Annotated in this window: 53 protein-coding genes (2 of these 53 only partly in view); 27 read left to right on the plus strand and 26 right to left on the minus strand. The window is 33.7% G+C overall.

Going from position 1 to position 57,671, the window contains the following annotated elements:
- Nucleotides 1–585, plus strand: partial view of a zinc-binding dehydrogenase gene (locus BUB89_RS04185; RefSeq protein WP_073242269.1) — the 3' portion only. 492 nt of this gene lie to the left of the window's left edge; the window shows 585 of its 1,077 coding nt (coding positions 493–1,077); its start codon lies off the left edge, out of view; the stop codon is at nt 583–585.
- A 65-nt stretch (nt 586–650) separates the two neighbouring features.
- Here the strand turns inward: BUB89_RS04185 and BUB89_RS04190 are convergent, their stop codons facing one another.
- The 4 genes from BUB89_RS04190 to BUB89_RS04205 form a co-directional block, all read right to left on the minus strand.
- Nucleotides 651–3,503 (minus strand): TonB-dependent receptor, encoded by a 2,853-nt coding sequence (locus BUB89_RS04190; RefSeq protein ID WP_073242271.1) that lies wholly within the window; start codon nt 3,501–3,503, stop codon nt 651–653.
- A gap of 265 nt (nt 3,504–3,768) precedes the next feature.
- The gene (locus BUB89_RS04195; protein WP_073242273.1) at nt 3,769–4,176 is read right to left on the minus strand and encodes a hypothetical protein; all 408 of its coding nucleotides are present in this window, start codon (nt 4,174–4,176) and stop codon (nt 3,769–3,771) included.
- Between the two features lie 83 nt (nt 4,177–4,259).
- The gene (gene pheS, locus BUB89_RS04200; protein ID WP_073242986.1) at nt 4,260–5,279 is read right to left on the minus strand and encodes a phenylalanine--tRNA ligase subunit alpha; all 1,020 of its coding nucleotides are present in this window, start codon (nt 5,277–5,279) and stop codon (nt 4,260–4,262) included.
- 100 nt (nt 5,280–5,379) lie between these two features.
- Nucleotides 5,380–5,736, minus strand: coding sequence for a hypothetical protein (locus BUB89_RS04205; RefSeq protein WP_073242275.1), 357 nt, complete (start codon nt 5,734–5,736; stop codon nt 5,380–5,382).
- Between the two features lie 138 nt (nt 5,737–5,874).
- Here BUB89_RS04205 and BUB89_RS04210 point away from each other — a divergent pair, with 138 nt between their 5' ends.
- Nucleotides 5,875–6,375, plus strand: a complete 501-nt coding sequence (locus tag BUB89_RS04210; RefSeq protein WP_073242277.1) for a CvpA family protein — start codon at nt 5,875–5,877, stop codon at nt 6,373–6,375.
- A gap of 43 nt (nt 6,376–6,418) precedes the next feature.
- On the opposite strand, the gene BUB89_RS04215 is transcribed toward BUB89_RS04210, so the two are convergent.
- The 8 genes from BUB89_RS04215 to BUB89_RS04250 form a co-directional block, all read right to left on the minus strand.
- A complete protein-coding gene (locus tag BUB89_RS04215) occupies nt 6,419–7,162 on the minus strand; it encodes a tetratricopeptide repeat protein (RefSeq protein ID WP_073242279.1) in 744 nt (247 codons plus the stop codon).
- A 24-nt stretch (nt 7,163–7,186) separates the two neighbouring features.
- A complete protein-coding gene (locus BUB89_RS04220; RefSeq protein WP_073242281.1) occupies nt 7,187–8,935 on the minus strand; it encodes a BatD family protein in 1,749 nt (582 codons plus the stop codon).
- Between the two features lie 126 nt (nt 8,936–9,061).
- Nucleotides 9,062–9,832 (minus strand): tetratricopeptide repeat protein, encoded by a 771-nt coding sequence (locus BUB89_RS04225; protein ID WP_073242988.1) that lies wholly within the window; start codon nt 9,830–9,832, stop codon nt 9,062–9,064.
- A 58-nt stretch (nt 9,833–9,890) separates the two neighbouring features.
- Complete coding sequence (locus BUB89_RS04230; RefSeq protein ID WP_073242283.1) at nt 9,891–10,925, minus strand: VWA domain-containing protein; 1,035 nt, start codon at nt 10,923–10,925, stop codon at nt 9,891–9,893.
- Between the two features lie 173 nt (nt 10,926–11,098).
- Nucleotides 11,099–12,100 (minus strand): vWA domain-containing protein, encoded by a 1,002-nt coding sequence (locus BUB89_RS04235; RefSeq protein ID WP_073242285.1) that lies wholly within the window; start codon nt 12,098–12,100, stop codon nt 11,099–11,101.
- On the minus strand, nt 12,100–13,731 hold the full coding sequence (locus tag BUB89_RS04240; protein ID WP_073242287.1) for a BatD family protein: 1,632 nt from the start codon (nt 13,729–13,731) through the stop codon (nt 12,100–12,102). The genes BUB89_RS04235 and BUB89_RS04240 overlap by 1 nt, the downstream gene beginning before the upstream one ends.
- Nucleotides 13,732–13,767: 36 nt before the next feature.
- Nucleotides 13,768–14,631: a DUF58 domain-containing protein gene (locus BUB89_RS04245; protein ID WP_073242289.1), complete on the minus strand. Its 864-nt coding sequence runs from the start codon at nt 14,629–14,631 to the stop codon at nt 13,768–13,770.
- An 88-nt stretch (nt 14,632–14,719) separates the two neighbouring features.
- A complete protein-coding gene (locus BUB89_RS04250) occupies nt 14,720–15,724 on the minus strand; it encodes an AAA family ATPase (protein ID WP_073242291.1) in 1,005 nt (334 codons plus the stop codon).
- A 372-nt stretch (nt 15,725–16,096) separates the two neighbouring features.
- Here BUB89_RS04250 and BUB89_RS04255 point away from each other — a divergent pair, with 372 nt between their 5' ends.
- A complete protein-coding gene (locus BUB89_RS04255; RefSeq protein WP_073242293.1) occupies nt 16,097–16,852 on the plus strand; it encodes an SDR family NAD(P)-dependent oxidoreductase in 756 nt (251 codons plus the stop codon).
- Between the two features lie 55 nt (nt 16,853–16,907).
- Here BUB89_RS04255 and BUB89_RS04260 read toward each other — a convergent pair whose 3' ends face one another.
- Complete coding sequence (locus tag BUB89_RS04260; protein ID WP_073242295.1) at nt 16,908–17,729, minus strand: DUF4382 domain-containing protein; 822 nt, start codon at nt 17,727–17,729, stop codon at nt 16,908–16,910.
- Between the two features lie 107 nt (nt 17,730–17,836).
- On the opposite strand from BUB89_RS04260, the gene BUB89_RS04265 reads away from it, so the two are divergent.
- Complete coding sequence (locus BUB89_RS04265; protein ID WP_073242297.1) at nt 17,837–18,973, plus strand: ATP-binding protein; 1,137 nt, start codon at nt 17,837–17,839, stop codon at nt 18,971–18,973.
- An 8-nt stretch (nt 18,974–18,981) separates the two neighbouring features.
- On the opposite strand, the gene BUB89_RS04270 is transcribed toward BUB89_RS04265, so the two are convergent.
- Both BUB89_RS04270 and BUB89_RS04275 read right to left on the minus strand, forming a co-directional pair.
- Nucleotides 18,982–19,392, minus strand: coding sequence for a response regulator (locus tag BUB89_RS04270; RefSeq protein WP_073242299.1), 411 nt, complete (start codon nt 19,390–19,392; stop codon nt 18,982–18,984).
- Complete coding sequence (locus BUB89_RS04275) at nt 19,389–20,471, minus strand: sensor histidine kinase (RefSeq protein ID WP_073242301.1); 1,083 nt, start codon at nt 20,469–20,471, stop codon at nt 19,389–19,391. Before BUB89_RS04275 ends, BUB89_RS04270 begins: the two co-directional genes overlap by 4 nt.
- Before the next feature lie 277 nt (nt 20,472–20,748).
- On the opposite strand from BUB89_RS04275, the gene BUB89_RS04280 reads away from it, so the two are divergent.
- From BUB89_RS04280 to BUB89_RS04305, 6 genes are all read left to right on the plus strand, one after another.
- Nucleotides 20,749–21,474: a metallophosphoesterase family protein gene (locus tag BUB89_RS04280; RefSeq protein WP_073242303.1), complete on the plus strand. Its 726-nt coding sequence runs from the start codon at nt 20,749–20,751 to the stop codon at nt 21,472–21,474.
- A 24-nt stretch (nt 21,475–21,498) separates the two neighbouring features.
- A complete protein-coding gene (locus tag BUB89_RS04285; protein ID WP_073242305.1) occupies nt 21,499–21,996 on the plus strand; it encodes a DUF6646 family protein in 498 nt (165 codons plus the stop codon).
- A 417-nt stretch (nt 21,997–22,413) separates the two neighbouring features.
- Complete coding sequence (locus BUB89_RS04290; protein ID WP_073242307.1) at nt 22,414–24,165, plus strand: sensor histidine kinase; 1,752 nt, start codon at nt 22,414–22,416, stop codon at nt 24,163–24,165.
- 26 nt (nt 24,166–24,191) lie between these two features.
- Nucleotides 24,192–24,839, plus strand: a complete 648-nt coding sequence (locus tag BUB89_RS04295) for a response regulator transcription factor (protein ID WP_073242309.1) — start codon at nt 24,192–24,194, stop codon at nt 24,837–24,839.
- A gap of 328 nt (nt 24,840–25,167) precedes the next feature.
- Nucleotides 25,168–26,319: a sensor histidine kinase gene (locus BUB89_RS04300; protein WP_073242311.1), complete on the plus strand. Its 1,152-nt coding sequence runs from the start codon at nt 25,168–25,170 to the stop codon at nt 26,317–26,319.
- A gap of 23 nt (nt 26,320–26,342) precedes the next feature.
- Nucleotides 26,343–26,708, plus strand: coding sequence for a YegP family protein (locus tag BUB89_RS04305; RefSeq protein WP_073242314.1), 366 nt, complete (start codon nt 26,343–26,345; stop codon nt 26,706–26,708).
- Between the two features lie 2 nt (nt 26,709–26,710).
- Here BUB89_RS04305 and amaB read toward each other — a convergent pair whose 3' ends face one another.
- The 3 genes from amaB to BUB89_RS04320 form a co-directional block, all read right to left on the minus strand.
- Nucleotides 26,711–28,264 carry an L-piperidine-6-carboxylate dehydrogenase gene (gene amaB / locus BUB89_RS04310; RefSeq protein WP_073242317.1) on the minus strand — a complete coding sequence of 518 codons (1,554 nt, stop codon included), beginning with the start codon at nt 28,262–28,264 and terminating at the stop codon, nt 26,711–26,713.
- Between the two features lie 121 nt (nt 28,265–28,385).
- Nucleotides 28,386–28,925, minus strand: a complete 540-nt coding sequence (locus BUB89_RS04315; RefSeq protein WP_073242319.1) for a 3-hydroxyanthranilate 3,4-dioxygenase — start codon at nt 28,923–28,925, stop codon at nt 28,386–28,388.
- Between the two features lie 169 nt (nt 28,926–29,094).
- Entirely contained in the window at nt 29,095–30,198 is a 1,104-nt protein-coding gene (locus tag BUB89_RS04320; RefSeq protein WP_073242321.1) for an endonuclease/exonuclease/phosphatase family protein, read from the minus strand.
- A 233-nt stretch (nt 30,199–30,431) separates the two neighbouring features.
- On the opposite strand from BUB89_RS04320, the gene BUB89_RS04325 reads away from it, so the two are divergent.
- The 3 genes from BUB89_RS04325 to BUB89_RS04335 all read left to right on the plus strand — a co-directional run bounded on the left by BUB89_RS04325 (nt 30,432) and on the right by BUB89_RS04335 (nt 32,602).
- The gene (locus BUB89_RS04325) at nt 30,432–31,331 is read left to right on the plus strand and encodes a S66 peptidase family protein (protein ID WP_141384410.1); all 900 of its coding nucleotides are present in this window, start codon (nt 30,432–30,434) and stop codon (nt 31,329–31,331) included.
- A gap of 136 nt (nt 31,332–31,467) precedes the next feature.
- Nucleotides 31,468–31,827, plus strand: coding sequence for a YraN family protein (locus BUB89_RS04330; protein WP_073242326.1), 360 nt, complete (start codon nt 31,468–31,470; stop codon nt 31,825–31,827).
- A 118-nt stretch (nt 31,828–31,945) separates the two neighbouring features.
- Nucleotides 31,946–32,602 (plus strand): aspartate kinase, encoded by a 657-nt coding sequence (locus tag BUB89_RS04335; RefSeq protein ID WP_073242328.1) that lies wholly within the window; start codon nt 31,946–31,948, stop codon nt 32,600–32,602.
- A 60-nt stretch (nt 32,603–32,662) separates the two neighbouring features.
- On the opposite strand, the gene BUB89_RS04340 is transcribed toward BUB89_RS04335, so the two are convergent.
- The 6 genes from BUB89_RS04340 to BUB89_RS04365 form a co-directional block, all read right to left on the minus strand.
- Nucleotides 32,663–33,532, minus strand: a complete 870-nt coding sequence (locus BUB89_RS04340; RefSeq protein ID WP_073242331.1) for a TorF family putative porin — start codon at nt 33,530–33,532, stop codon at nt 32,663–32,665.
- Complete coding sequence (locus BUB89_RS04345) at nt 33,532–35,616, minus strand: ATP-binding protein (protein ID WP_073242334.1); 2,085 nt, start codon at nt 35,614–35,616, stop codon at nt 33,532–33,534. The genes BUB89_RS04340 and BUB89_RS04345 overlap by 1 nt, the downstream gene beginning before the upstream one ends.
- A gap of 129 nt (nt 35,617–35,745) precedes the next feature.
- Entirely contained in the window at nt 35,746–39,120 is a 3,375-nt protein-coding gene (mfd, locus tag BUB89_RS04350; RefSeq protein ID WP_073242337.1) for a transcription-repair coupling factor, read from the minus strand.
- Nucleotides 39,113–39,775 (minus strand): hypothetical protein, encoded by a 663-nt coding sequence (locus tag BUB89_RS04355; RefSeq protein ID WP_234982516.1) that lies wholly within the window; start codon nt 39,773–39,775, stop codon nt 39,113–39,115. Before BUB89_RS04355 ends, mfd begins: the two co-directional genes overlap by 8 nt.
- 171 nt (nt 39,776–39,946) lie before the next feature.
- A complete protein-coding gene (locus BUB89_RS04360; RefSeq protein ID WP_073242339.1) occupies nt 39,947–41,821 on the minus strand; it encodes a M1 family metallopeptidase in 1,875 nt (624 codons plus the stop codon).
- Between the two features lie 60 nt (nt 41,822–41,881).
- Nucleotides 41,882–43,504 (minus strand): S8 family peptidase, encoded by a 1,623-nt coding sequence (locus BUB89_RS04365; protein WP_073242342.1) that lies wholly within the window; start codon nt 43,502–43,504, stop codon nt 41,882–41,884.
- Nucleotides 43,505–43,848: 344 nt separating this feature from the next.
- On the opposite strand from BUB89_RS04365, the gene BUB89_RS04370 reads away from it, so the two are divergent.
- On the plus strand, nt 43,849–46,857 hold the full coding sequence (locus tag BUB89_RS04370; protein ID WP_073242345.1) for a T9SS type A sorting domain-containing protein: 3,009 nt from the start codon (nt 43,849–43,851) through the stop codon (nt 46,855–46,857).
- Between the two features lie 2 nt (nt 46,858–46,859).
- Nucleotides 46,860–47,537, plus strand: a complete 678-nt coding sequence (locus BUB89_RS04375) for a glycoside hydrolase family 78 protein (RefSeq protein ID WP_073242348.1) — start codon at nt 46,860–46,862, stop codon at nt 47,535–47,537.
- Nucleotides 47,538–47,639: 102 nt separating this feature from the next.
- On the opposite strand, the gene BUB89_RS04380 is transcribed toward BUB89_RS04375, so the two are convergent.
- Nucleotides 47,640–48,497, minus strand: a complete 858-nt coding sequence (locus tag BUB89_RS04380) for an MBL fold metallo-hydrolase (RefSeq protein ID WP_073242350.1) — start codon at nt 48,495–48,497, stop codon at nt 47,640–47,642.
- A gap of 237 nt (nt 48,498–48,734) precedes the next feature.
- On the opposite strand from BUB89_RS04380, the gene BUB89_RS04385 reads away from it, so the two are divergent.
- The 12 genes from BUB89_RS04385 (at nt 48,735) to BUB89_RS04440 (ending at nt 57,495) form a co-directional block, all read left to right on the plus strand.
- On the plus strand, nt 48,735–49,064 hold the full coding sequence (locus BUB89_RS04385) for a HesB/IscA family protein (protein ID WP_073242352.1): 330 nt from the start codon (nt 48,735–48,737) through the stop codon (nt 49,062–49,064).
- 81 nt (nt 49,065–49,145) lie between these two features.
- Nucleotides 49,146–50,594 carry a Fe-S cluster assembly protein SufB gene (gene sufB / locus BUB89_RS04390; protein WP_073242992.1) on the plus strand — a complete coding sequence of 483 codons (1,449 nt, stop codon included), beginning with the start codon at nt 49,146–49,148 and terminating at the stop codon, nt 50,592–50,594.
- Nucleotides 50,595–50,610: 16 nt separating this feature from the next.
- Nucleotides 50,611–50,817, plus strand: a complete 207-nt coding sequence (locus BUB89_RS04395) for a DUF2683 family protein (protein ID WP_073242354.1) — start codon at nt 50,611–50,613, stop codon at nt 50,815–50,817.
- Nucleotides 50,808–51,077 (plus strand): Txe/YoeB family addiction module toxin, encoded by a 270-nt coding sequence (locus tag BUB89_RS04400; RefSeq protein WP_073242357.1) that lies wholly within the window; start codon nt 50,808–50,810, stop codon nt 51,075–51,077. The genes BUB89_RS04395 and BUB89_RS04400 overlap by 10 nt, the downstream gene beginning before the upstream one ends.
- 23 nt (nt 51,078–51,100) lie before the next feature.
- Complete coding sequence (gene sufC, locus BUB89_RS04405) at nt 51,101–51,853, plus strand: Fe-S cluster assembly ATPase SufC (RefSeq protein ID WP_073242359.1); 753 nt, start codon at nt 51,101–51,103, stop codon at nt 51,851–51,853.
- An 84-nt stretch (nt 51,854–51,937) separates the two neighbouring features.
- Nucleotides 51,938–53,254, plus strand: a complete 1,317-nt coding sequence (gene sufD, locus BUB89_RS04410) for a Fe-S cluster assembly protein SufD (protein ID WP_073242361.1) — start codon at nt 51,938–51,940, stop codon at nt 53,252–53,254.
- A gap of 229 nt (nt 53,255–53,483) precedes the next feature.
- A complete protein-coding gene (locus BUB89_RS04415) occupies nt 53,484–54,698 on the plus strand; it encodes an aminotransferase class V-fold PLP-dependent enzyme (RefSeq protein WP_073242363.1) in 1,215 nt (404 codons plus the stop codon).
- Between the two features lie 9 nt (nt 54,699–54,707).
- Nucleotides 54,708–55,145, plus strand: coding sequence for a hypothetical protein (locus BUB89_RS04420; protein WP_073242365.1), 438 nt, complete (start codon nt 54,708–54,710; stop codon nt 55,143–55,145).
- Entirely contained in the window at nt 55,135–55,554 is a 420-nt protein-coding gene (locus tag BUB89_RS04425; RefSeq protein WP_073242367.1) for a SufE family protein, read from the plus strand. The genes BUB89_RS04420 and BUB89_RS04425 overlap by 11 nt, the downstream gene beginning before the upstream one ends.
- Before the next feature lie 157 nt (nt 55,555–55,711).
- On the plus strand, nt 55,712–56,035 hold the full coding sequence (locus tag BUB89_RS04430) for a DUF59 domain-containing protein (protein WP_073242369.1): 324 nt from the start codon (nt 55,712–55,714) through the stop codon (nt 56,033–56,035).
- Between the two features lie 82 nt (nt 56,036–56,117).
- Nucleotides 56,118–56,624, plus strand: a complete 507-nt coding sequence (locus tag BUB89_RS04435) for a DUF2480 family protein (RefSeq protein ID WP_073242994.1) — start codon at nt 56,118–56,120, stop codon at nt 56,622–56,624.
- Between the two features lie 124 nt (nt 56,625–56,748).
- Nucleotides 56,749–57,495 carry a DUF3078 domain-containing protein gene (locus BUB89_RS04440; RefSeq protein WP_317048472.1) on the plus strand — a complete coding sequence of 249 codons (747 nt, stop codon included), beginning with the start codon at nt 56,749–56,751 and terminating at the stop codon, nt 57,493–57,495.
- An 82-nt stretch (nt 57,496–57,577) separates the two neighbouring features.
- Here the strand turns inward: BUB89_RS04440 and hflX are convergent, their stop codons facing one another.
- On the minus strand, nt 57,578–57,671 hold the 3' portion of the coding sequence (gene hflX / locus BUB89_RS04445; RefSeq protein ID WP_073242371.1) for a GTPase HflX. The gene runs 1,139 nt beyond the window's last position; the window shows 94 of its 1,233 coding nt (coding positions 1,140–1,233); its start codon lies off the right edge, out of view; it ends in the stop codon at nt 57,578–57,580.

A 57,671-nucleotide genomic window follows, 5' to 3' on the forward strand; every position in this document is an offset into this window, starting at 1 on the left:
CATGCTACAATAGCTGGAGCCATACGTTTAGCCCGATACCTTACAAACAAAAATGTAATGATTACAGGAGCAGGAATGTTAGGACTATCAGCTTGTGCAATGGCTAAAGAAGGAGGAGCAAAGAATGTTTTTGCAATGGATATTAATAAAGAAAGATTAGACTTAGCAAAAAAATTTGGCGCTAACAAACTTATCGATGGCAAATTGTCAGCAGATGAAATCAAAACACTTATTCCTAAAGAAAAAATAGACGTAATTATTGACACTACAGGAATAGCAGCAGTAATGGAAAAAGGACTTGAACTACTTGCAATAGGCGGAAGAGCTATCTGGATAGGAGCTGTTTACACTCAGCCACCCACACAAATAAATGCCGAAATGATAGTTAGAAATCTTATAACCATAAAAGGTCTCCATAATTATACTCCAAACGATCTTGGCTTTGCCGTTGATTTCATAGCTGAAAATCACTCCAAATATCCATTTGAAATTCTAGTCAGCAAAGAATTTCCCTTAAACGAATTATCCAATGCTTTTGAAGAAGCTAAAACAGGAAAACATTACCGAATTGGGGTCAAACAATAAAGATTTAAACAATAAAAGCCGACTGAATAGTCGGCTTTTAAATTACAAAAAAACAAAATCAAGTGTTATAAACTCCATTTAACTCCCATTTGACCTCTTATTCCATAAAACTCAACTTGTTTAGGCCTAGAGTCATCTCCATAGTAATATTCAAGTTTTTGATTAAGCAGGTTGTTTGCCTCAGCAAATAGGGTAACATGCTTACTTATTTTAAAAGATAAATTTGCATCAAGAGCCGAATAATTTCCATAGTAAACATCATCTCTTTTCAATCCGCTTCCACCATGTTCCGTGATATATTTAGCTTTAAAATTATAAGCTGCCCTTACATTTACTCTTCCTTTTTCATAATACAGCTGAGCATTAACTAAATGATCTCCTTGTCTCGGAAGACTTGTTTTGCCTTCACGTCCCGGTATTGTCATTTCTGATTTTGTAAAAGTATAATTTGCTTGCACACCAAATCCATTAAAGAAACCCGGAAGGAAATCAAATTTTTTGTTTCCGCTGAATTCTGCACCAAAAAGCCAAGCATTATCCCCATTGAGTGGTTGAGAAATTTCAACACCAGTGTGTCCATTTATATCACCTTGTCTTGTATCCATAAAAATAGGATCAGTAATCAATTTATAAAATACACCTGCAGATACTACATCTAACTTCCCAAAATAATGTTCTCCCATTACATCAAAATTATAAGAATAAGTAGGATTAACATCCGGATTACCTCCATCATATTCATTATCTGCCGCAAGATAAGTACCACCAGGAACAAGGTAACCAAAATCTGGTCTTGTAAATGTTCTTGTTGCCGCTAACCTCAGATTAGTATTTTCATCAGCCATATATTTTAGATGAAGCATTGGCAGTAGTGACAAGTACCTTTTAGTCTTAGTGACTTTAGACAGCAATCCATCAGGATTTTCATCTGAAACATCATATTGATAACCGCTTACTTTTGTATTAGTATAAGTAGCTCTTAAACCTCCCAGAAAAGTAAGTTTATCATTAATTTTATAAGTAGCCATACCATATCCTGATGTATGAGTTTCATCTACATCAAAATTTCTTCCAAGTCCGCCACCATTAGCTAATATTTCAGAATCAGCTTCAGAAAGAGTAAGATTACCATTGCTGAAATTATCATTATAAAACTGATTGAGACCATTTTTCGAAAGTACAGGTCCAAAACTATTCCCTATATTTGTATTAAGTTCGTTCAGATATTCTTTTCCCCCGGGTTGATAAATATTATATTCCCCATAAGAATTTAAAGTAGGTACCGCACCATTTCCTGTCCAATTGTAGAACTCGTCCGAAAAAGTAGCTCTTCTGTCTTTATCTCTAAATTTACCTCCAAATTTAAGAACAAGATTATCATTTGCCGTAAGTTCATAATTTACCGTTGCAACAATATTATCTTTTTCCTTAACACCTACTTTATATAATTCAAGCGTAGTAAAAGTCATTTGATCAGGGCTGGTTTGAAAATTCGAATCTGATAAGTAACCAAACATGTTATTTGTATCCATATAACCGCCATCCGTATTCCAGTAAGCTCTTGGTCCATTACCTCTATCTTCAATATAATCTGAATTAAAGCCTACACCATCCTGCTTAAAGAATGTGGAATAATAACTGTTATTTTTTGCGTCTGGAACATTTCCATAATAAAATTCAGTGCTGTAATGTGCAGCGCTCCAATCTAAAACACCTTTATTTCCAATATGCTTACCTCCAACTTCTGCTCCGTAAAAATCAAAATTCAGTTCGTTATATATATTTTGCAGTTCTACACGTCCTGTATTTGTAACATCATTAAATTTATCAAATCGAATGCGTTGTTTATAGTGCAGCTCTTTATCCAATAGTTTTCCATAATTAAGCTTTACAAACAACTTGTTTTTTTCGTCAGGATTAAACTCAAAACCACCATTAAAACCTGTTGTTTTTCTTTCTCCCGTATAATCTCTTAACTCTAGACGGTAAACACCCTCATCACCTGATCTTCTGGCTTCAAAATTATCAGCAGCCCAATTACGATTCCATTGTGCAAGATTTACAATATATCCAAATTTTCCATTTTTACTTTTATCCCCTACAAGTAAAGATCCACTATAAACTCCTTTATCTGATTTTTCATTATAACCAGCACCTATTGTTGCATCGACAGTAAATTTTGACGGCGCGGTTTTTGTAATAAAATTTACACTACCACCCAAAGCATCCCCATCAATATCTGGTGTTAATGCTTTAGCTACTTCAACATAACCAATCATTTCTGTTGGAAAAAAGTCAAAAGCGGTTGCTCTACTAGCCCCCTCATCGGCAGCAGTTGGAAGACGGTTTCCGTTCATTGTTGTAGAACTCCACTCGGCAGGTAATCCTCTTACAGCTACATAACGTCCTTCACCCTGATCACGTTCAACAGAAACTCCAGGTATACGTTGTACAGCCTCGGCTGCATTTCTATCTGGAAGTTTACCTATACCATCTGCAGCAATTACATTTACTAAATTAATTGCATTTTTTTGAATATTAAGAGCTTTAGCTTCACTAAGTCTCCTAGAAACGCTACCAGAAACAACAACTTCCTGTAATTCATCTGAAGTTGACTTCATATAAATATTAGGTACTTTAGCAACTTTCCCTGATTCAACAATCACATCCTGATTTGATTTCTCATACCCAACATAACTTATAATTATGGTATAATTACCCGATTTTAAACCAGTAATTGTAAAATTTCCTTCGAAATCAGTGGAAACACTTTTTTGAATTCCTTTCAGTTGAATTATTGCACCAGGAAGAGGAAAAGATCCATCCAGAACTTTACCTTTCACAGACCCTGTTTGAGCAAAGGCTGTCCATGAAAAAAATAAAAAAGTGGCACAAATTAAAAATATATTATTTTTCATTTTGTTTAAATTTTTAATATTAGTAAATTATTTGACGCAAAAGTGCTTATAATTTTCTTATTAGTAAACTTTTAAACTTTAAGAAATCCTTAACGCATTATTATAGTTAGGTAAGGAAAATGTTAACAGTTATAATTTTAGCTTTAATTATAACTGTAAATAGATCATTGAAGAACTTTACAAATAGTAAATTAATTATTCTAAAAACTAAAAAAGGCAGCATTTCAATCGAAATGCTGCCTTCAGTATAATTTTAAAATTGTATTTATCTAACAATCACCCCTTCTACAAATAGAATCGGCACTTCTTCGGTATTGTTTTCGTTGATGGAATTGGCTTTAAAGATAAATTTCTTGTCGTATAAGGTGTTTCCAATAAAGAAAGTCAGCATGAATTCGTTATTCAAAACCAAAACACTTTTTTCCACCATTTCTATTTTCACTACTGAAACAGCAGGAACTTCTACAAAGGCATGACGTAAAACAGAGGTTTTCTTCATTTCGCCATCGATAGTTCCAAAAGCTTTGGAAACTACCATGGCACTTTCGATATTAAAATCACTGTCGTTTACTAAATAAGCATACCAAACTTTCTCCATAAAGTCATCGCTCCATTCCTGAACGGCAGCAATAAATACGTTTTCTACTTCGGGGATTGTAATGTCTTTTTTCATTAATTAGTCCTTAGTCCCTAGTTATTAGTCCTTAGTGATAAGCAAAACTACTTCTCTAAGGACTAATTACTAAGGACTTTAAATTATATTATCGATTTAAATTGCTCTAAGAAACGTACATCATTTTCATAAAACATACGAATATCGCCAATTTGGTATAACAACATTGCAATACGCTCTACTCCCATTCCAAAAGCAAATCCGTTGTATTCATCAGGATTGATGCCACAGTTTTTCAAAACATTAGGATCTACCATTCCGCAACCACCAATTTCTAACCAGCCGGTTCCTTTGGTAATTCTGTAATCGGTTTCGGTTTTTAAACCCCAATAAATATCAATTTCGGCACTTGGCTCCGTAAAAGGAAAATAAGAAGGACGCAAACGAATTTTTGACTTTCCGAACATCTCTTTAGTGAAATACAAAAGTGTTTGTTTCAAATCAGCAAAAGAAACCTCTTTGTCTATGTACAATCCTTCCACCTGGTGAAAAATACAGTGTGAACGGGAAGAAACAGCTTCATTACGAAAAACACGTCCCGGAGAAATCGTTCGGATAGGCGGTTTGTTGTTTTCCATATAACGCACCTGAACCGATGAAGTGTGGGTACGCAATAAAATATCGGGATTCGTCTGGATAAAAAACGTATCCTGCATATCACGTGCCGGATGGTATTCTGGCAAGTTTAATGCTGTAAAATTATGCCAGTCGTCTTCAATTTCCGGACCTTCGGAAACATTAAATCCAATGGTAGAAAAGATATCTATAATTTGGTTTTTTACAATAGAAATCGGGTGACGGGAACCAATAGTTACCGGTTCAGCCGCACGGGTCAAATCGCCATAGATTCCTTTAGATTCTTCTTTGCTTTCTAAAGCTTCCTGGATTGATTTTACTTTTTCTTCAGCAGAAGTTTTCAGCAGGTTAATTACCTGTCCAAATTCCTTTTTTTGCTCGTTAGGCACATTTTTAAATTCAGCAAAAAAGTCTTTTAAGATTCCTTTACTTCCTAAAAATTTAATTCTAAATGATTCTAATTCGGCTGTATCCTGTGTTGAAAAAGCTTGTGCTTCACCAATATATTCTTTTATCTTATCTATCATTTTCATCCAATAATTGAGTGTGCAAATTTAAGCAAAAGTTAGAAGTTAAAAGTTAGAAGTTAGAAGTTTTTCTAAACATCTGTTGTAAAATAACAAATCATCAATCAATGAGCTCTTTTTCTATAAAATAACTCACGATCGCTTCCTTCATCAAAACAGTTTGTTCCCCTGCTTTCAAAGGTGGTAACTCTTCTTTTACTTTGTAATGCGGCCAGCCTTCTTCATCATAATATTCGAATTCATAAAAACCATAAGGTTCTAATAAACGGCAAATGGCGATGTGCATCAGGTTTAGTTTTTCATCTTTCTTGTATTCCCGGTGGAATTTACCCAATTCCTGAACGCCAATCAGAAAAATAATGGCATCTAAATCCAGATCTTCGCCTTGCGAAAACTGATTAGAAAGTATATCGACGAGCTTTTCCCAGCGCTCTTTAAGTTGTGTGTCTCTTGACATATTTAAAAGTTAAAAGTTAGAAGTTAGAAGTTAGAAGTTAGAAATTGATATCTGATTTTCTACTATCTAAAATTATCAGGTGCAAAGATACCAACATAATTCTTTTATCTTTGCTCTTTATTCTTTTCTCTTTTTACTATGAGTTTTTTAGACATTATTTTAGGTGCTTTACTGGTATTTGCTTTGTACAAAGGAACTGTAAATGGGCTATTTATTGAATTAGCTTCTTTTCTTTCGTTAATTGTGGGGGTTTATTTAGCGGTTAAATTCTCAGTTGTCACTAAAGATGTTCTTGCTGGTTTTGTACACTGGAATCCTAATACCGTTCAGGTTATTGCTTTTTTACTCACTTTTATTCTGGTGGTAATTGGCATTCATTTTTTAGCCAAAATCCTGACAGGAATAGTAGATTTTGCTTTTTTAGGCTGGGCCAATAAACTAGGCGGCGGATTATTTCGGGTGCTAAAAACGGTATTGCTTATTGGGATTGTCTTTTCTCTTTTCGAAAAAATAAATTACAATCATTTTTTCGCAAAACAGGAAACACTTGATAAATCCATTTTTTATAATCCCATTCAAAAAACTGCTACTTTCATGTATCCATCTATTACAAAATGGTACGGAGACCTTAAAAAGTAAGCATATTTTAGAACCCAGAAGGCATCTGCATTCTGGAATCTTATTATTTCACTTCCCGGATGGCATCGCTGTCAATCCAGCCTTCGGTTCCATCGGTTAATTGAACTTTTTTCCAATTATCAACTTTTTCGTTTACATACACCTTAGTTCCTTCATGTAAAACAACCACGGTTGTTCCTTTATTTTGTGGTTCACTTTTTACTTCAGCCATTTCGGCAAAAACAATAGCCGGTTTTTCATTTTTAAAATGACTTTTTTCAAAAGCAGCCGAAGCAACACTGATAATAACCAATAGCAGCATTACAAACATTCCAAAGAAAAACAATCTTTTATTCAATGTCAAAGCTGAAAAATAATAGCCTAAAAAAGAAATCAAAAATAAAACAGCAAAAACAACCGAAATCCATGCCCAGGTATTGTAATGAAAATTACCGGTGAAATCACGAAGTAATTTTGCAAAACCTACTTTAGGTACGACTTTTATTTCATCGACAGTACGTTTTTGAGCAAATCTCAAATTATTAGCAATGTCCTTATCATTAGGATTCAGGACTAATGCTTTTTCATAATTGTAAATCGCCGGTGCTACTTTGTTCAGTTTATAATAGCAATTAGCCAAATTAAAATACAATTCTGCCGAATGCTTCTTAGCACTTAATTCCGAATTGTAAGCGTCAATTGCCTGTTCATATTTGCCGTTTTTATACAAATCGTTTCCTCTTTCAAAGCCGCTTTGGGCAAAGAAAACCTGGCTCATTAACAATAATATATAAAATATGTTCTTCATAATTTTTTTTAAACACTAAGAGTATTAAGAAAGCTGTTTCTCCAGATCAGAAATTATCAATACTGCTTTTTCATAATCTTTTTGAATGGTGGCGCTGGATGAAGGCGCATATCTTGCAATTTCACAGTTTTCAGTAAGTGCAATAAACTCATTTATCGATTCCGGATTTGCATTTTTAGACAATAAAATTTCTTTGATATTATCTTTACTCATTTCTGAGGTTTCAATATGCAATTTAGCTTTCAGGAAATTATGCATGGCTTTTTCAAGCGCCACATAAAAAGGTTCTTTGTTGTTGATTTGCTTCTTTGCTTCTGACAGATATTTCTTTGCCAGACGGTTGTTACGCTTGATTCGGTTTCCAACAATATCGCCGTCAATAGCTTCTTTTTTCTTTTTAGCCAATACAATTATTGGTAATAACCCAAAAGGAATTAACAACAGGCAGTAAAACAATGTGGATCCAAAGAAATCTTTCTGATGGATTGCTTTTAATTTTGTATTCAATTTTAAATACTTGAATTGCTCCGAAGCAGTTAGCTGATTTTTTCCTGTTCCTGAGTCAGAACTGGCCACGGCCTGTGTAGGTCCATCAAGTACTTTAACAATAATCTCCGGAGAAGTAATGGTTTTGTACCTACCTGAATTTAAATCAAAATAGGAGAACTGCATTGGTTTTATAGGATATTCCCCTTTATATTGCGGAATAATAGTATAACTGTCGGATATTTTTCCGGTCATTCCTGAAAGAGGCGTATTTACTTGTTCGTTATGAACCGCATCGTACATTTCCAGTGCATTTGGCACAACCGGTTTTGGCAAATTAAACAGTTTTAAATTTCCTTTTCCAGCCACACTTACTACCAAATCCAGACTTTCTCCGTTTTTAAGTTCTGTTTTTGACGGAATCACTTTAAAGTCAAAACTTCCCACGGCCCCTGAAAAATCGTCCGGTTTACCTGCTTCCGGCAAAGCTTTTACATTGATTATTCTGGCTCCGGCCGAAACTCTCTTGCTGTCTTCTTTCAAAAGCATTTGCCCAAAAATATTTCTGCGATTTGTAGGCAATTCTACATCAATATCTAATGCAAGGGGTTCAATATTAAGTTTTCCTGATTTTTGAGGATATAAAACCGTTTTTTTCAAAACCACATAACGAAATCTCTCCCCTTTGAACATTCCTTCTTCCGGAACTAACTCCTTAATATCAATATTCTGACTCCAAAAATCATTGTATGTGGGCTTTCCTAATTCTCTCCAGTTTTTAATTCCAATATTATAACTAAAATACAATTTGTAAACCACCGTAATGGGTTCATTGATGTACGGATTTGTTTTAGAAACATCAGCTACCAGATACAAATTATTATCTGCTGAAACACTGGTATCATTAGGATCCTTAGGCTGTTCTATCGCATTAGTAACATTTATCCTTACCGGATTAGTTTTATACACCTGCCCATTGTATTCTATAGTGGCCTGCTTGATGGTTAATATCCCTTTTTGATTAGGCATTAAATAATAAGAATAGATTTTTTCAAACGAACTTCTTCCGTTTACCCATGACTGGCTCACTTGCTGGCTTGGTCCTGCAATGACTCTGAACCCTTCAAAAGAAGGTTCGTTAAAGTTGTCTCCATCAATATTCATCACAAAATCAATACGAAGTCTTTCGTTCAGACCCAGCGTGTTTTTGCTCACTTTAGCCTCAAACTGTACTTGAGCCCAAAGTCCCTGAAAACTTAACAGTAATACTACTAAATATCTTTTCATTTTTTTTCTCTCCCCAACCCTCTCCAAAGGAGAGGAAGCCAAAACGGAGTATATTATATTATTATTTAAAAATCGTATTATCTATCTTTTGTTGTACACTTTATAAATTGGAAAATTTTTCAATTTTTACCAGTCTTTCTCTGTATCAACTGGTTTTCCTTTTACTTTATTTGCGTTTACCTTGTCCTGAATTTTCTTTTCTTCATTATTCACTGCATCTAAAAGGTTTTGTAAACGATCTTTTGAAATTCCGCCAGGCTGCGGTTTTGGTGGCTGATTTTCATCTTTTTTGTCGTCGCCATCTTTTTTATCCTGATTCTTTTTGTCCTGATCTTTCTTATTCTCGTCTTTTTTATCCTGATCTTTCTTGTCTTTGTCCTGATCTTTTTTATCCTGATCCTTTTTGTCTTTATCCTTATTTTTATCTTTTTTATCCTTGTTGTCTTTAGGCGGATTCTCTTTCAGCATTTTTTTAGCTAATGCAAAATTGTATCGGGTTTGCTCGTCATCAGGATTGTTTCTAAGGGCATTTTTATAAGCTTCTACTGCCTGAGTATAATCTTTCTCTTTCATAAAAACATTCCCTAAATTATGGTAGGCTTTGTGTTTTTGAATTCTTGATCTGGCATTCTTTAGCGCTTTTGCGTAAGCATATTTAGCCTCTGATGGCTGATTTTGTTTGTAAATAGCATTTCCTAAATTGTATGGCGAAACAGAGCGATTAGGAAATTTTGAATTTGATATTCTATACGCTGCTTCAGCCTCAGCATATTTACTGTCACTGTAAGCTTCATTTGCTTTTGGTAATGCATTGTCTTTTTCCTGCGCTAATATGCTGCCCAAACTCAGAAAAAGCAGCGCAAAAAAGGTAAATCCGTATTGTATAAAATTCTTCATTTTCATTTCTTAGTGTTCTCCCTTATCATTTAATTTAATCCGTCAAAGGAATTGACATTTATTTTTCCTCGTTAAATAAGTTTAACTTCTTCACCCAACTGGTTTTTTTCTCTAAAAGAAATAAATCCAGGAATAAAAGCACAAAAGCTAATCCTAAAAACCATTGAAACTGCGATTGAAAATCGGCCATCTGAGTCGATTCAAACTCGGTTTTCTGAATAGTATCTAATGTTTTTTTGATGTACTCCACTACTTGTTTGGTGTTATTTCCACTCACATAACCGCCTTTAGTTTCTTTTGCGATTAGCTCTAAACCCGGTTGATTCAATTTGGTTATAACCACTTCATCATTTCTGTCTCTTTGATAACTTTGTACTACACCATTTATTTTTAACGGAATTGTGCCTCCCTTTTCGGTTCCAATTCCAATAGTAATAATACGCATTCCCAGCTTATTCGCTTCTTCTGCCGCTGCTTGTGCTCCTTCGGAATGGTCTTCTCCATCCGAAATAAGAATCAACAGTTTAGACGTTTTGCTTTTTTCTTCGAAATAAGTTGCAGATAATCGTATGGCTTCCTCTAATGATGTTCCCCTTGAAGAAACAATATCTGTATTCATGCTTTGCAAAAACATTTTGGCCACACTATAATCAGTCGTTATTGGCAAAACCGGAAAAGCACTTCCTGCATAAGCTACAATACCAATACGGTCACTCCCTAACTGATTAATAATTTGAGAAACTACTTGTTTGCTCTTTTCTAATCTGTTAGGTGCTACGTCTTCTGCAAGCATACTTTTAGAAACGTCCATTGCAAAAACAATATCAATTCCTTCCCGTTTTACAGTTTCCATCTTGGTACCTATTTTAGGATTTACCAATCCGAAAATTAATCCCAGTAATGCTAATAAAAGCACCGCTAATTTAAAAGCGGGTTTAAAAACAGAATGCTCCGGACTTAATTTTTTTATGATGTCTAAATCACCAAATTCCTTTTGCTTTTTCCTTTTCCAATACATATTCAACAGGAAAAGCAACACTACAAGAGGTAGTATAAAAAGTAAGTACAAATATATTTTTTCGTCTAATTCCATTTTATTTAACCACGAAGGTCATTAAGTTTATTTCACTAAGTCCACAAAGTTACTTGCAAACTATATTTATAATGTTTCGTTTATTATTCTTTTAACAGCTACAGATGTTTTAATTTTTTAGCCATACACTTTCCTGAGTGTTGTCTTCCTTTGTGTACCTTGCAGTTAAACCCCTAAATAAAGCTTCTGTAAACTGTATTTCGCAATCCAAATTCAAGCAATACCAGAAAACCGGCTAACCACACGAAAGGCCTGTATTTTTCATCATAATCATAGAACTTCAATTCTTCAATTTCAGTCGTTTCCAGTTTGTTGATTTCGTCATAAATCTCAGCCAACTTACTGTTACTGGTGGCTCTGAAATACTCTCCATCGGTTTTTTGAGCAATACTTTTCATCAATCGTTCATCGATTTCTACTTTCATTCGTTGGAACAAAAACTGCCCATTTGGACCTAAAGCATAAGGAAACTCCGCCATTCCATTGGTTCCAATTCCGATTGTATATACTTTTATTCCGTACTGTTTTGCAATATCTGCTGCTGTTTCGGGCTCTATAAAACCGGCATTATTAACACCATCCGTCAACAGAATAATTACTTTACTCTTAGCTTGACTATCTTTTAAACGATTTACAGCAGTAGCGAGTCCCATTCCTATTCCGGTTCCGTCTTTCAAAACGTTATCGTATTTAATGCTTTCGATGGCCTCTGCTACAATAGCTTTGTCACTGGTAACCGGTGTTTTAGTATACGCTTCAGAAGCATATACCACTAATCCTATTCGATCATTTGGTCGTTGTTCCACAAAATTCTCAGCCACTCTTTTTAAAGCCTCCATACGGTTTGGCTTTAAATCCTTAGCAAGCATACTTCCTGAAACATCCACTGCCATCACAATATCAATCCCTTTGGTTGTTTTTGTTCTGTTGCTAATATCAACTGTTCTTGGCCTGGCCATAGCAACTATCAAAGAACTCAGTGCTAACAACCGGAGTACACTTAAATACGGCTTTAATTTTGTCCACACAGAATGAGATGCTTTAAAACCTTTTACAGAACTCACTTTCAAAGTTGCCGATTGCTGGTTTCTTTTTAAAACTAACCAAATGATGGCTAACGGAATTAAAAGAAACAACCAAAAAAACTCTGGATTTAAAAAACTTATTTTTGCCATTATTTATCTCCTTGTTTTAATTCAACCGAGCCCAATACCCGCTCTGAAATTTCATTTGCATATTTATCCCCTTCCTGATGCAGAATCAAAATTTGTTGTAAACCACCTTCATGGCTAAACATCAAAACTTCGTAATACATTCTTTCTTTATCATTTGTTATTGGACTTACCCTGGTAAAAGTTCCGTATGCTTTCAAGCCTGTAACTCCTTCCTGAGTTTCATAATCTTCCTGTTTTACAATCATGTTTTGAGCACCCTGAGATTCCATAGCCTGTAAAGAACCATCCATGGATTTTTTTAAATCAATCTGTCCTTCCTGTTTGTATTTAAAGGTAGAAACCATCAAATAGAAATTATCAATCAGGCTTCCGTAAACAAATGACTGCATTTCTTTAATTAATGCCATTCCTTCTTTAGGCAATGATTTTGCCAAATCTGTTCGTACAAGAACCTTAGGTGTTTCAATTTTTACAGCCGGATTTCCATATTCACTTCGTACCCATTCTCCTTCTAATAATTCTTTAGATGGATGCCCGATAAGATTATCTTTTACATAATCAAATCCTTTAGTGACCATCAGGAAAATAGTGGTTGCTGCGAGTAAAAACACTACAATAGCCGCTGCACTGATAATACGTTGTTTTCTTTTTTTCTTTAACTGAAGCGCAATTTGTTTTTGCCTTTGAGCTTCATTCAACAACACATCTTCTTCAGCAGGAACCTCAACAGGAATAGAACTGTCTAATGTTAAAATTGCTTTTTGAATCTTATTCCTGTCTTCTGTTATTTCGTATTCCAATGGTTTTGATTTAGCAAATTTTACTAAATCGGCTTGTTTTAAAACTCTTTCCAGATTTTCAATTGTCTCGGCAGAAACCGTCATTTTCTTTTTGACCGAAGCTGCTCTTAAACCCGTTATCAACTCCGAAGTAGTACTTTCCATCGCCGGAATTTCTATTGCTTCTTCGATATAATTTCGGGCTATATCTGTTAATTCGCTATAATATTCTTTTATTTCTCCTTTTTGCCAGAGTTCTTTCTTTTCTAAGTTGTTCAATAAACTTGTGGCTTTTTCTATAGGCGTTTTATAAACCTCTTCTTCTATTTTCTTCTTTTGTTTCTTTTTGATAAACCAATATATTCCTGCACCAATTGCCAGAATTACAAGTAATCCTAAAAGATATTTCCACCAGTTACCAAGAGAATCATTGGCAGGCTGAATATCCTTAATATCATACATTTTTTGTTTTAAAGTATCTACCTGAACATTCGCCACTTCAACAGCTATAGAATCCGTTTGATACGCTTTGTTATTAATAAGTATTTTGATTGCCGGAATTACATAACGTCCGGAATCAAATTGGGTCAAACCGTATTTTTTAATTAACTCATAGCGGTCATTATTTTTTACGGTATCAATAGGATAGGATTGAATTACTTCTAAAGCGCCTATGTTTTTTAAATTTGGAAAAACAACTTTAGACAGAGTATCTACCGAAGTTTTTACCGTTAATTTAAACTCGGCTCCAATTTTATTTTTTGTAGTGTCAATACTTGTTTCTACTCTTTTTTGCGCAAAAACGGCAGAAGTTGAAATCAGTAATAATAAGAAGAATATCTGTTTTTTCATGTTTTATGAATCCGATTAAATCTTAAATCAAAAATCTTATCTCGATTTAAAATAGCCCAATAATTTGGTTACGTAACTTTCGTCCACTCTGGTATTTACTACACCGGAACCTGATTTACTAAAGGTTTCTTTAAAATAATTTAATTGCTCCTGATAATATTTCTCATAATTCATTCGAACAGCTTTAGAACCTGTATCTACCAGTTGTATTTCACCGGATTCAGCATCCAGCATAGGAACCATACCTATATTTGGCATTTTTTGTTCGCGAATATCATACACACGGATTCCTGTAAGATCGTGTTTTTTAGCAGCAATTTTCAACGTTTGTTCATAATCATCTGATATAAAATCAGAAATCATAAAAACAATGGCTTTCTTTTTTTGAGTACTCGACAAAAATTTTAAGGCCTGAGCAATATCTGTTTTATGGCTTTTAGGTTCAAATTCTATCAATTCGCGAATGATACGCAAAACGTGGGATCTTCCTTTTTTAGGCGGAATATACAGTTCAATTTGGTCTGAAAATAAAATCAGTCCTATTTTATCATTATTTTGTGTAGCCGAAAAAGCCATCGTTGCAGCAATTTCTGTCACGATGTCTTTTTTAAATTGATTTTTAGAACCAAAACTCTCCGAACCCGAAATATCAACCATTAACATCATGGTTAATTCCCGCTCTTCTTCAAAAACTTTTACATGTGCTTCATTATAACGAGCGGTAACGTTCCAGTCTATATTTCGAATATCATCGCCATATTGATACTGACGCACTTCGCTAAAAGTCATTCCTCGTCCTTTGAAAGAAGTATGATATTCCCCTGAGAAGATGTGGTCGCTTAGTCTTCGGGTTTTGATTTCTATTTTTCGTACTTTTTTTAAAAGCTCTTTTGTATCCATTTTTTTAGTAATTAGTCCTTAGTCCTTAGCTTTTAGTTCATAGTCCCGAGAAAAAACTAAGGACTAATCACTAGGTACTATTTTACTATTACGGTACTTCTACTTCGTTGATGATTTTATTGATAATATCTACCGAAGTAATATTTTCAGCTTCTGCTTCATAAGTAACCCCTACTCTGTGACGTAAAACGTCATGAACAACGGCACGAACATCCTCTGGAATTACATACCCACGGCGTTTGATAAAAGCATAACATTTAGCTGCAGTAGCTAAGTTAATACTTCCACGTGGTGAAGAACCAAAACTAATTAACGGTTTCAAATCAGCTAGTTTGTATTTTTCAGGGTAACGGGTTGCAAAAATAATATCCAGAATATATTTCTCTATTTTTTCATCCATGTACACTTCACGAACTGCTTCTTGTGCACGTAAAATTTGCTCAACAGAAACTACCTGATTTACTTTCTCATAACTTCCGCTTAAGTTTTGACGAATTACCAATCGTTCTTCATCCATTTTAGGATAATCAATCACTGTTTTCAGCATAAAACGATCCACCTGTGCCTCTGGCAACTGATACGTTCCTTCCTGCTCAATTGGGTTTTGCGTAGCTAAAACTAAAAATGGTTTTTCCAGTTTAAAAGTGGTATCACCAATGGTAACCTGCTTTTCCTGCATGGCTTCTAATAATGCCGATTGTACTTTAGCCGGAGCACGATTAATCTCATCGGCAAGAACGAAATTAGCAAAAATAGGCCCTTTTTTAATAGAGAATTCATTTTGCTTAATATTATAAATCATTGTCCCTACCACATCTGCAGGTAATAAATCCGGGGTAAACTGGATTCGGCTAAAAGAACCGTGAACGGCTTTAGAAAGCGTATTAATTGCTAATGTTTTTGCCAGTCCCGGAACTCCTTCAAGCAATATATGTCCTTGCCCTAATAATCCAATCAATAATCGCTCAACCATTTGCTTTTGACCCACAATCACCTTGTTCATTTCCATAGTAAGAAGATCGATAAAAGCACTCTCTCTTTCTATTTTTTCATTGATTGCTCTGATGTCTAAAGTCGCTGTATTCTCTTCCATAAAATTATTTTTAATGCCTTGAATTTAATGCCTTAGTTTTGAGAGTGCAAATTGAATTTTTTTTTACAGCTAAGATGTTAAAAAATGGTTAAAACTTCTGCCAATACTGCAATTTTAAGGTCGAATTATGATACAATTTCCATAATTTTAAGAAGTTTAAGAATTATAGTTTTAAAAGCGCAAAAAAATCATTTTATTCGAAAAATAAAAGCGTAAAAAATCATTCAATTATCAGAAAGTAAAGGGGTTAGAAATAACAACCTAAAAAGGCAATTATTGTTTATTTAAAAATCAGGAATACCTTATTGAAATGTTTTTTTACTGATTCTGAATTACATTTTGAATATTAAGCAAACTGCACAATCATATAACATGAATAAAACAGCACTAATAACTGGAGCAACCAGCGGAATAGGGAAAGCAACGGCACAACTTTTAGCCCAAAACAATTATACTATTATCCTTTGCGGAAGACGTCAGCATCGATTAGATAAACTTGAAAAAGAACTTAGCCTGATTACTAAAGTCCACTGTCTTTCATTTGATGTCAGTAATAAAAAAGCAGTTTTTGAAAAAATAAATGCTCTGCCGGAATCCTTTTCTACAATCGATATTCTCATTAACAACGCCGGAAATGCGCATGGTTTAGACCCTATTCAAAACGGTAATTTAGAAGATTGGGAAAACATGATTGATATTAATTTAAAAGGACTCTTGTATGTTTCCAAAGCTGTAATTCCAAAAATGATTGCACAACAATCAGGACATATTATCAACATTGGTTCAACCGCAGCAAAGGAAGTTTATGTAAATGGAAATGTGTATTGCGCCACAAAACATGCGGTTGATGCGCTTAATAAAGCAATGAAAATGGATTTGAATCCGCACGGAATTCGAGTAGGAGCCATTCATCCCGGACTTGTAGAAACTGAATTTAGTCAGGTTCGTTTTAAAGGTGATACCGAAAAAGCGACCAATGTTTATAAAGGATTTACACCGTTAAAAGCAGAAGATATTGCTGATATCATTCATTTTGTGATATCAAGACCTTACCATGTTAACATCTCTGATTTAGTGGTCATGTGTACCGCACAAGGTTCGGCAACGATGATTCAAAGAGCGGAATAACCATAAAAAAACAGCTCAAATCAATGAGCTGTTTTTTTTATATTTTTTTACTTTTTTATTCGAAAGAAACAGATCCTACATTAGTAATTTCTCCATTTTCAACTACTACATCAGTAATCGTAATTGGCGTTTTTCCCGAAGCAACATCCGGAGTCAACGTTACTGTATAAGTTCCCGCCGGAACACCATTTAACTGGAACAATCCTGTTTCTCCAGCAAAAGTAGTAATAACAGCATCTCCTACTGGAACAGAAACTTCGACCTGATAACCTTCCAGGACAGGATTTATTGCTCCTTTAATTACTCCTGAAGTAGCTGTAGCCGAAACATGAATTACAGGTTTTAAATTATACATTCCTGAACCTCCGGCTGAAACGATAGATTTAGCTACATCAAAATCTAAAATAAATTCATAAGTAGCACCCGGCTCCAATGTTTGATTAACCATTAATTTTAACCCTGACTGCATCGCACTTGGAGTATCTAAATCAATTACTTCACCATCTTTTAAAAGAGTATTGTTCTCTCCTAAAACTAATCGTATCTGTCCCAGATATCCCGATGGAACCAACTCATCAGCCAATAAAACATTTACACCTCCTGTTAAATCTAATAAATTATATATACCGGGAGTAAAATCATCATCAACAATACTTACCCAGCCTTCACTGTCATTAGTATCATCAGAAGATTTAATCATTATATCCTGTACATCAATATTTACTTCATCATAATCTCCTGGTGCATCTACCATTCGAACTGTCATTCTTGAAGTTTGAGAGCTGTCGTCATTATCGTTATTATTACAAGCTGTAAAAAAGCTCGCAAGCAAAACAATGACAAAGAAAAACTGGGGGCAAAATTTAATCTTTTTCATTTTATTTAACGTATTTAAAATTAGTATATTGACAACGCAATAAAAACAATAAAATTGCTGAAAAAACGGTATTTTTTTTTAAAATAAATCATAAATCTTATTTTCAGATGATTAACAAACGGCTTTTAATAAAAAATTTGCTCGCTCATAATGATGAAAATAGTTTTTACGACAAAAAACGCCAACTAAATTTACACACAAAAGAAGGAAAATCCAAATTTTTAAAACACATTTGTGCCCTATCTAACTCCAATCCAGCCAACAACTCCTATATTGTGGTAGGGGTGGAAGATCAGGACAACGAAATTGTAGGTGCCGATTTTTTTGATGACAGTCATATTCAGAATCTTATTAATGCCTATTTAGAAAATCCTCCTAAAATTCAGTATGAAAACGTTCCTTTTCCAAATTTACCCAAAGACAAGGTAATAGGTTTAGTAACCATCAAACCCAAGAATAAAATCTCTTCGTTTAAAAAAGGGATTCATACCATACCGGCACAAAGCGTTTTTATAAGGCGTGGCAGCAACACCACTCCCGTTGAAGATAAAATTGATAAAAATTATCCCAATACAGAAACGGTTATTGACCTTGAAAACAATTCCCGTAATAATATAAAATATACACTTGACGGTGTTTTTGATTTTATGAATTTCCGCCATAAAGACATGGCTCCCAAATACAAAGTTTTTAAAGAGTTATTTGTTATTTGCTGGGCTGGGATTCCTAAAACGGTTCGTGACAAAACGTTTTTATCCCGTGTAGATATTGAACTAATTAATGAACATATTAAACTTTTTTATTCGGCTCAGGATGTGGTTACCATTTCTTTTGATGAAGATACTTTTACCATCATTGAATATGTACCGTTGGGTTTGAATGATAAAACCAGCTATTATCCATTAGAACAACAAACTATTTATTTTTTTGAAAATGGCTATTACAAAATTGAAAGCAAAATGCTTTTTGAACCGCCAGCATTCAACAGAAAAATGCTCTTTCACATCTATAACAACAATGAAGCTTTAATAAAAAAGCTCATGAAAGGCATTCAGCTCACTCCCGGAGAACTCAAAGACCTTGAAAATCTTCCTTCGACTTTTATGATTTGTTATCTTAACGGTTTTGAAGACGCTAAAAAGAAATTAATTGATGCTAAAAATCATCTGAAAGCTTTTCCTTCCATTTATTTGTCCTTTAAAGAAGCGATGCGAATTCTGCGCAAAATGAAATATGATATGTGATGACTTTGCTAAATAGCGTCAATAAGACCTTTAATAAGCTCAATTAATTTTTCCTTTGATACCGGCTTTATGATATAATCTGAAACTAAATTGTTTTTTTTAGCCAGTAAAACATCACTGGGAGATATAGATGAAGAACAAATATAGATGGTTATTTTTTTATCTATTTTAGGTGCCAATTTCGTAAATTCATCCAGAAATTGCCATCCATCCATTATAGGCATACTAAGATCCAGTAATATAATTTCCGGCAACGCATCAGAATTGTTACAATTCTCCTTAAGAAAGTTTATTGCATCTAATCCATTACCAAAAACCTTAATCAATTCGACTAAATTAGTGGTCTGAATAGCTTTTTTAGTCAAAAAAACAAAAATATCATCATCATCAATTAATGTCATATTTCTAATTGTCTTCATATCATAAGTGTTTTAAATTCAACAAAAAAAGTAGATCCAACATCTACTGTACTCTCAACCCAAATTCTCCCGCCCATTGCCTCTACTTGGGTTTTAATTAAATAAAGTCCAAATCCTTTTGCATCATTATGCTTATGAAAGGTTTTTCTAATTTTAAAAATATGATTCTTATGCATATTAAGATCAATACCTAAACCATTATCAGAAACAGCTATTAAAATAGTATCCTTTAATTGTTGGGCTTTGATTTTTATTTCTAATTTTCTTTGAGTTGATCTGTATTTTAAAGCATTACTAATTAAATTAGTAAATATACTTTCTATATATTTTTGAGGGGAAAGTATTGTAGATACGCCATCTAAGTCTATTTTAATACTGGCATTATATTCTTGAATTTGCGTTTCAAATCCAATTAAAATTTTTTCCAAACAATCTTCTAAAACAATTTCATCTATTTTAATCCCTGCATCTTGTTGGATTTGGATAGACTCGACCAGTTCATTAAAAACTTCTAATAAATGATTAATTACTGGTTTTATTTTGACCTGGACTTCTTTTCTTTCTTCTTCATCTTCGCTTTGTTCAATAAAATCAACCAGCATTGCAATATTGATTAAAGGTGCCCTTAAATTATGTGAAACAATATTACAGAAATCAACAAGCTGTTTATTAGTGATTTCTAACGCATTAGAATATTTGATTAAATTTTCTTCTGCCTCTTTTCTAAAGGTAATATCTGATCTTATAGCAATATACTGATAAGGCTTTCCCGCCTCATTCAAAAAAGGGACAATAGTAGTATCAACCCAATAGGTGGTTCCATCCTTAGCTTTATTTTTAAGTTCCCCTTTCCAAATTTCACCTTTTGCAATTGTAGTCCATATCTCTCTGATAAATTCCTTCGGGTGAAAGCCAGAATTAATAATCCGGTGATCTTGTCCAATTAATTCCTCCCTACTGTATTTGGATATTTTGCAAAAATTATCATTAGCATGAATAATAGTACCTTTTTGATCTGTAATTGCTACTATAGCTGATTCATCCAGGGCTTGTTTATAATCTGAAAGTTCATTTTTCATAATTTACTTTTCTATGAATAACACATCCTTATCTAAAAAGTTTCTAACAAAAACGGTCTTAATTTGGATTATTCAAATAATATTATCAAAGTTAATTAAAAAAAGTCGACAAAATGCATCACTAAAAGTGGGTATATTGTAAAGTAAAAAATCTTGTTTTCAACACTTTCTTCTAGCTTATTAGAATAATCCAATTTTTTACATTAAAAAAAATCCGCTATACAATCTCTTTGAGCTATTTTTATTATATTAGAGCATAAAAGCAGATTTCAGAAAAATGAGGACATTAGTAATAGGAGACATTCACGGAGGTTTACGTGCCTTGCATCAAATAATGGAGAGAGCTCAGGTTACCGAAAAAGATAAACTGATTTTCTTAGGGGATTATGTAGATGGCTGGAGCCAATCACCCCAGGTAATCGATTTTTTAATAGAATTAAACTTAAAAAACGACTGTGTTTTTATTAGAGGAAATCATGATGAATTATTATTGCATTGGCTAAAAGACAATAAGGATAACCTTATGTGGTACAATCACGGTGGGGAAGCAACAGTAATTGCTTATGAAAAAGTAAGTGATGAAACCAAGCGTAAACATGTTGCGTTTTTACAGGAATTAAAAGATTATTACCTGGATGAACAACAACGCTTATTTATCCATGCCGGTTTCACCAATATGAACGGAGTAAATTTTGAATATTTTCCTAAATTGTTCTACTGGGACAGAACTCTTTGGGAAATGGCCTTAGCATTAGATGAAAACATTGCTTCTTCGGATGTCAGGTATCCTAAACGGCTTACCCTGTACAACGAAATTTACATAGGCCACACACCTGTTACCCGCATTAATCAAAGCATTCCAGTAAAGAAAGCCTGTATCTGGAATGTGGATACCGGAGCCGCTTTTAAAGGCCCATTAACCATTATGGATATAGATACAAAAGAATATTGGCAAAGCGAACCATTATGTAACTTATATTTCGATGAAAAAGGAAGAAATTAAATACATTTGTACAAAAAAATTATCATGAAAAAAACATTCATTTTTGTATTATTAACTGTTACAGGTTTAATAAACGCTCAGGCTTTTAAAGGAAAAGGAGATACTAAATTTGACATCGCTGCTAATATCCAGAATGGAGGCTCAGGAATTCGCCTTTCTTCAGATTTTGGTTTGGGCGAAAACATCTCCGTTGGGGTTTTAAGTTCTTATTTATTATCTGTTAGTAAAGATGATTTGGGCAACAAACCTGATTTTGGCGACAGGATAGACCTTAAGGCCCGTTTTAATGCAAATTTGGGGAATGTGTTCAATATTGATGAAAAAGTAGATATTTATCCCGGATTGGATTTAGGATTGAGAAATTTTGGTGCGCATTTGGGAATTCGTTATTTCTTTACAGACGGTTTTGGGGTTGTGAGTGAAATAGGCGTTCCTATTGCTAAATACAAACCGGAAGCAACCGGATTTGAACGTTTGAACAATCAATTTACTTTTAACATTGGAGCTTCGTTTAATTTATAAAAAAAATTAAGGCAAATTGAAAAATTCAGTTTGCCTTTTTTTTAAGCTGTTAAAAAACCATTCATTAATATTCATGTATGTAGAATAAATTCTACAACTATATCGCTAATATTTTACATTTTGTTGCTGGATAATATCCGTAATTTTGCACTAAACAAACGACATTTAATTTAAAGCTATTCCGGGATTTTTCCCAAAACTTATTTAATATATTAATTTAACACCTGAATTATCAGACTCTATTTAACAACCTTTTATTAATATTTTTTCTGTCGAGATGAAATTAGTATGATTTAATTTTTAGATTATTTTGAACCACAAACTGTTTTTAACGGATTTGAAATCTTCATAACCAATAAAAAAAAATCTATCCTCCTGTAGTCTTTATTTCCTTAAATTAATTTAATATTAAAAATTTTGAATAAAACCCTCCCAAAATTCAATGCTTTCTATTTAAAGAAATTAAAATTTGAGCACCGAAAAATTATTCATTACACTTTATTAACCAGCGTAATTTTATTGCAAATTATTGCTGTTTTTATCTGGTATAATGAAACTAAAAACGAAACAAAACTATCTAATGCTCTGGACGAAATTTCCTCTGCAAATAAAATTATTAATTACACTAATCGGGCAAACATCTCTTTGATAGAGTCACAGGAAAATTTCAATAACTATCTTAAAAACAAAGATCAGATTTCATTTCAAAAATACGCATCATCATTAAACAACATCAGTAATTCATTAGACAGTTTACGTATTCTTACCGATGCTAATTTGAATTATAAAAAAATATTTTTTAAAAAAGCGCAGACAGAAGCTTCCCTTTTAGTTTTAAAATCATCAATTGATTCTATTATCAATAAGCAAATAAACAAGAATAATGAGAATGCAACCGATTTATTTAACTTAACCAGATTTGAAACCCAAAAAATATTAGATAACGTGAAAACGGATTCTTATATTAAAGTAGACACGGTTTTAAAGAAAGGTTTGCTGGGTCGAATTGGAGATGCCTTAGCTGGTCGTTTAAATGTTCAAAAAGAACAAATTAACGTTGTTGTAACAATGAAATACAAAGACGGGATCGTTTCGGGAAGCATTGAAGACCAATTAAAAAATGCTTTTAACAAGAGTAACGCTTATTATCAAAATGAGTTTGCAAAGTTAAAAAAATCATTTTTTGATTTGAGAAAAAAGGATTTAGAATTAATTGTACTTAACAATGAATTACTAAGCTTAAGCCAAAACATCATTACTAACTATAAAAAATCGGCTGATGTAGTTCAGACCAACAATGAACAAAATATTGTTAACCAATACCAATCCAACAAAACTGTTAGAAATTATTCGATACTATTCTTGATTATTATCATGTTTATTGTATCCATTATTCTCCTCAGTTTTACACATGTAGCTTTTGAATATGAAAAAAGACTGATAAAAGCACAAAAGCAAGTACAGCAGAATTTGATTTTTAAAAATCGAATTATGGGAATGATTAGTCATGAAATTCGCTCACCACTGAATATCATTTCGATGTACAGTAGAAAAGTACGCTCATTAATTAAAGACAAGGAAGTGAAAAACACTTTTAAATCAATAGAATTTACAACAAATTCATTGCTGCTTCTGTCCAATCAAATTTTAGAATATTCTAAAGATGAACATCAGAAACTCCATTTGAAAAATCAGGAAATTGAGTTAAAAACGGAAATTAATCAGATTGTTTCTTCCATGAGTTCTCTTGCCGAAGTGAAAGGAAATAAAATCAATGTTATTTCAAATCTCGAATCAGATTACAAGATATATACGGATGCCGCTAAAATTCATCAATTGTTTTATAACATCATTGGAAATGCAAATAAGTTTACCGAAAACGGCATTATTAATATTGTTATCAAGGCTAACCAGCTCACCGATTATGAAATAAATCTCCATGTTGAAATTGCTGATAACGGAACCGGCATAAATCAAAATGATTTAAAAAATATTTTTAAATCCTATTACCAAGGCACTATTTCTAACAAAGTTAATGATCTGGGTGTAGGATTAGGTCTCAATTTATGTAAAGAAATAATTGAATTATTTGAAGGCGATATCCATGTTCAAAGTGAAGAAGGAAAAGGAACTACCGTTATATTCAATTTAATATTGAGCAAATTTTAGGATAAACTTTAATCAAGTAAAAAGAAATGAAATTATCAAACCACTGTACATTTTTAATTACAGACGACCACAGCATTGTGAGACAAGGAATTGCTATGTTAATTAATGAGCTGTTTTTAAATCCTAAAATATACAAGTCCGGAAATTTTAAAGACACCTTTAAAATACTACATGAAACTAAAATAGATTTATTGATTTTAGATATTAATTTCCCCGATGGAAGCAGCATCAATATTATTCAGGATATAAAAAACATACAGCCAGGAATTAAAATTTTAATTTTTACAGCATATAACGAAGATATTTATGCGTTAAGGTATCTAAACTCTGGTGCATCGGGCTACTTAAACAAAAACAGTTCTGAAGAAGAAATGAAAAATGCCCTGACAACCATGGTTTTAACCGGGAAATACATCACTCAAAATGTTAAAGACAGAATTTTAGATTCCTATATCTCTAAATCCCCTATTAACCCAATTGAGCAATTATCTAACCGGGAATTAGAAGTAGCCAAAATGCTTATTAAAGGTCATGGTAACTTAGAAATATCAGATATTTTAAACATCAAAAAAACAACTGTCAGTACTTTTAAAAATAGAATTTTTGAAAAATTAGAAATTGATAGTTTAGCTGCATTAATAGAACTATTCAGGTTATATGATGATAACGAATAATTTTTTATTTGTAGTTAAATTCATCTCCTAATCGAATTTAAACCTTCCTTTTGTAGAAATAATTCTACATCCACAAACTAATAACCTCTACATTCCCCTGATTTCACAGCAGTTATATTTGTATTATTACAAACCGCTCAGCTATTTAAATACATGAATTTAAAATTGAAAATCAGAATAAAAAAGCGAATTATATCTGAAAATTCGTTGACTACCCTACTTATTTTTAGATAATTATGCTTTAAAAAGATAATTTACATTATTTGGTCTGATTGAAAAAAAACATTTTTGGTTTTTGTAATGATTTGAATTTTTAAACTAAAAAAGTATGAAATCTCATTTTCAAAATATCTCTAAAAACCCGAATGATTTCCAGGAAACGCTCTTTAATGATATAGCAGAAGATATGTTATTATTTAAAATTGCTCCTGATAATAGTTTTCATAAATTACTTATAGGTAAATCAATTTACAAAACATTCGGATTACCAACAAATCTTATCTCTGACACTTTTCTGCCGCTATTTTATAATAGCATTCATAAAGCGGATAGGATTAAAATACTTCGACTATTTATTCAACTCAAAAAAACTGAAAGGAAAGCAGAAATTGACTTTAGAAGCCTGCTTCCTAAAAAAGGCTTGTCTGTTTTTAAAGCTTATATAAAAACAAAGCTGAATTTTAATGGAGAAACCGTTTTTTATATTCAGTTTTTTAAACCAGTCATTATGGAAAATCAGGACTTAAACTTGGGTGTTATTGCACAAAAAAAAGAAAATGAAACAGATTTAGTCCTACAACAATATAAAGAACATAATAGTCGTTTATTAAATTTTTCTCACATCACAGCTCATAATTTAAATACACATGCCGGAAACATCAAAATGCTTCTGGACATGATTGAAACTGAAGACAATAATGAAACCGGCAAGGAATACCTCAATCATTTAAGAACTGTTTCTAATAATCTGAGTGCCACCATCGCTCATTTGTCCCAAATTGTGAATATTCAAAATAACTTAAGTGTTACAAGAGAACCCTTGGATTTAAATAGCTTTCTGGAAAAAAATAACTCCATAATTAATAATTACGGACTTGAAAATAATATTACTATAATCAATAAAATTCCAAAAGGAAATACCATCAATTTTAACGCCGCATATCTGGAAAGTATTCTGTTAAATTTTACGACCAATGCTGTAAAATATGCTCATCCCGACCGATTTCCCATCATTACATTTGAGTTTTTTACAGAAAATGATAAAAAGATTTTAACAATAAGTGATAATGGATTAGGCATTGATTTAGAAAAACACGGACAGTTATTATTTGGTATGTATAAAACATTTCATAAACACCAAAACGCAAATGGCGTGGGTTTATATATCACAAAAAATCAAATTGAAGCAATGAATGGAGAAATTAGTGTAGAAAGTAAGGTAAATGAAGGAACTACTTTCAAAATTATTTTTAGTAATTAATCTCAACAAAATATTCGGTTAAAATGGGAAAATTTGTAATTAGCAAAAATACAAATGGCGAATTTAAATATGAATTTCGAACCAATAATGATGAAATAATTTTTGAAAAATCAGGCTATAGAAACAAAGCCATGTGTTTAAATGTTATCGAATCTATAAAAAATAATTCTCAGGATGATTCTAAATTCTATCGAAAAAGAACTACTGATAATGAATGCTATTTTAATCTAAAATCAGCAAACGGTAAAATTTTAGGCACCAGCAAAACTTATGCAAATAGAGCCACCCGGGAAGATATAATTCAATTTGTTAAGCTTACATCAGTAAATGCTTCCATTGAGGATTATTCTAGTAAAAACATACAACTATCTTCTAAAATGCTCTCTTAAAATTACAAATCAAATTTTATTCCTTGTGCCAGTGGTAAAGTACTGCCGTAATTAATAGTGTTGGTTTGTCTCCGCATATAGACTTTCCAGGCATCCGATCCTGATTCGCGGCCGCCGCCTGTTTCTTTTTCTCCACCAAAAGCACCGCCAATTTCGGCTCCGGAAGTTCCTATGTTTACATTGGCAATTCCGCAATCAGAACCTGATGCAGATAAGAAAAGTTCAGCTTCCCGCAAGTTGTTGGTCATAATTGCCGAAGACAATCCCTGGGCTACATTGTTTTGAATAGCAATAGCATTTTCTACAGTTCCTGAGTATTTTAACAAATACAAAACAGGTGCAAAAGTTTCTTGTTGCACAATTTCGAAAGCATTATCAGCTTCCACAATGGCAGGTTGCACATAACATCCACTCTCATATCCTGAACCGGAAAGCACTGCTCCGTCTACCAGAATTTTAGCTCCTTCCGTCACTGCTTTTTCTAAGGCTTTGTTGTATTTGTCAACAGCATCAAAATCAATTAGCGGTCCTACATGATTTTTTTCGTCCAATGGATTTCCAATACGCAATTGTTGGTAAGCCGCAACCAAAGCAGCTGCAACCTTATCATAAATACTATCGTGAATGATTAATCTTCGTGTAGAAGTACAACGCTGTCCCGCTGTTCCCACTGCGCCAAAAACTGCCCCGATAACGGTCATTTTAATATCAGCATCGGGAGTGACAATAATTGCGTTGTTTCCGCCTAATTCTAATAAAGTTTTACCTAAACGAGCCGCAACAGTTTGGGCTACAATCTTTCCCATACGAGTAGATCCTGTAGCAGAAATTAATGGAATTCGGGAATCCTTAGTCAATAGTTCCCCTAATTTATAATCACCATTAATTAAACAGGAAATTCCTTCTGGCAATTTATTTTCCTCTAAAACCTTAGCCAAAATATTTTGACAGGCAATTCCGCATAATGGTGTTTTCTCTGATGGTTTCCAAACACAAACATCTCCGCAAACTAATGCTAAAGCAGCATTCCAAGACCAGACAGCAACCGGAAAATTAAATGCGGATATAATTCCCACCACACCTAAGGAATGGTATTGCTCATACATCCTGTGATTAGGCCTTTCAGAATGCATGGTTAATCCATGTAATTGACGGGAAAGTCCAACAGCAAAATCACAAATATCAATCATTTCCTGAACTTCGCCATAACCTTCCTGCAGCGATTTCCCCATTTCGTAAGAAACTAATTTGCCTAAGGCTTCTTTATTTTGACGTAATTTTTCTCCCAACTGACGCACAATTTCTCCGCGTTGTGGTGCCGGAATTAATCGAAATGACTGGAAAGCTTCTGTAGCGGCCTGCATTACTTTTTCATAATCGGCTGCTGAAGTGGTTTTTACTTTTGCAATCAACTGACCATCTACCGGAGAATAACTTTCCAGAATTGCCCCTGAAGAAAAAGAGTTCGTTCCTGTGGATGTTCCTTCGTTTAGTTCGCTAATTCCTAATTGTTCTAAAGCGGCTTTTATTCCAAATTGTGTTGCAATTGTTGTCATGATAATGAGTAGATTTCGTGTTTTAGCCCTGGTAGTCCCGAGACTTCGGGAGGCATCCTTTATGTCCTTTCTTTAAGGACATAAAGATAGAGCGGATGACAGGAATAGCTCCTGAAAAAAATTATTTTTTAGCGGTAAATCTTGAATCGGTTTCCATAACTTTTCCGCAGTTTTCACAAGTTCGTAGTTTTTCTGAATTGTAAAAGTGTTCAAAATGAGGCAGAAAATCTTTTTCGATATTGTTGAGTTCAAAATAGACTTCGTGCAACTTGTGATTACAATTGTCACAATACCATAATAAACCGTCTGTAAAACCCTGTTTGGCTCTTTTTCGCTCAATGACCAAACCAATAGAACCTGCCGAACGAACAGGAGAATGTGGAATTCCCGCAGGATGCAGGTACATATCACCAGGATTGAGTTGCATCACTTTTCGTTCACCATCTTCCTGAATGTGTACTTCTATAGAACCTTCGAGCTGATAAAATAATTCTTCGGTTTCATTGTAATGAAAATCTTTTCGGGCATTTGGACCCGCAACAATCATCACGATATAGTCGCCTGAATCTACATATAAGTTTTTGTTGCCAACAGGTGGTTTAAGCAATTGACGGTTTTCGTCAATCCATTTAGTGAGATTAAAAGGTCTTGAAATTGCCATTTTGAGTTGTTTTAAGAAAAGCTAAGGTACGAAAAAAAGAATTTTGGTTTCTTTTGGTTTCACGAAGATTCGCAAAAAACCGCCGAGACACACCAAGAAAAATATTTAAAAAATTTTAGCAAAACTCTGTGTTTTCTTTGGTGAGTCTTTGCGTAACAAGCTCAAAACATCATTTAGCTTCTTTAATCAAATAAATATAAACCGGGAAATGATCGCTAAAACCCACTTCGGTAGCCGAATGCCGTTTGGGATATCCTTTATACTGACCGGAATTCTGAATCAAATAACTTTTATTAAAAATGCCTGCTTTCCAATACTGATAAGTCGAAAAATCATTTTTAACTAATGATTGAGTTACCATAATTTGGTCAAAAATATCCCAGGAATCCCGAAACGCAATAGTTCCCAAGCCTTTTTTAGCCATTTCTTCAAAAGGATTGTAGATTCCAAATTCAGGAACATCTTGCTTTTTAGCTTTAGCATTCAAGGCTTTTTTAATACTGTTATTAAAGGGACCGTCGTTTAAATCGCCTAGTGTAATCACTTTGGCATTTGGATTTATTTTTTGTAAAGAATCAATTATTTTACGATTTAACATTCCGGCTGCTTCCCTGAATGCACTTGTCTTTTTCTCACCTCCGGAACGTGATGGCCAGTGGTTGACAATAATATTGATTTCTTCGCCATCCAGAAAACCTGTAATCAATAATTGATCCCGTGTAAAAACACGATTATCATAGGTGTTAACTACCTCATCCTGATCTAAATCCTCTGAAAGCGGATCAGGTTCTTTGTCTTCAACTTCCTTTTTATAAATATAAAGTGGAATATTAGCATAAGAAACAGGCAGAAAATATTTTTTCTGGAACAATAAAGCAACATCTATCCCTCTTTTATCAGGGGAATCAAAATGGATAATTCCATAATCATGCAAGGCCATTTTAGGGTGTTGTACTAAATCTTCTAAAACACCCCGGTTTTCAATTTCAGAACCAGCGATAAATGTAGGTGTGTTGCTGTTTTCCGGTTTGCCTATTTCCGTCAGGACGCGGGATAAGTTTTCTAATTTTTGCTGGTATTTTTGTGCTGTCCACCGCTGAGTGCCATCAGGTGTCCATTCGTCATCATTAGTATGAGGATCATTGATAGTATCAAAAAGATTTTCGAAATTATAAAATACAAGGGTATGAATACGAAAACTTTTTTGTTGCGAAAATCCTATTCGGAACAAAAACAGAAAACTGAGCAACAATAGCAATTTAACCATTTTCATAACCCATTCAATTTAAAGGACTTTAGTAAATTTAGTACATTTTGAACAACTATCTTAAAATTATTTTTGAATTTGACTATCTTTGTTTAAATGTCCCGCAAAGGCATTTTATTTAGTATTTATTTCGGAAAAACACCACCATGCTTACTTCTCGATTTTTAATTTCAAAACGAACCATTTGTGTATTTCTGATTTTTATTTTTCAATCTTTCAACAGTCAAGCCCAACAACAAATGATTACACCAGCCGCTTTACAAAAAGGAGACACCGTTGCCATTGTAGCCACAGCACGAAAATATATGGATAACCATCTGCAACCTGCCATCGATTTACTGCATAGCTGGGGACTGGAAGTGGTTATTGGGAACAGCATTGGGCTCGATAATAATCAACTGGCAGGAACTGACGAACAAAGAACTGCCGATTTTCAAACTCAACTGGACAATCCCAACATTAAAGCCATTTGGTGTGTAAAAGGCGGTTATGGAACTGTTAGAATTATTGATGCTTTAGATTTTACCAAATTCAGACAACATCCCAAATGGATTGTTGGTTTTAGTGACATTACCGTGTTACACAATCATTTGAATACTTTAGGCTATAAAACCATTCACGGGATTATGCCTGTTACTGCTCCAAGAGCAACAGCCGAAGCCAAGGAAACTTTAAAGAAAGCTTTGTTTAACGAAGCTTTAAGTTACGAAATCCCTTCAGACCCTATGAATAGAATTGGCTCTGCCAAAGGCGAACTGGTTGGTGGAAACTTATCTATTTTATACAGTTTGTTTGGATCTCCATCGGCTATTGATTGTGATGATAAAATCTTGTTTATTGAAGATTTAGATGAGTACTTATATCATATTGACCGTATGATGATGAACTTAAAACGCAATGGGTGTCTGGAAAGCATCAAAGGAATTGTGGTAGGTTCCATGACAAAAATGAAAGACAACGATATTCCCTGGGGAAAAAATGCTGTTCAGATTATTGAAGATGTGACTAAAAAATACAATATTCCTATTATTTATAATTTCCCGGCAGGGCACATTCAGGACAACAGAGCTTTGACTTTAGGAAGCACGGTTTCTATGGAAGTGACTCCGGTAAAAAGTACATTGAAATTTGAGGAGTAATTAATTTTAACATATAAGTCATATAAGTTAGCATCCAACTTAAACTTAACTTATATGAGCTGTGTTTTTACTAGCTTCTAACAGAACAGATAAGAGCAAAAAACTTATATGACTTATATGTTAAACCAAGGCAACAATGGCTAAGCACAACGAATTAGGAAAACTTGGAGAAGAATTGGCTGTTGACTTTTTAAAAAACAACGGTTATACAATTATAGAAACCAATTGGACTTTTCAAAAAGCCGAAGTGGATATTATTGCCCAAAAAGAAGACACGCTGGCAATTATAGAAGTAAAAACCCGTTCTTCGATTGAATTTGGTCTCCCGCAGGACTTTGTAAATTCGAAAAAAATAAAACTACTTACGAAAGCCATAGATAACTACGTAGTTGAAAAAGATCTTGATATTAATGTTAGATTTGACATTATCGCCATTCATTTAGAGAATAAATCTTTTGTAATAGAACATCTTACAGATGCTTTTTATCACTTTTAGTGATATTTTTTGTTGTTATTTTTGTAACAAATTGTTTTTTTAATTATATTTGCCTAAATTTTTAACGATTTATCTACGTAAATCAGATTAGAAACTAAGTAAAAACACCTATTTAATTATGAAAACTGTTTCTTCAATAGTCGAAAATTACATCAAAACAAAACCATTTTTATTAAATGCTTTGTCACTTGGAATTATCAATTTAACCTCCTTATCCCGTAACATCATGTCGGAATTAGAGAGTGAATTTGGAAAAGAAGTAAAACAAGGAGCGGTTGTAATGTCTTTGAAGCGATTGACTGAAGAACTGGATTTCAGGTTAAATCATAAAATCAATAAAGTAATTAAAAACATAGGTGAAATCACAGTTAGATCTGCCTTAACTGATTATACTTTTGCTGTTTCAGAAACTGTTTTAAACAAACAAGCAGAATTAATTTCGGATATTAATAGTTTTCCCGATGTTTTTTATACTTCTTCAAGAGGGGTAAACGAAATTAATATCGTAGTAAGTAATACCGTAAATAAATTGGTTGACAAACATTTTTCTAACGAAAAACTAATTCAGAAATTAGACAATTTAGCCTCTATTACAGTTAAATTACCTAAAGAAAATATTGTCATTCCGGGGATTTATTATTTTATTTTCCAACGCTTGGCCTGGGAAGGAATCATTATCAATGAAGTAATTTCTACCTCTAATGAATTTACGATTTTAGTGAGTGAAGAACAAGTAGATGTTGCTTTTAAAGTAATTAAAGATTTGAAAAATTAAATCCAAATTCATTTTATAAATTAATGGCTGTCAAAAAATTGGCAGCCTTTTTTATTTTTATTAATATCCAAAACTAATTCCTGCAACCAGGAAATTAGCACCAAAGAATTCGGTGTTTTTTGTAGCAGCATTATGTATATAATTTAATGAAACCGGCATGGCTATTCCGTTTCCTAAATCAAATTCCTGAGTAGCTTTCATACTTAAGTTGACTAGCGAAGGCTTATCATAATCGGCAAAAGAATAATATTCAGCTTTATTATTCAGCACTGCACCTATTGCAGGTTCGAGTTGGATATTCTGAAGTTTTTTACAGGAAGAATTTTCGAATAAATCAAAAGTATAGCCCAGTTCTACATACGTTGTATAATTGCGAACCGGCTTTTCATCGCTATTATAACGGTAATCATTACCTCCAATAAAAGTACTTATAGTAGCATTAAAAGGATATTTATAACCTTCGGAAAAATCAAAATAAAGCATCGCATCAATAGTCTGCGAACTTGTGGGGCCAAATTCAAAAAACTTATTACTTACTCCGGCTACTTTAGAAACCGAAGGCCAGTAATATTCCCATAATTGGAATTGTAAAAAATCATTAATTTGATAAGTGACATAAAAATCAATTTCCTGATATCCTTTATAATAAGTTTCCCCATCAGGATAAAAATATTGGCTTTTAAAATTAGTCGTTCCCCAGAATCCCAAGGTTAATCCAGGTAAAACTGCATATTCAATTGATGGTTGTATCGCAGGATAATTGCCACCCCAGCATTGTCCACGCCACAGATACCGATTGACGATATCAATAGTCAAACTTAATTTTTTTTCATTACTGAGAGTGTCTTTTAGCTGCTGTTCCTCTTGCGAAAATCCAAAAGCGGACAGCAATCCCAAAATCAAAACCCAGATATTTCTGTGTATCCTCATTAATATTTATCTATCATTTCAAACAAACGTTCTCTGCTTAGCGGCTTTGTGATGTAATCATCAAATCCTGCTTTCTCAATTTTGATTCTGTCTTCGGAAGAAGAATAAGCTGTCTGGGCTATAATAGGCAACTCTGGTCGAATGGGTTTTATTTGCTCAACAGCTTCAAAACCATTTAAAACCGGCATTTTGATATCCATTAAAACCAAATCAATATTCGAATTACTAATACAAATATCTACTGCTTCCTGTCCATTTTTAGCGCGGATAATCTCAAAATCTTTGTCTTTCATCATTTTTTGGAACAACAAAAAATTAATATTATCATCTTCGGCAATTAAAATAGTCTTATTGGCTGATTTCATTCCTTCTTTTTCTTTTATTGGTTTTACGATGATAGGTTCTGATTTTACATATTGTAACGGAATGGAAAAATAAAATGTAGAACCTTTCCCCATTTTTGATTCAAAACGAATAGTACCACCCAGAATTTCTATATAAGCCTTTGAAATAGAAAGCCCCAGTCCTAAGCCTCCTACTTGTATGGACTTATCATTTTCAACTCGTTTAAAACGGTCAAAAACATGTTGTTGATGGTCTTCTTCTATCCCGGTTCCGGTATCCTCAATTGTAAAATGAATTAAACTTTGTTGTTCGTCTATTTCATATTTAAATTTCACAAAACCTTCATCGGTATATTTAATAGCATTCGTGAGTAAATTAATAATAACCTGTTTTAATTTAATCTCATCGGTAATAATATTATGCTCTGCCGGAACGCTGCTTTTTATCAGTTTAAATTTTATTGCTTTGGTTTTAGGAATCGTTATTTTGAGCGTTTTATACACTTCTACAATACAGGATTCTAAATTAATTTCGCTGAAATTAGGCGAAACCTGATTGGAATCTATTTTGGACATTTCGATTAAATCATCAATAATCGAAACCAGATTTTTACCGTTATTCTGAATCACATTTAGATATTCAATTTGTTCTTTTTTATCAATATCAGTATTCAGAATAAGTTCGGTAAAACCATTTATCGCATTCATTGGCGTTCTTATCTCATGGGATAAATTGGCTAAAAAAGATGCTTTTAACAAATCTCCTTCCTCAGCTTTTATTTTTGCTTTTATCAATGCCTGTTTCTGATTGTTATTTTCTTCGAATAAATTCCCGATATAACTAAATTCCCCACTTGACTTTTTTAATTCGGCTATAGCTGCTTTACTTTCTTTCTGAAGTGCTTTACGAACCAGATAAAGAGGGCGGTAAATGAGTTTTTGAGTATAAAAAACACTTATTATTAAATAGAGGATAAACACAATAATTATGGCATACAAAATACTAATTGTGTTTTCAAAATAAACATCAAATTTCCTTTCAAACAAGAGTTTTCCAATGGGTTTTCCCTGAAAATCTTTCAAAAGATAAACAGAACTCACGATATGTCTTTGCTGGGGAATACTATCGTTAGTTGCCAGAAATTTAATTTTAGAAGAAGTAATATTTTCTAAATTTCGAATAAAATCAGCATTGATTAAACGCACCGCAAAAAAATAACCCGAAGGTTCCGATTTGTTTTTAAAAGGATCGTCAGAAGGATGAATGGTGGCTCCGGTTATCTCTACAACTCCTTCGGGAATTTGTAAATAAAACTTCCCCACTCTTACATTATCCAGATAAGCCATGGCTGACTCAGGAACAAAATCAAGTGTTTTAATTACAGGCGTAGGAGTACGCATTATAAATTGTTTATCCTGATCATAAACACCTAAATAATCAGCGCCGTAAATTTCCAGTTCGTTGCTTATGGTTTCCTCGTACCAGCTTTTATCTCTGGTTGCAATAAAATTTACAAATTCATCCCAGTTGGTATCATTATTTAAAGCTGTTAAAATGGGTTTAGATTCCAATACTAACAATTGGTTAATTTTACTTTCAAATAATTCAACAGCATTCTGGTATGCTTCCTTTTCTGTTTTATTGATATAATAAAATAAAGCAGCATAAAGCAATAAAAAAACAACACTAGAGGAAACTATTAAAAAAAGTATTTTTGGGGACGTTTTTTTTAATGTCATAAAGGGTAACACTGTCTTATTAGGGTTAAAAAAATATTAAATTAATAAAAATAAACACATTTCAAACCCTATTTTATAAAGTAATCGACAGACAGCACTGTTGTTAACCAAAGTACTACAAAAAAACCACTACTTTTCTTTCCCGCCCAACATCTCCATCAACTCCAAAGCTCTTCTGGTTGATTTTACGTTATCAAAAGTCAGCAACAAACGTAAACCGTTTGCGGTTTGTTTTTCTTTCATTTTACAAAGTGAAGCATGTTTTTGCACAAACTGCAATACCTTATGAAAACGATTGGACTGGTAAAAATCAGATTGTTGATCGGATACAAAATAGCCAATCATCTTGCCTTGTTTCATCACTAATTTCTCAATTCCGACACGGGTTGCCACCCATTTTATGCGGATACTGTTCATTAAGGCATTGGCTCGAGGAGGTAAAGGACCAAAACGGTCAATCAGTTTATTTTGGAAAACAACCAACTCTTCTTCGTTTTTAATGGCTGCCAATTCGTTATACAAATTCATACGCTCCGAAATATTATTGATGTATTCATCCGAAAACAACAACTCAAAATCGGTATCAATTTGTAAATCTTTTACATATTCCTTGGTTTCAATATCGTTTTCAACCGGATACAAATCTTTGAATTCGTTTTCTTTCAACTCTTCAATAGCCTCGTTCATGATTTTTTGGTAAGTATCAAAACCTATTTCATTGATAAAACCGGATTGTTCACCACCCAATAAATCTCCTGCTCCACGAATTTCTAAATCTTTCATCGCAATATTAAATCCGCTGCCCAGTTCACTAAATTGTTCCAAAGCCTGAATCCGTTTTCTGGCTTCTTCAGTCATTGCCGAATAAGGCGGACAAATGAAATAACAGAATGCTTTTTTATTGCTTCGCCCCACACGTCCTCGCATTTGATGCAAATCAGAGAGTCCGAAATTATTCGCATTATTGATGAAAATCGTATTCGCATTAGGAACATCCAATCCACTTTCGATAATAGTTGTGGCTACCAGAACATCAAATTCTCCGTTCATAAAAGCCAGCATCAGTTCTTCCAGTTTCTTACCTTCCATTTGTCCGTGACCAATTCCCACTCTTGCATTGGGAACCAAACGCTGAATCATTCCTGCTACTTCCTTGATATTTTCGATTCGGTTATTGATAAAATAAACCTGTCCGTTTCGTTGAATTTCATACGAAATCGCATCGCGGATAATTTCTTCACTAAAACCAACCACATTGGTTTCAATAGGATATCTGTTGGGCGGAGGCGTTGTAATTACCGATAAATCACGAGCGGCCATCAATGAAAACTGAAGCGTTCTGGGAATAGGCGTTGCCGTTAAAGTCAAGGTATCCACATTAGCTGCAATGGTTTTCAACTTGTCTTTTACGTTCACACCAAACTTTTGCTCCTCATCTACAATCAGTAAACCTAAATCTTTAAAAACCACATTTTTATTGACCAATTGATGTGTTCCAATAACAATATCCAGTTTCCCTTCGGCTAATTGCTTCAAAGTTTCCGACTTTTGTTTGGCGGTTCTAAAACGATTCAAATACCCAATGGTAACCGGCATATCTTTTAAACGCTCTGAAAAAGTACGGAAATGCTGGTACGCTAAAATAGTCGTTGGAACTAAAATAGCTACTTGTTTGCTGTTATCTACCGCCTTAAAAGCGGCACGAATAGCGACTTCGGTTTTTCCAAAACCTACATCACCACATACCAATCGATCCATGGGGCGATCGCTTTCCATATCGGCTTTTACTTCTGCGGTTGATTTCGTTTGGTCCGGCGTATCTTCGTAAATAAACGAACTTTCTAATTCGTTTTGCAAATAACTATCGGGTGCATATTGAAAGCCTTTTTCAAGTCTTCTTTTGGCATACAGCTGAATTAAATTGAACGCAATATGCTTGACTCTCGCTTTGGTTTTTTGTTTTAAAACCTTCCAGGCATTCGAACCTAATTTGTATATTTTAGGTGGAGTTCCGTCTTTTCCGTTGTATTTCGAAATCTTGTGCAACGAGTGAATGCTCACATACACAATATCATTATCGGCATAAACGAGCTTAATCGTTTCCTGTGTTTTTCCTTCGACCTGAATTTTTTGCAAGCCACCAAATTTTCCAATTCCGTGGTCAATATGCGTTACATAATCACCCACCGAAAGCGTAGTTAATTCTTTAAGTGTAATATTTTGTTTTTTCGAATAGCCGTTTTTGATACTGAATTTATGATAGCGCTCAAAAATCTGATGATCGGTGTAGCAGGAAATTTGGTTTTCTTCATCAATAAAACCCTGGTACATTGGTAAAACGATGGTGTTGTATTGCTTTCGAATATTTTCCGAATTCGCTTCATCTAAGGTTTCGAAAATATCATGAAAACGCTTTGCCTGCGCTTCATTCGAACAAAACAAATAATTTTTATAACCGTTAAAATGATTTTCGCTCAAATTATTCAACAACAAATCAAATTGCTTGTTGAACGATGGCTGCGGCTGAATGTGAAATTCGAATTTTTTGGTAGTTTTAAAAATCGCTTTCGAACTCAATTCGACTATCGAAAAATCCAAAGCGTGTTTTATAAAAGCTTTTTGATTCAGGAATAATTGTTCCGGAGTCGCATGTTTGATATCTTTTGACAATTTCTCAAAAGCTTCTTCGGCCCGGGCAAATTGTTTGTCTAATTGTGCTAATAAATCTTCGGTATTCTGAATAAAAAGGACCGTTTGTTCCGAAATATAATCTAAGAAACTTTCTCTGTTTTCCTGAAAAACCTTGTTTTCCACATTGGGAATAATGGTAATTTTCTTTTGTTGTGCCAATGACAATTGGGTTGCGACATCAAAAGTCCGGATACTTTCGACCTCATCCCCAAAAAACTCGATTCGGTACGGATTATCATTCGAAAAAGAAAATACATCGACAATTCCGCCACGCACTGAAAACTCTCCCGGTTCGGTAATAAAATCGACTCTTTTAAATTCATATTCGAATAACACTTCATTGATAAAATCAATCGAAATCTTATCACCAACGCTTACTTTCAATGTGTTTTTATCTAAATCGCGACGTGTCACTACTTTTTCAAATAATGCTTCGGGATAACTGACAATTACAGCCGGTTTTTTACGGGAATTAATGCGGTTTAATACTTCGGCACGAAGCAAAACATTGGCATTATCAACCTCCTCAATCTGATACGGACGGCGATAAGAACCCGGATAAAACAACACATCCTGCTCGCCAATCATTTGTTCCAGATCATTCAGATAATAAGCCGCTTCTTCTTTATTATTTAAAATCACTAAAAAAGGAAGCTCCGCTTTTTTAAACGCCGAACGAATCACGAATGAAACAGCCGACCCCAGCAAACCGCTAAGATGTAATTTTACTGTGTTTTTTTCCTGTAATGAAGCAACAATCTGCTGCGTTTTAGGCGAAGTTTCGTAGAGGGTATATAAGGCAGATTTACTCAACTCTGGCGTCGTTTGGGTTAATTATTGCTCGTGTACTGGCCGGAATAACGGATTGATTGGGCAATACCATATTCGGATTATTAGGAATCGCTCTTGCCGAATCCAATAACATTCTTCTCATTTCGTCTTCTCCTTCTTCAACCGGAATTTTACTTTTCTCAGTTAAAATATCCATCTGACGTTGTAATGTGGCTAATTCTTTATTGATTTCGCCCACTAATTGCACCACTTTTTTATCCGGAATTTCGTCCAGATGAATGTACATATCCATCAGGCGAACCTTAGTAATCAAAACTGAAATACGGGTTTTGATTTGGGGTTTATTGAATAATTCCGGGACATTATTTCGTAACGCCAATGCTTTCTTAGAAATTGCTTTGGCTTTTTGCTGATAAGCACTAATGGTCATTTTAGGTTTATGAGCTAATTCCTGAATGAATAAACGCAACTCATTCCAGGTTTTCACGCCTTCCTCAGTCGCTTCATTAATAGGTTCGTCATAAAAATCCCAGCCTTTTTTGATGTTCTCAAAAATGACTTTTTTCTTTTGGGCATCTTTGGCATTTTCAGCAATCCTTTTTTGTTCGTCTTCTCCTTTACAAGAACCCAACAAAAGCAACAGACTAAAAATATATACTAGTTTGTATTTCATCATTATTTTGATTGAACGGCAAAGTTACAAAGTAAATTGATATTAAAAGAGGCAAATCTTGCTATGAAAATGCTCTTTTTGGGCGTTACCCAAGGGTCGGGCTTTTCGTTTCAATCTTTTGTTTTTTAAAGAAAAAAACAAAAGGATTTACACTGCAATCCCTAACGCAATTCCCTACTTCACCTCAACACTATTATTTTTCAATTGTACATCGGCCATTAATCCGCTTGGGTCGATGGTAATTTTTTTGATGGTGCTTTTAGGTTTTGAAATGCTAAACTCATATTTTGGGTTTGCCCAAGGCCAATCTCCTAAAACCGTTCTTTTAATATCCGGATTCGGGTTTTCTTTTTCAAAATATAGCATTCGCAACGGAATATAAAAACTCTCTTTTGTTCCATCGGCATATTCGACTAAAAGATCAATAGGCATGGGCATTCTGCCTATTCGCTCTAAACTCACCACCGAATTTTCACCCTTTTCATTCACTGCTGTGATTCCGTAATCAATCGTGTTGGTAGTTTGTGTCCAATCGGTCAGATACCAATCGAGTTCCGCTCCCGAAACGCGTTCGGCAGTACGCTTGATATCATTTGGAGTAGGATGTTTGAATTTAAAATCCTGATAATATTTTTTAATCGTCTTAGCTAAATTATCCTGACCAATTAAATATCCCAATTGCGACAAGAAAATACTTCCTTTGATGTAAGACGAAATACTATACGGTCTGTTCTCATCATAACGATCAGCATGAGTCGTTTGTGGTTGCTCTTTACCTGATTTTACTAAATCGGCATACAGTATGTAACTTGTTTTAAAAGGATTTGATTCTTTTTTAACTGCAAATTCATTGACTGCCAAATCCTCTACATAAGTGGTAAAACCCTCATCCATCCACGGATGTTTGGACTCATTAGAAGCTAAAATATGCTGAAACCAGGCGTGACCTAATTCATGCGTAGCGGTACCAAAAATCCCTTCTAAAGTTCCATTTCCTAAAATCAAAGTACACATGGCATATTCCATTCCGCCATCGCCACCCTGAATAAAAGAGTATTGTTTATAGGGATAATCGCCAATGTTCTTGTTGTAAAAATCCATTACCTTAACCATTAAAGGCTGGAGATTTTTCCAGTTTTCAATGATTTTAGGATTGTTTTTATATAAAAAATGCAAATCGACATCATTGGGTCCTTTTACCACATCATGGATGTATTCTTTATCGGCAGCCCAGGTAAAATCATGCACCATTGGCGCTACAAAATGCCAAGTTAGGTTTTTGGTTCTTTTAGGGTATTTTACCTCAACACCATTTTCCTGATACCCATGCCCTATTTCGTTAGCGTTTTGTAAATAACCCGAACCTCCTAAAACATAGTCTTTGTCAATGGTAATTTTTACATCAAAATTTCCCCAGACACCGTGAAATTCTCTGGCAATGTAGGGATCAGCATGCCAACCTTCAAAATCAAATTCGGCTATTTTTGGGTACCATTGCGACATTGAGAATTCGACTCCTTCGGCATTGTTTCTACCCGAACGACGAATTTGAACCGGAACCTGACCTTCAAAATTTAAAGTAAAGGTAGTTTTAGAATGGGGTAAAATTGGCTTTGCCAAAACAACTTCTAAAATAGTACCGGTAGTTTTTGTATTTGCATCAACTTCGTCTTGTTTAAAATTGCTGATTTTTAAATAGCCTGTTTCATCGGGTTTTAAATTCTGGATTCGGTTTACTTTAACCTCTTTTCCATCGACCTTGGTTTTTTTAACCATTCGGGCATCGGCATCCTTGATGTTATCCGCTCTTTCCGCCATTTCACTTCCGGGCTGGAAAGCATTTGGATACAAATGATAATATACTTTCTTCAAAGTATCCGAAGAATTATTGGTGTAAACCAATTCCTGAGTGCCCTGGTATTGATATTTTTTAGCATCCATGACAACATCCATTTTATAATCAACGGCTTGTTGCCAGTAAGCGGTGTTTTGGGCAACTAAAGAAAATGCATTTGATAAAATTAACGATAACAGCAGAATTTTTCTCATTTGTATTGAATAAAAAATGGAAGGATAAATACCCTTCCATTTGATTTTTAATTAGTAAAATTATTTTTTAGCCATTTGATTTGCCATCAAAATGGCGTTGTAGGCGTTTACTATTCTGCCAGTTTTTGATAATTCATTAAATGGTCGAATGTCCTGTGGATTTCCTCCTACCACAACATCCTTACTTATTACCACACCTGAATCCATCAGAATATGTTTGACTTGTGAAGCCGTCAATTTTGGATAATAGGAACGAATTAATGCCGCAACACCAGCTACATTTGGCGCAGCCATTGATGTTCCTTGTAAAAACTTATACGTATTCTCAGGCGTTGTAGCATAGATTTTTACACCGGGAGCAAAAACATCTACATTTATTTTTCCTATATTTGAAAAACGAGCCACGATATTTTTTCCATACTCAAAATTCAAGGCTCCCACAGTGATTAAGTTATCTGAAATCTCTGTTTTTTTATCTTCAGAATCATTTGGAAAATTATCATAAAAATCAATATTTTTTGCATCATTTCCTGCAGCATGAACGATTAAAACATCTTTTTCGGCAGCATATTTTATCGCATCAAAAACCCAGTTTTTATGCGGAGAAAAGCTTTTTCCAAAACTTCCGTTAATTACTTTAGCTCCATTATCAACAGCATAACGAATGGCTAATGCAATGTCTTTGTCGTATTCATCGCCATCAGGAACAGCACGGGCAGTAAGGATTTCAACATTATTAGCAATTCCGTTTCCTCCAATGTTGTTGTTTCTAGCCTGCGCTACAATTCCGGCAACGTGGGTTCCGTGTAAAGCTTCATTTTTATCGGGACCTATAACATTGTTGTTTCCATAATTAGTATTAGTAATGTCATTTGGGTTGTCTCCTAATACTTTTCGATAATCAGTATCTAAATCATTCTTGTTTAAAAGTTCGTCTTTAGCATCTAATTCTTTTTGGATTTCAGTTTTCAAATCGGCAATAGGCATTCCGTAAGAAAATAGTCGTTCCATAATCATTTTACTTTTTTGAACTAAAGTATCTTTAGAATCAATCGTTTTTACCTCTTCAAGGGTATAAACTTCTTTTCCTAATTGCTTCTGGATATTTGCATCTGCTTTTACCGTCTGGTCAATTAAGGTTGCTAAATAATTTTTTTCTGCCTGAGCATCGCTTATTTTTTTATCGTAGATTTTTTTAGCTTCCAGATAAGTGGCTTCATCTACCAGCGATTTATCTTTAATAATTCTCTCATATTCTAAATGTTCTTTAGTAATATCGCCCAGAAAATTCCAGCCATGAATATCATCTACATATCCGTTTTTATCATCGTCAATTCCGTTTCCGGGAATTTCTTTTGGATTCGTCCAAAGTACTGATTTCAAATCTTCGTGTTCGATATCAACACCTGAATCTACAATACCCACAATTACTTTTTGGGATTTTCTGTTTTTTAACAATTCGGCATAAGCTCTGTTGACACTCATCCCGGGAACAGTATCTTTAATAAGGTCATACTGATTCCAATATTTCAATTGGTCTTCCGTTAAAGCCTTCTTTTTTGTAATATTTTCAGGTGCTGTAATAGCAGTCACTGACTTATAATTGGGTAATTTTTGCGCTCCACATCCTGCTAAAACCAAAGCAGAAAACAGCGAAAGGCTAATGGATTTTATTGTATTCATGTATTTTAGATATTTTGTCTATTTCAAATATAGATTAAAAATAATTTTCTTACTCGAAAATTTTCAGGATTAACACTAGATTAAGATATCAGAGCAGGAAAAAACCTCCGATAATCGCACCCCTTTTTCGGTATGTTTTACGGTGAATATAGTATCAAAAGTAAAGTCTAATTGATTTTACTCATAACCAAACATTTATTCTACAAAGCCTAATCAAATTTAAAGAAAAACAAATTCTTACAAATAATTTTTATTGTAGTTTTGTGTAATAAAAAAATTACACCTATTGCAAATGAAAATAAAACTACTCTTTTTACTATTTTTTGTAATATGAAAAAATTAATATGAAAAAAATTTTAAAATTTCTATTCGTACTGTTTTCTTGTTATAATTTGACCGCTCAAGATTTAAAATTTATTCCATCATCAGAAGGATATGGTATAAATGACGTTGCAGATGATAAAGCTTTGCAGCCTTTTTTCAAAGATAACTTATATATATATTGTTCTACTCATAAACTAACTTCAACAAGTCCAATAACAAAAAGAGGTTGTATTGTTAGGGTTGATATTTCTAATGGAGAAAAATATGTTTTTCCTGACGATGTCTATTTGCCAGCTAAAAATGGATATAATGCGAAGAAAATAAATAATGATATTGTTTTTAAATTTGGAAATTGGTTAGCGAAAATAGATACTAAAACAAATAAACTAACAATTATTTCTAATAATGTAGATGTCTTTGATGTTTTTGATCATTATGTAATTTACGATGCGGATCAATCTCCATATACGACTCGTATTGTAGATTTAAATACTAATGTTTCAACAGAATTATTATCACCAAACAATAAAAAGCTATACCGACTTGGAGCAACATATTATTATAACGGAGTCTTGTATTTTAGAAGTCAACATATCACTTTAGGGGTGTATTACGGAATATATAAATATGTTCCTTCTACTAAGACTATAACAGAAATTATTGGAAAAAATGTGGTATCTGGTCCAGAAATTTATCAAAATAGAGATGAAATTACTAGAGTAAATGATAATATCATTTTTCTAATGAAAGATACAGATTATAAATTGAAGTACTATTCTGTAAATTTAAATACACAATCTCTAAACACTTCTTTTACATTTGACAATAAAGTAGTCTATGACATTGCAGTAAATGATTTAATGGTTTTTAACAATACGGTTTACTTAACGGCTGGAGGAAAAGTCTATACATCGGATGGGGTTTCTACACCTGTAGAAAGTAATTATCCTACATTTATCAATAACGGTCATGCAGATAGTAATGGAGATGTTTTATACTTTAACAACATAGCTTATCTACAGTTAAATACTCCCGAATACGGATATGAAATCTGGAAATATGATGGAACACTCAAAGACAAGGAATTAGTAAAAGATATTACACCGGGTACGGAAAGTTCATTTGCTATAAATAAAAATGGTTTCATAAATAATGACAGAATTATATACACCGTAAATCAAGGTCCTTTAGCTTATTCTTTCTATGTTACTGATGGGACTTCAGAAGGGACAACTTGTATTTTGAATAACTTTAATTATCTTTCTTTTACTGATCTTTTTTTTGAAGGAGATATAATATATTTTTATGGTGATAATGGAATAAATAGAGGGTTGTATTCTCTAAATTATAAACTAGGATTACCAAGTCCTTTGAATGCAACAATTAACCAGACTAATATAGTTTGTATTGGTGATAATACAGGACAAGCGAGTGTAACGATTTCAGGTGGAAATAGTCCCTACACTTATGAATGGTCGAATGGAAAGACGACAGCTTCAATTTCAGGATTAACGGAGGGGACTTACTCATGTAAGATTACAGATGCTAATTCTACAACATTGACTAAAAATTTTACTATAACTACAGAAACCGACACTGAAAAACCAACAATTACAGGACTTCCAACAATCACTACAAATACAACTTCAAATTGCACAGCTACAAATGTTATTTTAGGAACTCCAACAACCTCTGACAACTGTAGTATTGCTTCTGTTACAAATAATGCTCCAACCGCTTTCCCTATAGGAACAACAACAGTAACCTGGACTGTAAAAGATGCAAGCAATAACATCGCAACAGCTACGCAAATAATTACAGTAAAAGATATAACTAAACCAACAATCACAGCTCCTCCTGCTTTGACTGTAACTGCAAATTCAAATGGAACAGCCTCTGGAGTAGACTTAGGTACAGCTATAACAGCTGATAATTGTTCTGTAGCATCTGTAACTAATGATGCTCCAACTACTTTTCCACTAGGAAATACTACTGTAACCTGGACTGTGAAAGATGCCAGCGGTAACATTGCAACAGCTACACAAATAGTAAGCGTAAAAGAGGCAATTTCAATCCCAATACCTAATTTTTCGGCTTCTACAACTGCTGCTAATATTAATGAAAGCATTAATTTTAAGGACAATTCAACAAATACACCTACCTCTTGGATTTGGGAAATTACTCGAACAGGTTCTACCCCGCTTATCTCTACATTGCAAAACCCTACATTCACCTTTGTGGATGCTGGAATTTATACTGTAAAACTAACTGCTACAAATAGTTCCGGCAGTAATACAAAGACTGTTACTGATATGATTACTGTCGTTATACCACTTCCTTCAAACAACTTCACCATCGAATCTAAAGGAGAAACTTGTTTGAATGAAAATAACGGAGCTATCAATATTACCGCTAAAGCCAATTATAATTATATTGCCAATATCAACGGCACCAATTATGCTTTGACTAATAATTCTCTGACAGTCGCTAATTTGGCTCCGGGAACTTACGCAATCCGAATTACGATTCCAGGACAATATTTTGAACAAAATTTCTCCGTAACGATTCCTAAAGCGGCAACAATTACTGGAAAATCAACTATTTCTTCGCGATTAGCATCAGTAGAAATAACAGAAGGAACAGCTCCTTATACTGTTTTTGTTAATGGTAAAGAACAATTTGAAACGACTTCGGATACTTTTTCTGTTACTGTTAACAATGGTGATTTCTTAGAAGTAAAAACCGCTAAAGCCTGTGAGGGAATTTATCTGAAAGAAATTGCAGATGCCCAAGCCTCAATTGTAGCGCACCCAAACCCAACCAAAGGAGAATTTACAATTGAAGTTCCTGTTTCTCTTAAAAATATCAATATTGATTTATATACTACCGATTCTAAAATTATTTCTTCAGAAACAAAAAGTGTAACAAATGGTCAAATCAAATTCAACATTGAAAACCAGCCTGCCGGTGTTTATTATGTAAAAATCTATTTGAACACACCTAAATACTTAAAAATCATTAAAAAATAAAAATGAAGAATTTTATATACTTTATCATCATTGGTTTTTTATCCATTTCATGTAGCAATGGTGGAGAGGATACTAACGATACCGCACCAATAGCCCCTACTTTAGTAGCTCCGGCAAATAATAAATTATGCCTTAACAATTCCGTTGATTTTGAATGGAACATTGACACCGAAGCGAACAAAACAACCAGCTACCAAATTCAAATTGCCAAAGACAATCAATTTACCCCAATTGTAAAAACCGTTACTACAGTTTCCGATTTACAAACCATTCAACTCGAAAAAAACACAGCTTACTACTGGAGAATAAAAGCTACTGACAGTCAAAATTCTTTAAGTAGTTTTTCGACTACATATAAATTCTATACTGCTGGTGAAGCGGTTACAAATCGCTTACCATTTTTACCTGAATTAGTATTTCCCGCTTCCAATTCAGTTTTAAATACTGCTACTGCAAAATTGAGTTGGACAGCTACTGATGTTGATGCAACTGATATTCTTGTATATGATGTATATTTTGGCACTACAACTACTCCAACACAAAAAATAAGTGAAAATATCACTACCACTACGCTTGATGTAAACTTAAATACTGGAAAAGAATATTATTGGAAAGTAGTCGTTAAAGACAATAAAGGAGGAGAAACAACTGGTCAAATATGGAAATTTAAAACAAATTAATTTCTATTGGTATAAAACTGCACTTTTATAAAAAGTGGAACACATAAAATTAAAAAAACTCCATTTTAAAATTAATCTCAAAATGAAGTTTTTGTTTACATACTACAAAATATCCTCTAAGGAAAAAACCTCCGATAATCGCACGCCTTTTTCGGTATGTTGTACGGTGATTATCGGATTGTGTGCATCGTGTTCCAGAAACAAATAGTAATTATTATCGGCAGCTGCGTTCATGAATTTTGCTTTTTCGTCCATCGTTAACAGCGGTCTCGTATCATAACCCATCACATAAGGAATAGGAATGTGTCCGGCTGTTGGTAATAAATCGGCACAAAAAACAATAGTTTTTCCTTTGTAATGAATATGCGGAATCATTTGTTTTTCAGTATGTCCATCAACAAAGAAAATTCCGAAATCCAATTCTGATTTTTCCAGGAAATCGGTTTCATTTCTTTTGATAAAATGCAACTGACCGCTTTGCTGCATTGGCAAAATATTCTCGGACAGGAAAGAAGCTTTTTCCCGCGAATTGGGTTGGGTTGCCCATTGCCAATGATTCTCATTCGACCAAAATTTAGCATTTTTAAAAGCGGGTTCATATCCTGTTTTGTCAGCGTTCCATTGAATAGCACCTCCACAGTGATCAAAATGCAAATGCGTCAAAAACACATCCGTAATATCGTCACGGTGAAACCCAAATTTAGCCAACGAGGCATCCATAGAATGCGTTCCCCAAAGCGAATAATACCCAAAAAACTTCTCCGATTGCTTATTCCCCATTCCGGTATCAATCAAAATCAGTTGGTTTCCATCTTCGATCAACAAACAACGGGCTGCAATATCAATTAAATTATTAGTATCGGCGGGATTGGTTTTATTCCAGATTGTTTTAGGTACAACGCCAAACATGGCACCGCCATCCAGTTTAAAATTTCCTGTTTCTATGGGGTAAAGTTTCATATCTTTTATTTAAAAAGTTCTAAATAATTAGCAATGGCAATTTATGCAAAAGGAATGCATTTGTAAAAATAAAATGATGTTATATTATTTGAAAACCAAAATAAAATAAACTCATTCTAAATAACTGTAATAAATAACTATTATCTATTTGCTTATTAGTTATAAAAATGTTATCTATTGTGCAATACCGTTTTTATGCCTTATCTTTGCAGTTAATTTAGACAAAATCAACACACAATGATAAAGGTTTCTGATACTGCCAAAAAGAAAATCATCGACTTGATGAAAGACGATGGTTTTGATGCCGCCACAGATTATGTAAGAGTAGGTGTTAAAAGCGGCGGATGCTCGGGCTTATCCTATGATTTAAAGTTCGACAAAAACAAAGGCGAAGATGATAAGATCTTCATAGACAATGATATTACGATTGCTGTAGAAAAAAAATCGTTTCTTTATTTAGCCGGAACTATTCTTGAGTTTTCGGGTGGATTAAACGGAAAAGGATTTGTTTTTAATAACCCAAATGCAACCAGAACTTGTGGTTGCGGAGAAAGTTTCTCACTGTAATATAAAATAAAAAACATTTAAACCATTACGATATTAAGCCAGTTAAGTCTTGATTTCTTTATGGTTTTAAAAAATAAAAAAATGAGTAAATATACAGAAGACGATTTAAAAATCGAACTCGAAACGAAAGAGTACGAGTACGGATTTTACACCAATCTTGAATCGGAGACGTTTCCTATTGGTTTAAATGAAGACATTGTTCGTGCCATTTCACATAAGAAAGGTGAACCTCAGTGGATGACCGATTGGCGTATTGAAGCCTACAGAGCATGGGAAGAAATGACTGAACCGGAATGGGCTAATGTTAGTTATGTTAAACCGGATTTTCAGGCTATTTCCTATTATTCAGCACCAAAAACGGTAGACCCGAATAAAACGCTGGATGATGTAGATCCGGAACTTTTAGAAATGTACAAAAAGTTAGGTATCTCAGTCGATGAGCAAAAAATGATGAACAATGTGGCGATGGATATTGTAGTTGACTCGGTTTCGGTGGCTACAACATTTAAGAAAACATTAGGCGAAAAAGGGATAATCTTCATGAGTATCTCTGAAGCTATCAAAGAACATCCGGAATTAGTGCGTAAATATTTAGGAACTGTAGTGCCGCAAAAAGACAACTTTTATGCCGCCTTAAACTCAGCTGTTTTCTCTGATGGCTCTTTTTGTTATATTCCAAAAGGAGTAAAATGCCCTATGGAATTATCAACGTATTTCCGTATCAATCAGGCAGGAACAGGTCAGTTTGAAAGAACGCTGGTTATTGCTGACGAAGGAAGTTATGTATCTTACCTTGAAGGTTGTACTGCTCCTAGCCGTGACGAAAACCAATTGCATGCTGCTGTAGTAGAACTTATTGCTCTTGAAGATGCCGAAATTAAATATTCTACCGTTCAAAACTGGTTCCCCGGAAACAAAGAAGGTAAAGGTGGGGTTTACAATTTTGTAACCAAAAGAGGTTTGTGCGAAACGAATGCTAAAATTTCCTGGACTCAAGTAGAAACGGGTTCTGCAATAACTTGGAAATATCCTTCGGTTATTTTAAAAGGAGATAATTCAGTAGGTGAATTTTATTCGATTGCGGTAACTAATAATTTCCAACAAGCCGATACAGGGACTAAAATGATTCATTTAGGTAAAAACACTAAATCGACTATTATTTCTAAAGGTATTTCGGCAGGAAAATCACAAAACAGCTACCGAGGATTAGTGCAAATTAGTCCAAGAGCCGATAATGCTCGTAACTTTTCTCAATGTGATTCCTTATTAATGGGTAACAATTGTGGAGCACATACTTTCCCTTATATCGAAAGTAAAAATCCATCTGCCAAAATAGAACACGAAGCAACAACATCTAAAATTGGTGAAGATCAGGTTTTCTATTGTAATCAACGTGGAATACCAACAGAAAAAGCCATTGCTTTAATCGTAAACGGTTTCAGTAAAGATGTTTTAAACAAGTTACCAATGGAATTTGCCGTTGAAGCGCAAAAATTACTGGAAATTTCATTAGAAGGTTCAGTAGGGTAATTTTAAATTTAAAGTCATGGATATTGTTTTAAAAAATGTAAAGAAAAAAGATTTTCCGGTTTTAAAATCACTGGCAAAATCGCTTGGATTTGAAATTACAATTGAAGAAGAAAAACCATACGATCCAGAATTTGTAAAAGAAATTTTGGAAGCTGAAAAAAGCATTAAAGAAGGCAGAGGAACCCGAATGACAATGGAGGAATTGAAAGAACTATGCAAATAGATTTTTCTGATAAAGCAAAAGCTGATTTAAATTTTTGGATAAAGTCTGGGAATAAAGGAATGTTAAAAAAAATTTATTCTTTAATAGAAGATATTCAATTACATCCTTTTGAAGGTCTTGGAAAACCTGAAGAATTAAAACATCAGTTATCCGGACGCTGGTCAAGAAGAATTAATAAAGAACATCGTATCATATATAGAGTTACCGAAGAAAACAAAATAGAAATATTAAATATTCTTTCTCTGAAAGGACATTATTAAATAAAAGAAAAACACGCTAAAGAATGTTATCAATAAAAAATTTACACGCCTCGATAGGTGATAAAGAAATTCTTAAGGGAATTAATTTAGAAATAAAAGCAGGAGAAATTCACGCGATAATGGGACCTAACGGTGCCGGAAAAAGTACGCTTTCGGCAATTATTGCAGGAAATGAAAACTACGAAGTAACAGACGGTGAAATTCTATTGGAAAACGAAGATATTTCAGAGTTAGCTCCTGAAGAAAGAGCTCATAAAGGAGTATTTCTTTCGTTCCAGTATCCTGTTGAAATTCCTGGCGTTTCAGTAACTAATTTCATGAAAACTGCTATCAACGAAACTAGAAAAGCAAACGGTCACGAAGAAATGCCTGCTAACGAAATGTTGAAAGTAATTCGTGAAAAATCAGAATTATTAGAAATTGACCGCAAGTTTTTATCCCGCTCTCTTAACGAAGGTTTCTCTGGTGGAGAGAAAAAACGTAACGAAATTTTCCAAATGGCAATGTTAGAGCCTAAACTGGCTATTCTTGACGAAACTGATTCCGGATTGGATATCGATGCTTTGAGAATTGTGGCTAATGGTGTTAACAAATTAAAAAGTGATAAAAACGCTATTATCGTAATTACGCACTACCAAAGATTATTAGAATATATCGTTCCTGATTTTGTTCACGTATTGTACAATGGAAGAATTGTAAAATCTGGTGACGCGAGCCTGGCTTTAGAATTAGAAGAAAAAGGATACGACTGGATTAAACAAGAACAAGAAGCGTAAAATTAGTTTGCAGTTTACAGTTTGCAGTTCCGATAATTATCGGAAGCACTCCTAACTTATAACTCCTAACTTATAACTACAAAAATGGAATTAAAAGAAAAATTAATCTCATCGTTCATGGCTTTTGAAGAACGCATCGATGTTCATTCAGAACTGCATGATGTGAGAACTTCGGCTTTAAAAAACTTTGAAACAAAAGGATTTCCTTCTAAAAAAGAAGAAGCCTGGAAATATACTTCGCTAAATGCCATTCTAAAAAATGACTTTACCGTTTTTCCTAAAAAAGACAGTGCAATAGAATTTAATCAGGTAAAAAAATACTTTATCCACGAAATCGATACGTATAAAGTAGTTTTTATTGACGGTATTTTTAGCTCTCACCTGTCTTCAACTACTCACGATGGAATCGATGTTTGTTTAATGTCTTCGGCATTGACAAAACCAAAATACAAAATGGTTATTGATAACTATTTTAACAAAATTGCCAGTAAAGATGATAGCCTGACTTCATTAAACACTGCTTTTGCCAGCGAAGGGGCTTATATCAACATCCCTAAAAGCAAGGTTGCTGATAAACCTATTGAGATTATGTATTTCTCAACAGGAAATGAATCAGCATTGATGACTCAGCCACGAAATTTAGTGATTGTAGGCGAGAATTCTCATGTACAAATTATTGAACGTCACCAAAGTTTAAGCGAAAATCCTGTTTTAACCAATTCGGTTACAGAAATTTTTGCTCAAAAACGTGCCATTGTGGATTATTATAAAATTCAAAATGATAGCCTTGAAGCGAATCTAATTGACAACACTTACGTTTCGCAACAAAAAGAAAGTCATGCTTCTGTTCACACGTTTTCTTTTGGTGGAAACCTAACCAGAAATAACCTGAATTTTTACCATTATGGTGAAAGACTGACAAGTACATTGAATGGTATTACTATTATTGGTGACAAGCAACACGTAGATCACTATACTCTAGTAAACCACGCGGAACCAAATTGCGAAAGTTTCCAGGATTATAAAGGAATTTTCTCAGATCGTTCAACAGGCGTTTTCAACGGAAAAGTATATGTAGAGAAAGAAGCTCAGAAAACGAATGCTTTCCAAAAAAGCAACAACATTTTATTGAGTGACAAAGCTACTATTAATGCGAAACCACAATTGGAAATTTTTGCTGATGATGTAAAATGTTCTCACGGTTGTACGGTAGGACAATTAGACGAAACCGCTTTATTCTACATGCAACAACGAGGGATTCCTAAAAAAGAAGCCAAAGCTTTGTTGATGTATGCTTTCTCTAATGCAGTAATCGAAAACATCAAAATACCGGAATTAAAACAAAGAATCACTAAAATCATTGCTATGAAATTAGGAGTGAAATTAGGATTTGATTTGTAGTTTTTAAACGAATAAATACACAAAGGGCACAAGGTTTTTACTAAACTTTGTGCCCTTTGTAAATTTTACTTAGTGTGTTGGTGTGAAATTTCTAAAGATTACGTGATTTATTAATATATAAAATCTCTAATAAATTAAACTGATACTACAATCAATCAAAACGAACAATTGAGGTAAAAAACAATTTTAGTTTTAGTACTTTTGTATAATAGAATTTTTCTAAATAGTTATGCTGAACATTCAAAAAATAAGAGCCGATTTTCCTATTCTTAATGAAAAAGTAAATGGAAAACCATTAGTATATTTCGACAACGGAGCTACTTCGCAAAAACCGCAGGTAGTTATCGATGCGATTGCAAAATATTATCAGGAAATTAATGCCAACATTCACCGTGGTGTACATACTTTAAGCCAGTTGGCCACTGATGCCTATGAAATTTCCCGTAGCAAAATTCAAAAGCACATTAATGCTAAACATGCTCATGAAGTACTTTTTACTTCAGGAACTACTTTTGGGATTAATTTAGTAGCTAACGGATTTGCTTCCATTTTAAAACCTGGCGACGAAGTGATGGTTTCGCATTTAGAACATCACAGTAACATTGTTCCCTGGCAAATGCTTTGTGAAAAGACAGGAGCTACGCTAAAAGTCATTCCTATGGATGAAAATGGCGAATTGATTATGGCGGAATATGATAAACTGCTTTCGGACAAAACAAAAATTGTTACGGTAAATCATATTTCCAATGCACTTGGAATTATCAATCCTGTAAAATACATGATTGATAAAGCGCATGAAGTAGGCGCCGCTGTTTTTATTGACGGAGCTCAGTCAGCAGCGCATTTAAGACCTGATGTTCAGGCATTAGATTGTGATTTTTATGCTTTCTCCGGACATAAAATGTGTGGTCCTACAGGAACCGGAATTTTGTACGGAAAAGAAACCTGGCTGAATAAATTACCGCCTTATCAGGGTGGTGGCGAAATGATCAAAGAAGTTACTTTCGAAAAAACTACATATGCCGATTTACCTCATAAATTTGAAGCCGGTACACCTAATATTGCCGGAGGAATTGTACTGGGAACAGCTATTGATTATTTAAATGAAGTAGGTTTTGAAAACATTCAAAAACAAGAATTAGAATTATTGGAATATGGAACCAAACGATTATTAGAAATCGAAGGTTTGCGTATTTATGGAAATTCTAAAAATAAAACTTCGGTAATTTCGTTTAATATCGAAGGCATTCACCCGTATGATATTGGCAGTATTATTGATAAATTAGGAATTGCAGTAAGAACAGGACACCATTGTGCCCAGCCTATTATGAATTTCTACAGCATTCCGGGAACCATAAGAGCTTCATTCTCTTTTTACAATACTAAAGAAGAAATAGATGCCTTAGTTGAAGCGGTTAAAAAAGCCCAATTAATGTTATCTTAAAATAAAAACATGAAACTACTATCGTTATTATTTCTGACTATTTTTCTAGGCAAAGGCTGCGAAGGAGTTTCTCAACAAAATATTGAAACGGCTCAATTGATTTATACAGCAAACTCCAGAGGATTTTACCGGGAAATTAGTATCGAAAATCATGTTGCAAGCATAAAAAATGACAGAAAAGGGAAAGCTGTTCAAACTAAAATCTCAGATACAGACTGGAAAGAATTCGTTAAACTTTTTCAGGAAGTAGATTTAGAAGAAATAAAAAACCTGAAATCGCCTACGGAAAAACGTTTTTATGACGGTGCGGCAATCGCTAATCTAAAAATAAATTATGCAGGAAAAAACTATGAATCACAAAGTTTTGACCATGGTTTTCCTCCTGCCGAAATAAAAAAAATAGTGACTAAAATAAATTCATTTGCAAAACAAAACAATGAAAATTAAAGACATACAAGAAGAAATAGTTGATGAATTCTCCATGTTTGATGACTGGATGCAGCGTTATGAATACATTATAGAATTAGGAAAAAATCTTCCTTTAATCAAAGAAGAATCAAAAATTGACGAAAATTTAATTAAAGGCTGTCAATCTAAAGTATGGTTACAAGGAGAAAAAAAGGATGATAAAATAGTGTTCACCGCCGATAGTGATGCTATATTAACTAAAGGAATTATTGCTATTTTAATTCGTGTTTTTTCAAATCAGACACCCAAAGATATCATTGATGCCGAAATGGACTTCATTGACGATATAGGACTAAAAGAACATTTATCTCCTACGAGAGCTAATGGATTGGTTTCGATGATAAAGAATATTAAAATGTATGCTTTGGCATTTGATGCTAAGAAATAAGCTTTTTTTAAAACATATAAGTCATAAAAGTCCATAAAAGAAAGTTTAATACTATCTTTATGATGCCCCGAATAACTATATGTTTTATAGTAATTAAAAAGAATACTAAATTTAAAGGAACTTATATAACTTATAGGATTCAAAACAACTAAACAAAATGGAACAAGAAATAGACACCAACCAATTAGGAGAAGCGATTGTAATGAAATTAAAAACCATTTATGATCCGGAGATTCCTGTAGATATTTATGAATTAGGACTAATTTATGACGTAATGGTAAATACCGATTATGAAGTAAAAATCTTAATGACACTAACATCTCCAAACTGTCCTGTTGCCGAAAGTTTACCTAGAGAAGTAGAAGAAAAAGTAAAATCAATTGAACACATCAAAGGTGCTGAAGTAGAAATTACTTTTGATCCGCCATGGAGCAAAGACTTAATGAGCGAAGAAGCTAAATTAGAATTGGGAATGCTTTAAAAAATAGTAAGCAGTAATCAGTAGCAGAAGGCAGTTTCTATAGCTACTGAACACTGAATACCGTTAAATGAATACTAGAATAATGGAAGAAATTGTAAATAAAGTAGCAAACAGTGCCTTGGAAGTTTTCGACTTAGAAGATTACTATCCTAAAGGCGTTCGTACGCAAATTGATATTTCGCAATGGTTACTCGAAGGATTTTTATTAAAAGAAAAAGACTTTAGAGAACAACTTAAAAATCATGACTGGACACAATATCAGGATCAATATGTAGCAATTAATTGCAGTACTGATGCCATTGTTCCGGCATGGGCTTCTATTTTAGTAGCAATACAATTAGCGCCTTTTGCTAAAAAAATCATCAATGGAAACAAAGAAGATTTAGATGCATCTTTATACGAAGAATTGCTTCCTAAAATAGATTATAAAGTTTACGAAAATAAATCAGTTATTATAAAAGGTTGTTCAAAAAAACCAGTTCCTACAAGAGCATATGTGTTAGCAGCTCACCATTTACAACCTTTTGCAAGAAGCATTATGTATGGAGAAGCCTGTTCAGCAGTGCCTTTGTATAAAGCAAAAAAGTAACTAAAATCAATAACATCTATATGAGAAAACTACTTCTATTTGTTGTTTTAATTCTGACAGCCTTTACAATTCAGGCTCAGGAAACAGAAAAAGATACCACAAAAGTGTGGACAAAAAAAGCAATATGTCTTTATTGTTAAGTCAATCAGCATATAACAGACAATGGCTGGGTGATGGAACTTCAAACGTTGCTGGGAATTTTGGTTTAAACTACGACTTTAATTATAAAAAAGGAGATGTAGTATGGGATAATAAATTTATCCTTGCTTATGGTTTAAGTAAAATAAAAGGGAATGAAAATACTGCCAAAACAGACGACCGTTTGGAATTAAATTCTCTTTGGGGAAAAAAAGCTAAGGCTAAAAACTGGTATTATTCGATGTATTTTAATTTTAAATCGCAAATGGACGTGGGTCTTGATAAAAATAATCAGGTGATTTCTCATTTTTTCTCTCCGGCCTATTTTCAATTTAGACCCGGTTTTTTATGGAAAAAAGATAACAATGCAAGTATTAACATTGCTCCGGCAGCAGGTAAATTAATTTTGGTTCACAAGCATTTTACAGATTTAGGTTCTTCTTTTGGTGTTTTACAAGGAGACAATACCCGTTTTGAATTTGGAGCCAGCGTTTCAGCTTATTATAAATTTGTTGCTCTTACCAACGTTACGATTGAAAACCGCCTGAATTTATATTCTAATTATTTAGAAGATCCACAAAATGTTGATATCGACTACCAAATGAATGTAGTGATGAAAATCAACAAATACCTTTCGGCAAATGTTGCATTGCAAACCATCTATGATGATAACGCTATAAAAGGTGTTCAGGTAAGAGAAGTATTTGGCTTAGGAGTTAATTACGGATTTTAGAAAATCTATCTTAATCATAAAAAATCCCTTTTGAAAAAATAATTTCAAAAGGGATTTTTTAGTTTTATTTCGAAAAAAAAAATTATTCTTTTTCTTCTTTTTCAATCGCATCCTTATAATCCGGATACAGGAATTTGTTGTATGGAAAACGCGTAATGTGAATTTGGCGTACGGCT

The sequence above is a fragment of the Flavobacterium flevense genome (assembly GCF_900142775.1).
GTDB lineage: Bacteria > Bacteroidota > Bacteroidia > Flavobacteriales > Flavobacteriaceae > Flavobacterium > Flavobacterium flevense.

Excerpts from the sequence above, each read along its gene's own strand:
- BUB89_RS04190 (WP_073242271.1), bottom strand. The coding sequence starts at position 3,503 with ATGAAAAATAATATATTTTTAATTTGTGCCACTTTTTTATTTTTTTCA.
- BUB89_RS04195 (WP_073242273.1), bottom strand. The coding sequence starts at position 4,176 with ATGAAAAAAGACATTACAATCCCCGAAGTAGAAAACGTATTTATTGCT.
- pheS (WP_073242986.1), bottom strand. The coding sequence starts at position 5,279 with ATGATAGATAAGATAAAAGAATATATTGGTGAAGCACAAGCTTTTTCA.
- BUB89_RS04205 (WP_073242275.1), bottom strand. The coding sequence starts at position 5,736 with ATGTCAAGAGACACACAACTTAAAGAGCGCTGGGAAAAGCTCGTCGAT.
- BUB89_RS04210 (WP_073242277.1), top strand. The coding sequence starts at position 5,875 with ATGAGTTTTTTAGACATTATTTTAGGTGCTTTACTGGTATTTGCTTTG.
- BUB89_RS04215 (WP_073242279.1), bottom strand. The coding sequence starts at position 7,162 with ATGAAGAACATATTTTATATATTATTGTTAATGAGCCAGGTTTTCTTT.
- BUB89_RS04220 (WP_073242281.1), bottom strand. The coding sequence starts at position 8,935 with ATGAAAAGATATTTAGTAGTATTACTGTTAAGTTTTCAGGGACTTTGG.
- BUB89_RS04225 (WP_073242988.1), bottom strand. The coding sequence starts at position 9,832 with ATGAAGAATTTTATACAATACGGATTTACCTTTTTTGCGCTGCTTTTT.
- BUB89_RS04230 (WP_073242283.1), bottom strand. The coding sequence starts at position 10,925 with ATGGAATTAGACGAAAAAATATATTTGTACTTACTTTTTATACTACCT.
- BUB89_RS04235 (WP_073242285.1), bottom strand. The coding sequence starts at position 12,100 with ATGGCAAAAATAAGTTTTTTAAATCCAGAGTTTTTTTGGTTGTTTCTT.
- BUB89_RS04240 (WP_073242287.1), bottom strand. The coding sequence starts at position 13,731 with ATGAAAAAACAGATATTCTTCTTATTATTACTGATTTCAACTTCTGCC.
- BUB89_RS04245 (WP_073242289.1), bottom strand. The coding sequence starts at position 14,631 with ATGGATACAAAAGAGCTTTTAAAAAAAGTACGAAAAATAGAAATCAAA.
- BUB89_RS04250 (WP_073242291.1), bottom strand. The coding sequence starts at position 15,724 with ATGGAAGAGAATACAGCGACTTTAGACATCAGAGCAATCAATGAAAAA.
- BUB89_RS04255 (WP_073242293.1), top strand. The coding sequence starts at position 16,097 with ATGAATAAAACAGCACTAATAACTGGAGCAACCAGCGGAATAGGGAAA.
- BUB89_RS04260 (WP_073242295.1), bottom strand. The coding sequence starts at position 17,729 with ATGAAAAAGATTAAATTTTGCCCCCAGTTTTTCTTTGTCATTGTTTTG.
- BUB89_RS04265 (WP_073242297.1), top strand. The coding sequence starts at position 17,837 with ATGATTAACAAACGGCTTTTAATAAAAAATTTGCTCGCTCATAATGAT.
- BUB89_RS04270 (WP_073242299.1), bottom strand. The coding sequence starts at position 19,392 with ATGAAGACAATTAGAAATATGACATTAATTGATGATGATGATATTTTT.
- BUB89_RS04275 (WP_073242301.1), bottom strand. The coding sequence starts at position 20,471 with ATGAAAAATGAACTTTCAGATTATAAACAAGCCCTGGATGAATCAGCT.
- BUB89_RS04280 (WP_073242303.1), top strand. The coding sequence starts at position 20,749 with ATGAGGACATTAGTAATAGGAGACATTCACGGAGGTTTACGTGCCTTG.
- BUB89_RS04285 (WP_073242305.1), top strand. The coding sequence starts at position 21,499 with ATGAAAAAAACATTCATTTTTGTATTATTAACTGTTACAGGTTTAATA.
- BUB89_RS04295 (WP_073242309.1), top strand. The coding sequence starts at position 24,192 with ATGAAATTATCAAACCACTGTACATTTTTAATTACAGACGACCACAGC.
- BUB89_RS04300 (WP_073242311.1), top strand. The coding sequence starts at position 25,168 with ATGAAATCTCATTTTCAAAATATCTCTAAAAACCCGAATGATTTCCAG.
- BUB89_RS04305 (WP_073242314.1), top strand. The coding sequence starts at position 26,343 with ATGGGAAAATTTGTAATTAGCAAAAATACAAATGGCGAATTTAAATAT.
- amaB (WP_073242317.1), bottom strand. The coding sequence starts at position 28,264 with ATGACAACAATTGCAACACAATTTGGAATAAAAGCCGCTTTAGAACAA.
- BUB89_RS04315 (WP_073242319.1), bottom strand. The coding sequence starts at position 28,925 with ATGGCAATTTCAAGACCTTTTAATCTCACTAAATGGATTGACGAAAAC.
- BUB89_RS04320 (WP_073242321.1), bottom strand. The coding sequence starts at position 30,198 with ATGAAAATGGTTAAATTGCTATTGTTGCTCAGTTTTCTGTTTTTGTTC.
- BUB89_RS04325 (WP_141384410.1), top strand. The coding sequence starts at position 30,432 with ATGATTACACCAGCCGCTTTACAAAAAGGAGACACCGTTGCCATTGTA.
- BUB89_RS04330 (WP_073242326.1), top strand. The coding sequence starts at position 31,468 with ATGGCTAAGCACAACGAATTAGGAAAACTTGGAGAAGAATTGGCTGTT.
- BUB89_RS04335 (WP_073242328.1), top strand. The coding sequence starts at position 31,946 with ATGAAAACTGTTTCTTCAATAGTCGAAAATTACATCAAAACAAAACCA.
- BUB89_RS04340 (WP_073242331.1), bottom strand. The coding sequence starts at position 33,532 with ATGAGGATACACAGAAATATCTGGGTTTTGATTTTGGGATTGCTGTCC.
- BUB89_RS04345 (WP_073242334.1), bottom strand. The coding sequence starts at position 35,616 with ATGACATTAAAAAAAACGTCCCCAAAAATACTTTTTTTAATAGTTTCC.
- BUB89_RS04355 (WP_234982516.1), bottom strand. The coding sequence starts at position 39,775 with ATGATGAAATACAAACTAGTATATATTTTTAGTCTGTTGCTTTTGTTG.
- BUB89_RS04360 (WP_073242339.1), bottom strand. The coding sequence starts at position 41,821 with ATGAGAAAAATTCTGCTGTTATCGTTAATTTTATCAAATGCATTTTCT.
- BUB89_RS04365 (WP_073242342.1), bottom strand. The coding sequence starts at position 43,504 with ATGAATACAATAAAATCCATTAGCCTTTCGCTGTTTTCTGCTTTGGTT.
- BUB89_RS04370 (WP_073242345.1), top strand. The coding sequence starts at position 43,849 with ATGAAAAAAATTTTAAAATTTCTATTCGTACTGTTTTCTTGTTATAAT.
- BUB89_RS04375 (WP_073242348.1), top strand. The coding sequence starts at position 46,860 with ATGAAGAATTTTATATACTTTATCATCATTGGTTTTTTATCCATTTCA.
- BUB89_RS04380 (WP_073242350.1), bottom strand. The coding sequence starts at position 48,497 with ATGAAACTTTACCCCATAGAAACAGGAAATTTTAAACTGGATGGCGGT.
- BUB89_RS04385 (WP_073242352.1), top strand. The coding sequence starts at position 48,735 with ATGATAAAGGTTTCTGATACTGCCAAAAAGAAAATCATCGACTTGATG.
- sufB (WP_073242992.1), top strand. The coding sequence starts at position 49,146 with ATGAGTAAATATACAGAAGACGATTTAAAAATCGAACTCGAAACGAAA.
- BUB89_RS04395 (WP_073242354.1), top strand. The coding sequence starts at position 50,611 with ATGGATATTGTTTTAAAAAATGTAAAGAAAAAAGATTTTCCGGTTTTA.
- BUB89_RS04400 (WP_073242357.1), top strand. The coding sequence starts at position 50,808 with ATGCAAATAGATTTTTCTGATAAAGCAAAAGCTGATTTAAATTTTTGG.
- sufC (WP_073242359.1), top strand. The coding sequence starts at position 51,101 with ATGTTATCAATAAAAAATTTACACGCCTCGATAGGTGATAAAGAAATT.
- sufD (WP_073242361.1), top strand. The coding sequence starts at position 51,938 with ATGGAATTAAAAGAAAAATTAATCTCATCGTTCATGGCTTTTGAAGAA.
- BUB89_RS04415 (WP_073242363.1), top strand. The coding sequence starts at position 53,484 with ATGCTGAACATTCAAAAAATAAGAGCCGATTTTCCTATTCTTAATGAA.
- BUB89_RS04420 (WP_073242365.1), top strand. The coding sequence starts at position 54,708 with ATGAAACTACTATCGTTATTATTTCTGACTATTTTTCTAGGCAAAGGC.
- BUB89_RS04425 (WP_073242367.1), top strand. The coding sequence starts at position 55,135 with ATGAAAATTAAAGACATACAAGAAGAAATAGTTGATGAATTCTCCATG.
- BUB89_RS04430 (WP_073242369.1), top strand. The coding sequence starts at position 55,712 with ATGGAACAAGAAATAGACACCAACCAATTAGGAGAAGCGATTGTAATG.
- BUB89_RS04435 (WP_073242994.1), top strand. The coding sequence starts at position 56,118 with ATGGAAGAAATTGTAAATAAAGTAGCAAACAGTGCCTTGGAAGTTTTC.
- BUB89_RS04440 (WP_317048472.1), top strand. The coding sequence starts at position 56,749 with ATGTCTTTATTGTTAAGTCAATCAGCATATAACAGACAATGGCTGGGT.